This is a genomic window from Gardnerella sp. DNF01141 (assembly GCF_049244255.1).
GTDB classification, from domain to species: Bacteria; Actinomycetota; Actinomycetes; order Actinomycetales; family Bifidobacteriaceae; genus Bifidobacterium; species Bifidobacterium vaginale_E.
The window spans coordinates 461,372-519,042 of sequence record NZ_CP058391.1; the positions used below are offsets into that span (position 1 = coordinate 461,372).

Annotated in this window: 41 protein-coding genes, 3 tRNA genes, 1 pseudogene and 1 CRISPR repeat array (2 of these 46 running past the window's edge); of the genes and pseudogenes, 7 read left to right on the forward strand and 38 right to left on the reverse strand. The window is 42.3% G+C overall.

The window, feature by feature from the left end:
* The 5 genes from HXT35_RS01720 to HXT35_RS01740 all read right to left on the reverse strand — a co-directional run.
* On the reverse strand, window positions 1-169 hold the 5' portion of the coding sequence (locus HXT35_RS01720; protein ID WP_004126947.1) for a SpaH/EbpB family LPXTG-anchored major pilin. The gene continues 1,598 nt to the left of window position 1, outside the view; 169 of the gene's 1,767 nt are visible here — the first part of the coding sequence; it begins with the start codon at window positions 167-169; its stop codon lies off the left edge, out of view.
* A gap of 277 nt (window positions 170-446) precedes the next feature.
* Window positions 447-2,975, reverse strand: coding sequence for a hypothetical protein (locus HXT35_RS01725; RefSeq protein ID WP_004126940.1), 2,529 nt, complete (start codon window positions 2,973-2,975; stop codon window positions 447-449).
* A 535-nt stretch (window positions 2,976-3,510) separates the two neighbouring features.
* Entirely contained in the window at window positions 3,511-4,410 is a 900-nt protein-coding gene (locus HXT35_RS01730) for a PDDEXK nuclease domain-containing protein (protein WP_004126939.1), read from the reverse strand.
* Between the two features lie 223 nt (window positions 4,411-4,633).
* Window positions 4,634-4,706: transfer RNA gene (locus HXT35_RS01735), tRNA-Arg, on the reverse strand.
* Between the two features lie 178 nt (window positions 4,707-4,884).
* Entirely contained in the window at window positions 4,885-6,078 is a 1,194-nt protein-coding gene (locus HXT35_RS01740) for an SLC13 family permease (protein ID WP_004126938.1), read from the reverse strand.
* 274 nt (window positions 6,079-6,352) lie between these two features.
* Between HXT35_RS01740 and HXT35_RS01745 the strand changes: the two genes are divergently transcribed.
* Entirely contained in the window at window positions 6,353-8,104 is a 1,752-nt protein-coding gene (locus HXT35_RS01745) for an acetolactate synthase large subunit (RefSeq protein WP_004126937.1), read from the forward strand.
* Window positions 8,105-8,162: 58 nt separating this feature from the next.
* On the opposite strand, the gene dnaG is transcribed toward HXT35_RS01745, so the two are convergent.
* From dnaG to HXT35_RS01800, 11 genes and pseudogenes are all read right to left on the reverse strand, one after another.
* On the reverse strand, window positions 8,163-10,238 hold the full coding sequence (gene dnaG / locus HXT35_RS01750) for a DNA primase (RefSeq protein ID WP_032843406.1): 2,076 nt from the start codon (window positions 10,236-10,238) through the stop codon (window positions 8,163-8,165).
* 410 nt (window positions 10,239-10,648) lie between these two features.
* On the reverse strand, window positions 10,649-12,523 hold the full coding sequence (locus tag HXT35_RS01755; protein WP_004126921.1) for a PASTA domain-containing protein: 1,875 nt from the start codon (window positions 12,521-12,523) through the stop codon (window positions 10,649-10,651).
* 137 nt (window positions 12,524-12,660) lie between these two features.
* The gene (locus HXT35_RS01760; RefSeq protein WP_421788252.1) at window positions 12,661-14,466 is read right to left on the reverse strand and encodes a PASTA domain-containing protein; all 1,806 of its coding nucleotides are present in this window, start codon (window positions 14,464-14,466) and stop codon (window positions 12,661-12,663) included.
* Window positions 14,467-14,548: 82 nt separating this feature from the next.
* On the reverse strand, window positions 14,549-15,832 hold the full coding sequence (locus HXT35_RS01765) for a deoxyguanosinetriphosphate triphosphohydrolase (protein WP_004574504.1): 1,284 nt from the start codon (window positions 15,830-15,832) through the stop codon (window positions 14,549-14,551).
* A gap of 67 nt (window positions 15,833-15,899) precedes the next feature.
* Window positions 15,900-17,279, reverse strand: coding sequence for an alanine racemase (gene alr, locus HXT35_RS01770; RefSeq protein WP_004574503.1), 1,380 nt, complete (start codon window positions 17,277-17,279; stop codon window positions 15,900-15,902).
* An 85-nt stretch (window positions 17,280-17,364) separates the two neighbouring features.
* On the reverse strand, window positions 17,365-17,904 hold the full coding sequence (locus tag HXT35_RS01775) for a histone acetyltransferase (RefSeq protein WP_004137551.1): 540 nt from the start codon (window positions 17,902-17,904) through the stop codon (window positions 17,365-17,367).
* A gap of 53 nt (window positions 17,905-17,957) precedes the next feature.
* Complete coding sequence (locus HXT35_RS01780; protein WP_004126783.1) at window positions 17,958-18,452, reverse strand: S-ribosylhomocysteine lyase; 495 nt, start codon at window positions 18,450-18,452, stop codon at window positions 17,958-17,960.
* A gap of 116 nt (window positions 18,453-18,568) precedes the next feature.
* Window positions 18,569-20,263: an ABC transporter ATP-binding protein gene (locus HXT35_RS01785; RefSeq protein WP_004126780.1), complete on the reverse strand. Its 1,695-nt coding sequence runs from the start codon at window positions 20,261-20,263 to the stop codon at window positions 18,569-18,571.
* On the reverse strand, window positions 20,260-21,114 hold the full coding sequence (locus HXT35_RS01790) for an ABC transporter permease (protein WP_032843384.1): 855 nt from the start codon (window positions 21,112-21,114) through the stop codon (window positions 20,260-20,262). Before HXT35_RS01790 ends, HXT35_RS01785 begins: the two co-directional genes overlap by 4 nt.
* A 13-nt stretch (window positions 21,115-21,127) precedes the next feature.
* Window positions 21,128-22,080, reverse strand: a pseudogene (locus HXT35_RS01795) (ABC transporter permease).
* A gap of 63 nt (window positions 22,081-22,143) precedes the next feature.
* Window positions 22,144-23,868: an ABC transporter substrate-binding protein gene (locus tag HXT35_RS01800; RefSeq protein WP_004126777.1), complete on the reverse strand. Its 1,725-nt coding sequence runs from the start codon at window positions 23,866-23,868 to the stop codon at window positions 22,144-22,146.
* Between the two features lie 414 nt (window positions 23,869-24,282).
* Between HXT35_RS01800 and pdxS the strand changes: the two genes are divergently transcribed.
* On the forward strand, window positions 24,283-25,116 hold the full coding sequence (gene pdxS, locus HXT35_RS01805; protein WP_050543253.1) for a pyridoxal 5'-phosphate synthase lyase subunit PdxS: 834 nt from the start codon (window positions 24,283-24,285) through the stop codon (window positions 25,114-25,116).
* 59 nt (window positions 25,117-25,175) lie between these two features.
* Window positions 25,176-25,781: a pyridoxal 5'-phosphate synthase glutaminase subunit PdxT gene (gene pdxT, locus HXT35_RS01810; RefSeq protein WP_004126771.1), complete on the forward strand. Its 606-nt coding sequence runs from the start codon at window positions 25,176-25,178 to the stop codon at window positions 25,779-25,781.
* A 348-nt stretch (window positions 25,782-26,129) separates the two neighbouring features.
* Here the strand turns inward: pdxT and pgi are convergent, their stop codons facing one another.
* Window positions 26,130-27,824 (reverse strand): glucose-6-phosphate isomerase, encoded by a 1,695-nt coding sequence (pgi, locus tag HXT35_RS01815; RefSeq protein WP_421788255.1) that lies wholly within the window; start codon window positions 27,822-27,824, stop codon window positions 26,130-26,132.
* Window positions 27,825-28,132: 308 nt separating this feature from the next.
* On the opposite strand from pgi, the gene HXT35_RS01820 reads away from it, so the two are divergent.
* The 3 genes from HXT35_RS01820 (at window position 28,133) to HXT35_RS01830 (ending at window position 29,222) form a co-directional block, all read left to right on the forward strand.
* Window positions 28,133-28,205 (forward strand) — tRNA-Thr (locus HXT35_RS01820).
* 81 nt (window positions 28,206-28,286) lie between these two features.
* Window positions 28,287-28,367, forward strand: a tRNA-Leu gene (locus HXT35_RS01825).
* Window positions 28,368-28,454: 87 nt separating this feature from the next.
* On the forward strand, window positions 28,455-29,222 hold the full coding sequence (locus HXT35_RS01830; RefSeq protein WP_421788257.1) for a type III pantothenate kinase: 768 nt from the start codon (window positions 28,455-28,457) through the stop codon (window positions 29,220-29,222).
* Window positions 29,223-29,246: 24 nt separating this feature from the next.
* Here HXT35_RS01830 and HXT35_RS01835 read toward each other — a convergent pair whose 3' ends face one another.
* The 18 genes from HXT35_RS01835 to map all read right to left on the reverse strand — a co-directional run bounded on the left by HXT35_RS01835 (window position 29,247) and on the right by map (window position 49,360).
* The gene (locus tag HXT35_RS01835; RefSeq protein WP_421788259.1) at window positions 29,247-30,677 is read right to left on the reverse strand and encodes an extracellular solute-binding protein; all 1,431 of its coding nucleotides are present in this window, start codon (window positions 30,675-30,677) and stop codon (window positions 29,247-29,249) included.
* 36 nt (window positions 30,678-30,713) lie between these two features.
* Window positions 30,714-32,621 (reverse strand): glutamine--fructose-6-phosphate transaminase (isomerizing), encoded by a 1,908-nt coding sequence (gene glmS, locus HXT35_RS01840; RefSeq protein WP_421788261.1) that lies wholly within the window; start codon window positions 32,619-32,621, stop codon window positions 30,714-30,716.
* A 9-nt stretch (window positions 32,622-32,630) separates the two neighbouring features.
* Window positions 32,631-33,527: an amino acid ABC transporter permease gene (locus tag HXT35_RS01845; RefSeq protein ID WP_421788370.1), complete on the reverse strand. Its 897-nt coding sequence runs from the start codon at window positions 33,525-33,527 to the stop codon at window positions 32,631-32,633.
* A gap of 49 nt (window positions 33,528-33,576) precedes the next feature.
* Window positions 33,577-34,554 carry an ABC transporter substrate-binding protein gene (locus tag HXT35_RS01850; protein WP_004129448.1) on the reverse strand — a complete coding sequence of 326 codons (978 nt, stop codon included), beginning with the start codon at window positions 34,552-34,554 and terminating at the stop codon, window positions 33,577-33,579.
* A 171-nt stretch (window positions 34,555-34,725) separates the two neighbouring features.
* Window positions 34,726-35,520 carry an amino acid ABC transporter ATP-binding protein gene (locus HXT35_RS01855; RefSeq protein WP_421788263.1) on the reverse strand — a complete coding sequence of 265 codons (795 nt, stop codon included), beginning with the start codon at window positions 35,518-35,520 and terminating at the stop codon, window positions 34,726-34,728.
* A 78-nt stretch (window positions 35,521-35,598) separates the two neighbouring features.
* Entirely contained in the window at window positions 35,599-36,627 is a 1,029-nt protein-coding gene (locus HXT35_RS01860; protein WP_421788265.1) for an amino acid ABC transporter permease, read from the reverse strand.
* Window positions 36,628-36,764: 137 nt separating this feature from the next.
* Window positions 36,765-37,676: an ABC transporter substrate-binding protein gene (locus HXT35_RS01865; RefSeq protein ID WP_421788267.1), complete on the reverse strand. Its 912-nt coding sequence runs from the start codon at window positions 37,674-37,676 to the stop codon at window positions 36,765-36,767.
* A gap of 340 nt (window positions 37,677-38,016) precedes the next feature.
* The gene (smpB, locus tag HXT35_RS01870) at window positions 38,017-38,508 is read right to left on the reverse strand and encodes an SsrA-binding protein SmpB (protein ID WP_004129482.1); all 492 of its coding nucleotides are present in this window, start codon (window positions 38,506-38,508) and stop codon (window positions 38,017-38,019) included.
* A 128-nt stretch (window positions 38,509-38,636) separates the two neighbouring features.
* Window positions 38,637-40,037 (reverse strand): CHAP domain-containing protein, encoded by a 1,401-nt coding sequence (locus HXT35_RS01875; protein ID WP_421788269.1) that lies wholly within the window; start codon window positions 40,035-40,037, stop codon window positions 38,637-38,639.
* 110 nt (window positions 40,038-40,147) lie between these two features.
* A complete protein-coding gene (gene ftsX, locus HXT35_RS01880; RefSeq protein ID WP_004129488.1) occupies window positions 40,148-41,071 on the reverse strand; it encodes a permease-like cell division protein FtsX in 924 nt (307 codons plus the stop codon).
* The gene (ftsE, locus tag HXT35_RS01885) at window positions 41,071-42,435 is read right to left on the reverse strand and encodes a cell division ATP-binding protein FtsE (protein ID WP_421788271.1); all 1,365 of its coding nucleotides are present in this window, start codon (window positions 42,433-42,435) and stop codon (window positions 41,071-41,073) included. The genes ftsX and ftsE overlap by 1 nt, the downstream gene beginning before the upstream one ends.
* Window positions 42,436-42,504: 69 nt before the next feature.
* Window positions 42,505-43,647: a peptide chain release factor 2 gene (gene prfB, locus HXT35_RS01890; RefSeq protein WP_415700116.1), complete on the reverse strand. Its 1,143-nt coding sequence runs from the start codon at window positions 43,645-43,647 to the stop codon at window positions 42,505-42,507.
* 146 nt (window positions 43,648-43,793) lie between these two features.
* A complete protein-coding gene (locus HXT35_RS01895; protein WP_004129496.1) occupies window positions 43,794-44,951 on the reverse strand; it encodes an ABC transporter permease in 1,158 nt (385 codons plus the stop codon).
* Window positions 44,944-45,714, reverse strand: a complete 771-nt coding sequence (locus HXT35_RS01900; protein WP_421788273.1) for an ABC transporter ATP-binding protein — start codon at window positions 45,712-45,714, stop codon at window positions 44,944-44,946. The genes HXT35_RS01895 and HXT35_RS01900 overlap by 8 nt, the downstream gene beginning before the upstream one ends.
* Window positions 45,711-46,955, reverse strand: a complete 1,245-nt coding sequence (locus tag HXT35_RS01905) for a peptidoglycan-binding domain-containing protein (RefSeq protein ID WP_421788275.1) — start codon at window positions 46,953-46,955, stop codon at window positions 45,711-45,713. Before HXT35_RS01905 ends, HXT35_RS01900 begins: the two co-directional genes overlap by 4 nt.
* 23 nt (window positions 46,956-46,978) lie before the next feature.
* Window positions 46,979-47,794 carry a hypothetical protein gene (locus tag HXT35_RS01910; RefSeq protein WP_004129503.1) on the reverse strand — a complete coding sequence of 272 codons (816 nt, stop codon included), beginning with the start codon at window positions 47,792-47,794 and terminating at the stop codon, window positions 46,979-46,981.
* 187 nt (window positions 47,795-47,981) lie between these two features.
* Window positions 47,982-48,308: a hypothetical protein gene (locus tag HXT35_RS01915; RefSeq protein WP_004129505.1), complete on the reverse strand. Its 327-nt coding sequence runs from the start codon at window positions 48,306-48,308 to the stop codon at window positions 47,982-47,984.
* 278 nt (window positions 48,309-48,586) lie between these two features.
* On the reverse strand, window positions 48,587-49,360 hold the full coding sequence (gene map / locus HXT35_RS01920; RefSeq protein ID WP_004129509.1) for a type I methionyl aminopeptidase: 774 nt from the start codon (window positions 49,358-49,360) through the stop codon (window positions 48,587-48,589).
* A 102-nt stretch (window positions 49,361-49,462) separates the two neighbouring features.
* Here map and HXT35_RS01925 point away from each other — a divergent pair, with 102 nt between their 5' ends.
* Window positions 49,463-51,607 (forward strand): M13 family metallopeptidase, encoded by a 2,145-nt coding sequence (locus HXT35_RS01925; protein ID WP_004129512.1) that lies wholly within the window; start codon window positions 49,463-49,465, stop codon window positions 51,605-51,607.
* Window positions 51,608-52,018: 411 nt separating this feature from the next.
* Window positions 52,019-52,887: direct repeats of the CRISPR family, unit length 36 nt; unit sequence GTTGAAAATTAGCTTCTACCATTCTTGATATAATTG.
* A gap of 50 nt (window positions 52,888-52,937) precedes the next feature.
* Here HXT35_RS01925 and cas2 read toward each other — a convergent pair.
* The 3 genes in view from cas2 to cas9 are tightly spaced (at most 7 nt apart) and all read right to left on the reverse strand, a layout consistent with a single transcriptional unit that may run on beyond the window.
* Window positions 52,938-53,270, reverse strand: a complete 333-nt coding sequence (gene cas2, locus HXT35_RS01930) for a CRISPR-associated endonuclease Cas2 (RefSeq protein WP_004127413.1) — start codon at window positions 53,268-53,270, stop codon at window positions 52,938-52,940.
* Window positions 53,267-54,175 carry a type II CRISPR-associated endonuclease Cas1 gene (gene cas1 / locus HXT35_RS01935; RefSeq protein ID WP_421788279.1) on the reverse strand — a complete coding sequence of 303 codons (909 nt, stop codon included), beginning with the start codon at window positions 54,173-54,175 and terminating at the stop codon, window positions 53,267-53,269. Before cas1 ends, cas2 begins: the two co-directional genes overlap by 4 nt.
* Before the next feature lie 7 nt (window positions 54,176-54,182).
* Window positions 54,183-57,671, reverse strand: partial view of a type II CRISPR RNA-guided endonuclease Cas9 gene (cas9, locus tag HXT35_RS01940; protein ID WP_004127419.1) — the 3' portion only. The gene runs 72 nt beyond the window's last position; the window shows 3,489 of its 3,561 coding nt (coding positions 73-3,561); the start codon falls outside the window, past its right edge — the gene reads right to left on this strand; its stop codon occupies window positions 54,183-54,185.

The window sequence follows — 57,671 nt, forward strand, 5'->3', positions numbered from 1 at the left end:
TAGTATTCTTCTTATCCCACGGAGCATTAGCTGTAACAGAGCCTTGGCGAATTGGAGGCCCACCAGCCCACGCAACGCCGGCCATGGTTACGGCGCCAGCAACGCACAGCGTGCCAGCCATCGCGAGCGACGCAATCGCCGCAACGCACTTTTTGGTTAGTTTATTCATCATTTCTCCTTTAATCGCGCCCCTAAGAGCTGTTTGAAATAAGCTACTTTGTGTTTTGTAGCTTGTGTTTTGTGTGTTTGCGTACCGATTGAGCCTTGTTGGCGTACCCATTCGGCACTTGTTTTTGTTTTTGTTTTTGTTTTTGACTACCTGGAATATTTCTCTGGAATATTTCTCTGCAATATATTGGTTTAGTTAATCTAATTATGTTTTATTTTGACTACGCGCACGTAAATCAATACGCGCGCACAACTTGATTACATAGGCAGCTTTCACATTAGCATCGCCGCCTTTCGTAAAGCAGCTTTCTGCATGCTTCAGTTTGACTTGCCACAAATCCTGCAGCAAGCACGCTCACCATTACGGCGGCTACAGCGCCCAGCTGCAAGTTCCAACTCTGCCCACCCGTGTGCGGCAAAGTAAAATCTTCTGACACGTGAATGTTAATAGCCAACTGCGCATAGTCTTTGTTGGCTGTTAGACCAGCAAAGGCAGTGGATATTTTATTTGGCTTTACGTCGCTTTTAGCTACTTCGGCATTGAATTTATCAAGCGCATCTTGCTTCAGCGCGTACACATAGCACTGGTAATCGCCCGTTTCTGTTGGCTTAAATGTAGCGCTGGCGTTGGCAGTAGCCGCAAACTTAGTGGCAGACCCAACAAGCGAGCAAGACTGCTCACCTTCTTTTGAATTACATGTACTTTGAGCATTACCTTCTGGGAAATTAAAGCCAAGCTGTTCTGGCGATTGCCAGTTACTGTACGCAAGACCATTTTTATCTGTAGCGCCTGCGTTGCTTTCGCTTCCAGTAGTGCCTGCACCGACTGCACTACCTGCGTCAACTACAGAGCTTGCGCCTGCACTACTTCCTTGCGGCTTCTCGCCCTTTGCACACAACATTCTAAGCGTAATTTGTTTTGTTGAATCCGCCTCAGACGTGGCTTCAATAAACGGCTTAAGCTCCATTCCCTTCATAACAGACACAGTGTCGCCATCACCCAACGCAGCAGACGCAGAAGACGCACCGCTAGAAGACCCGCTAGCCCCAGCATCAGCACTCTTAAACGGATACACATTCAGCTTAAGATCGCCATCTTTAACCTCAAGCTTCTTTTTATTCGACTTCACTTCAATCGTAACTGACTTATAAGCCACGTCGATATCTTCACCAACAAAATATTTAACATTCACATAGGTAAATGAAATTAAACTATCTGGATTCTCAAATAAATTCTTTTTTTTATCAGCATAACTTATCTGATCCTTGAAATGGTCTATTGTTTTTGGATGAATTTTAATGTTACCTGTATAACTATATTGAACATCCTTAATAGCAAACACTTTGCACTCAAAAGTTCCAGCCTTTTCTGGCGTCCCACTAATCCAGCTTTGCGAGCGCTCAGTATCGTCATTTTCTTCATATACAGTGTACGGATCTGCATTTTCACTAGGTCGAGTCTGATTTTCCATATGCTTGAACTGAGTCTGCTTATTTGTAGAAGGACTATCCTTTTTATCTTTAAGGCTCAAACCATTAACAGTGTCTACCGTGTAACTGGCATCATCATTACTACCATTTTCATGGCAAATCATATGGTGATAAATAACACCAGGCTTTTTAGTTGACTTAGAACCAATAAAAAGCTTGTTAATAGGATCGTAAGTGTCTTTATTATCAGCACTGCCAGCAGCACTTCCACCAGTAGCTGAAGCATTAGACTTTGGCTTTATAGTAATTTTATTATCAGTTACCGCAGTACCATCCTGAGCATTTTCAAAATCGTATAAGCTCAGTGATAAATCATTGTTTAAATTACTCTTCTGCTCGTCAGATAGATCAACTTTTACACTTATTTTAGCGTGTATTTCTTCTTTTTTATTTTTGTAATATGCAAAAACTTTGAATTCATAACTGCCGTAATCCCATTTACCATTTGGACGCAAAGTTATAGAACCATCATCAAAGCCTGTTTCATTTTCAGTATCCTTAACTTTAATAATTCTACCATTTTCTGTTTTTTCAAAATTCACCCAACTTGGTACAGGATTTCTACCACTCTTTTCTAATTTAAACCACAAGCCACTCGGCATAGTGGCGTCTTTCCTATTAGTACCCTTAAGTTTAATTTTGAATTTTGGATTAATAGTTATAGTGCTACCACGCTTTATTAAAATAGTCTTACCATTATCGACAGTAGCAGCAGTACCAAAATCGTAGCTAATCTCGTAGCATGATTTGAAAGATTTTTTGTTAAGTACTTTGCACTCTGGCGGAAGATCAACTTTGTCAGTGGCAGCGCGATCCAGTTCACGCCTTTTGCGAAGCAATTTATTTGCAGATTCGTCTTTTTTAGCGGATTTTTCAGCGTCTTTAGCAGCATCTTTGTCAGCGGCAGTGTCTTTAAGGCTCTTGTTTGCACCTTCTACAGCATTGTTTTGCTGCTGCTTCGTTGAGTCAACGTTTTGTGCGCTGCCTGCATCCGAGCCGGCTGGTCTTGAAGAAGTTTGCGGATTTCTAGTCTCAGCGACATTAGCTTCTTTAGCACCGTCTTTTACGCCAGCTCCAGTACTTGATGCAGTCTTAGGCTCAGCATTTCCGCTATTAGTTTGCGACTGAGCTTGCACCTGATTAGGCTCGCCTTGCGAACTAGCGCCCATAGAGGCGGATGGCATAATCATAAAAGTGGCAAGAATCGTAGCAGCGGCAACAAAAAACGCCACAATTGCACGGCGAGCACACGCTGTTTTAGCGCCAATCGAACGCAAAAATCGAAGAAAACGGCTACCGCGATGTAAATCACTCATTGGCACATCTCCTTCCCTCCGTATTGAGCCTTAAATACTATACCCCCCCCCCATAGATTTTTCAAGTTACACCAATACTTTTAGCAATTTAAATCAATCAGACAACTAATAAATCGCAGCGCGAAAGCAGATCGTCGCGCGTAGAGCCGCAGGCTGCTGATTCGCCAAGCGAAGAAGAAAAATCGAAAAATCTCTGCGATAAGGCACGGTTATTAACGATTAATACGCAGAGTTTGGGGGATTTCTCTACGAGCACTAAAAGAGGACTGAGAAGCTACATTCTTTAAGAAAGGCGAACACAATAAACTCTTTTAGCAACCAGAGCGCCCGAAGGACGGGACGTGCGAGGAGAGAAATCCCCAAAACTCGCGACACGGTAAAAAAGAATCCGCAAAACTCGTGCTGCGAGATAAGTAATTCCTATCTCACACATCCACACCAGAAACCAAAAACAAAAAAAACAAACAGTTTCAGAATACAAAAAGGCGGTTAGATTTTATTCTAATCACCTTTTACACATTATAATTATTAAATTTTATTCGTTTGTTTCTTCCGTAATATCTATATATTCTTTTAATTTTTGTTGCAACAAATTCTTATCTATCAGTTTTAATGTATACTCCGATACCATCGTAGGTGAAAGACTTCTACTTAATGCAAATTCTACTACCTCATCATCTTTTGAAGCACAAAGAATTACTCCTACGCTTGGATTTTCAGTTTGTTTCTTTACTTCTCTATCCAGTGCTTCTAAATAGAGGTTCATTTTCCCGATATATTCCGGTTTAAACTCTCCAATTTTTAATTCAAATGCAACTAAACAAGATAGTCCCCTATGATAGAACAGCAAATCTATATAGTAATCATGATTGCCAACCTGTACCCTATACTCATTACCTATAAAGGAAAAATCTTTCCCAATCTCTAAAATAAAGTTCTTCAAATTCTCGAGAATTGACTTCTGAAATTCTCTTTCATTCCCAATCTTTGGAGCATCAAGAAATTCTAAAACATAACTGTCCATAAATAAATTATGCGTCTCTTGTTTTACACTTTGTATGGCAGGCAAATTATTACTATTTGAAAGCATATAACGCTCATAATAGCCACTGTCAATCTGCCTTACCAACTCTCGGTGAGTTAGATTCTCATGAATCGCTAAGTTAATGTAGAATTCTCTTTCTTCTTTACTTTTAGATCCGGATATTATTTTCAAATGATTAGACCAGCTCAATTGTGTCAACAACGTTGACACTTTTTCATCATCCTTATATATCTCATAGAATTGCTTCATTCTATAAAGTCCCCTACGGGTAAATCCTTTTAAATCAGGATAATTTTCAGAGAAAAAATCAGCAACATTTTCCACAAAATTTGATCCATAAGCTGCTTCTTTACTTTTCTCGCTTATATACTTTCCCACTTCCTGATACATCAAAATCAATCTAATCTAAAATTTTTTCTAAGACGATTTTCACTTAAACAATATCCACACCAGAAACCAAAAACAAAAACAAACCCAACAAGAACACGCTGCACGCGTCACAAAGACGCGCACAGACCTCGCTTGCGTTGAAAGCACACCGTGCTTTCAACCTTGAGCAAGCTCGGCACTTTTAAAAAGCCCGAAATTCCAATAATTTCGGGCTTGGTAAAAGTGCCCCCGACGCGACTCGAACGCGCAACCAACGGATTAGAAGGCCGTTGCTCTATCCTTTGAGCTACAGAGGCAAACAAATGGCTATTATACCAAAACGGCACTATCAACGCGCCTTAAAAACAGAAAATAACAGAAATAGCCTATAAAAGTCACCTAAAAAGTCGCCTATAAAAGTCACATATAAAAGTCACATATGAAACTTGCAAAAATCCTATTTACAAAACGTCACTGCTAAAACTTACAAAAACACTACTCAATAATCCATGCAAGTGACATTAACACAGCAAGGAAGAAAACGTTCACAATCGTGTACGTAAGCAAATAACGTCCCCTATGCTCAGGATACTGATGTGTAATTCCCTTGTAAGAAATAAGCGAAGCCATAGAAGCAATAAGCGTACCCATTCCACCAAGATTCGTACCAATAATCAGCATCTTCCACTGATCACAGAATCCAGAAAGCAAAATCGTCGTCGGAACATTACTAATAAACTGGCTTGAAGCAATAGAAACTTCCATAGGATGCGTACCAACCCACATTTGTGCAAAATCACTAAAGCCCGGAACTCTTCGCATATTGCCAATAAAAATAAAGAACATAATAAAGGTAAGCGGCAAAGCCCAATCAAGAACACGGAACACATGACGGTCGCAAAGAAGGAAAGCCACCACCATAATCACAACCATAATCCAATCCGGAATCCAACCACTAACACCACACAAGCAAACCACAAAAAGCAGGCTGTAAACAATAACGCGCCAACGAGTAAAGCTCATGCCGTAGCCCATAACGCGAATCTCATCCGGCTGCGGACGACCATGCGAAGGAGCAAGTACACTCTGCTCAATATCATCACCGTGCAAGCCAGCAAACTGATCAACCTTACGAGACTTAAAGAACACAAAAGCAAACGCAATCATAAGAACCGCAGCCGTAACCGTATACGGTGACATAATCTTCAAAAAGTCTTTAGTAGACATATGCGTTAACGCTTTTAAGTACAAGTTATGTGCATTGCCAATAGGCGTAAGCATGCTGCCAACATTCGCGCCAATAGTCATAAGCGTGATTACAAGAATCGAACGTTTTTCAGCATTCGCCATAACAAGCACAGAAAGCGCAAAAGGCACAAAAGTTACGAGAGCAACATCGTTCGTAATAAACATTGCAGAGAAAAACGTTAGCGACATGAGCACAATCACAAGCCCACGCTCAGTCCTAACATGCCTTAAAAGACGCGCACCAATCGCACGAAATACACCAATGCGCTGAAATCCGCACACAACCATCATTAGGCAAACAAGCTGAGAAATTGTGTTTACGTGAATATAGCTAAGATACTGCCAATCAGGAGGAACGAAAAAACATGAAATAATTGCCAAAATTGCCGCAACAATAAGAATGGTTTCACACTTGACCAAATTTAACAGCCAGCGCTTCATCATTCCTCCGTAAAGCAATAAACACAATGCTTCCATTGTACTAGAAACCCAATCCCACAAACAGGTTAAACTCCCGACAAAATCGTTGCAATAGCAATAAATTAACAACTATTAATAGCATGATTTAGCCTAAAATAGCTAACACAAAATTCCGCCCTTTTTTGTGACACGCGCATCAGCAAAGAATGTCGCAAAAGACAGGAATACGTATATTATTTAGAAAAGAATTTGTTGGCACTAAACAAATAATTGTTTACTACATAAGAAGCGAAATATGGCAGACATAAAAGAAACCGAAAGTAAGAAGATTGAACAAAAGCTTGCACGCCAAAAACATCTTCGCGAAAACCATCAGCGCAACACTGCAGATTTAATTGTTGAATGCCTAGTAAACGAAGGCGTTGAAGTAGTTTTCGGCATTCCAGGTGAGGAAAATATTCCGCTTCTTGAAGCAATTGAGCGCGACGGTCGCATTCGTTTTGTGCTTACTCGCCACGAGCAGGGCGCTGGTTTTATGGCAGCAACATACGCTCATATTACTGGAAAACCAGGCGTATGCTTGGCAACTTTAGGCCCTGGCGCACTAAATCTTACGCTTCCTGTAGCTCAAGCAAACGCAAGCACTACGCCGCTTGTGGCGATTTGCGCACAAGGTAATGTTTCTAGGCTTTATAAGGAATCTCATCAGATTATTGATTTGGTTGCGCTCTTCCAGCCGATTACGCAATGGTCTTCTATGATGCTTGCTCCAGAGTCTGCGCCGGAAATGGTTCGAAAAGCTTTCTCAATTGCCGGTCGTAACAGGCCTGGAGCAACGTGCCTTGTTATTCCGGAAGATATTAGCGAAATGCCGGCGCCTAACGACGCGAAGCCGCTTCCGCTACCACATCCGCTTCACATTATGCCAGCTCCGGACACTATTGAAGAAGCTGCTCAAATTATTAGTAAAGCAAAACAGCCTATTATTTTAGCCGGAAACGGCGTTGCGCGCTCGCACGCTGAGGAGCAGCTTCTTGCTTTTGCCGAGCAGCTTAATGTGCCGGTTGCAACTACTTTTGAAGGAAAAGGCGTTTTTCCAGATAATCATCCGAATGCGCTTGGAGTCGTTGGATTTATGCATCGCGACTACGAAAACTTTGCTTTTGACACAGCTGATTTGATTATTGCCGTAGGTTTTTCAATTCAACAGTTTGATCCTAAGAAAATCAACCCGAATATTGATAAAACTATTATTCACATCAATACTTTTGTGGAAGATACCGACGCGCACTACCCTACTGCGTTGAATATTATGGCAAATATTGGGCAGACACTTAAAACTCTTACAGAAGTATTAAAAACACGCAACGTAACTTTCGACGTAAGTCACCCTCGTATTAGACAACTACTTACGGAAGAATTACATTCTTGCGAAAACGACGAAAGCATGCCAATGAAACCACAGCGCGTAGTTTACGATATTCGCCGCGCTGTGCCTGAAGGCACGAAGGTGCTTGTAGATACGGGCGCTTTGAAAATGTGGATGGCACGCTTGTACCCAACTATGCACCCTAATACTTGCATAATCGACAACAGTCTTTCAACTATGGCTTGGACGCTTCCAGGCGCTGTTGGAGCCTCGTTTATTCGCGATAATTCCGGCAAAATTAACACGAAACCAGTTTTGGCTGTGATGGGCGACGGAAGCTTTATGATGAACGTGCAAGAAATTGAAACAGCTGTGCGCGTTGGAAGCCGCATGGTTGTTCTTGTTTGGGAAGATAACGCGTACGGCTTAATCAAGTGGAAGATGGAGCTTCACGCAGGCGAGCACGAATACGTTGATTTCCATAATCCGGACGTGCCAAAATTGGCTGAAAGCTTTGGCGCGCGCGGTCACGCTGTTAAAAAGCCGGAAGATTTGTACAATATGCTTCGCGCAGCTTTGGAGCAAGAAAGCGGAGTGGACGTGATTTCCTGCCCAGTTGATTACAGCGAAAATATGAAGCTTATTGAAAAGCTCGGCGATATTGACTTTAGTAACTGACACAGCTCTCCAAACGCGCAAATTGTTTCGCGTTTGGAGAGATTAGCCAAACAAAACACTACACGATTTGCGACTGCAAATTTTTGCGAGCAGCTTCCATTGAAGTAATTTTTCCTAGAAGCTCAAGCTTTTCCTTGCCATCCTTGAGTTTCGCCATACGCGCTCGAGCTGCACCGATTCTACGCATGAAACCAACGTCTAAAAGTCGAATAAGCAGCTCGTTCGCATACTTGCTTTCTGCAACAGTAGCTTTTCGCAAAACATCCGAAGGAGATCCGTTTGAAGATTGCTGATTCTGTTGATTGCCTGCATCTTCCAATGCATCTGCAGTAGAAGGAAGCGGCAATGGCATTACCGAAAGCTCAGTAATAACAGACTCCAGCAAAGGACCAGCTGCTTTAGTCATCATATGCAACCATAATCCTTGCGTAACGTTGCCAGTCGGCAATCCTCCCGCAGCAACAAACGCCTGGAACAGCGTTCGAAATACTGGTGTAATAAAATTATTTAACGTAAGCTGCGCAAATAATTGTTCATTAAACGCAAGCGGAACTTGCAGCAACAAAGCCATAAACTGCTGCTCGCACATGAATACAGCATCATCAACGCGATAATAACGCTGATTTTGCGCAGCATTTCGAACAATCGCCATTCTAGAAGCTTTAGAATCTGCATCACGCTCAGCAACAGCCTGCGGCAATCCAGCAGGAGTAGCGTTATACCTAGATGCGTAAGCGTCGTCGTCGCGAACTTGCAAACGGCGGCGAGAAGCCTCAACTTCACGACGCATAACAGCTAAATCAACACCAATTGCGCGCACAGCTTTGCGAGCATACAAGTCAAGAAGCGAACGGTCGCGAATTTGCGCAATAAGAGGTGCAACGGCTTTCACCGCACCCATTTGACCAGTCGTAAACGAAGTATCAAAACGATTGATAACAGTATTAATAACAAAGTCATAAAGCGGACTTGCGTGCGAAACCAGCGAGCGCACTGCGTCGTCACCGCGCTGAATACGCAAATCGCAAGGATCAAGATTATTGTCTGCTACAGCAACAAAAGTTTGCGTTAAAAATGCAGAGTCTAAGCCAAAAGCGTGAAGCGCAGCCTTCTGACCGGCAGCATCACCGTCAAAAGTAAAAACGATGCGCGAACTTACAGACTGACCATCCACCTTCAAAGGCCCCACAAGCTGAATTGCACCCAAAGAATCATCAGCAATAAGACGACGCACAATCTTCGCATGCTCAACGCCGAAAGCAGTTCCGCAAGTAGCAACAGCAGTATCAACACCAGCTAAATGGCATGCCATAACATCCGTGTAGCCTTCAACAATTACAACTTGACGCTTTTTAACAATATTTGCTTTAGCTAAGTCAATTCCATACAAAACCTGCGTTTTTCGATACAGTGCAGTGTCGGGAGTGTTAATATATTTCGCGCTAATAGAATCGTCGTCGTAAAGCTTTCTTGCACCAAAGCCAAGAGTTCTACCAGTCGAGTCGCGAATAGGCCAAGTTAAGCGACCGCGGAAGTAGTCGTATATTCCTCGCTGACCGAGTCGAGCTAAGCCAGCGTCAAGCAGCTCTTGACGCGTAAAACCTTTATTAGCTAAGTATCTGACTAAATTATCCCAGCCTTTAGGAGCGTAGCCACAAGAAAAACGCGCACTTTGCTGAGGCGTAAAGTTTCGTCCGGCAAGCAATTCGCGCGCGGCAGCAGCTTCCTCAGTATTAAGATTTGAAGCGAAAAACTTTTGAGCTTCTTCATTTGCTTCTAAAAGCCTGGCTCGCTTAGAACCGTGCGATTGAGAGTCGCCTTTTTCTGCCTGCTGGTAGTGCATTTCAATGTGGTAATGATCTGCCAAAAACTCAACAGCTTCGCGAAAATCAATGTTTTCTTTCTGCTCAACATACTTAAAAACGTCGCCGCCTGCACCGCATCCGAAGCAGTGCCACACGCCCAAACTTGGACGCACGCTAAAACTCGGTGTTTTTTCATCGTGGAATGGGCAAAGACCTACAAAAGTGCCAGTTCCCGAAGGCTTAAGCGTAACCGTTGCAGATACAATATCATACAAATCTGCCACAGCGCGCACGCGCTCAATATCTTCTTTTGCGATCATTCCAACCATGGTATCTAGCTTATCGCAAACCGGCGGCGAGTGGTATTGGCGGTATGTGGAAACATTTGCCGTATATTTTCCGGCATTTGTTGTCGCTTCAGTCTCAGCTAACCACATTTGCCGTATTATTTTCCCAGCATTTGTTGTCGCTTCAGTCTCAGCTGACCACATTTGCCGTGTTATCAATGACGCGCGGTTCCATTCGCACCTGCCCCGGACGATTCGCACGCGTACTATCTTGTGGAAGAGCATTTCTACTGGAGTGCAAATCCTAGCGAATCGTTGTAAAGAGCGCTAAAAACGTATCACTTGCGTACAAGTTGCATATGTCACTTGCGTAAATCACTTACGTACAGAACTTACGTGCAACACTTGCGTTAACCAGCAAACTTTATACAGATTCGTTCTTTTACTTGCGCTTACAATTCCCTATCTTTAAAGAACCAAGACCAATCAAACGGCTTCTCAACTAAATAGTAAGCGTTTGAATCGTCTGGAGCCGGAGCAAAAGGTATTGCTTTATGTTTAGAAGTTGGAACAAAAGGATTGTCTCGCATATCACCATCTTTTGAAGCAACTGTTCGCTCTGATTTACTGTAATATTTAGGATCTCTACGCAAAATAAATGGACGATTCATATCAGGTTTCGTGCTACCTGCGCCCTTAAAGAATCCGCTTGCTTCTAGTTCGTCGAGCTTTGCATTAACAGGAACAAGCACAAAATACGCGCGCATCTTATACGTTATACCCTTATTTACTCCCGGCACATCAATAAAGTTATTGCTAGAATAATCTGGATAATTGCTATCTAAATCTTGGTAATCTTGGAATTGTCCGTTAACACACAACCCCGAATGCACATTGTATACCTTATTGCCACAATAAGGATCTCCACCATCGCGAAATATTTCAGTCATGCCAGAATCACCAAAAATCAATGTATTGCGCAAAGGAAGAGAATTCTTATCTTCATCACTATCATCAGTATCAATTGCATCACCCAATAATTGCTGTGTATACTGCCACATTGCGAAACTGTGTGCATAATCTTTATTATTTTCATCATCTACTAAATCATCCATAGCATGGGCGCCACGAAGAAGCACTCTAGTATTCTCGCCTATTTCTGTATCATAATTTGTAGGTTCAAACTCTAAGCAATCTCCAGATTTAGTGCACCATTTTCCAACAAATGGAACTAATGTAGAAACTACAGTTGCTTGATTACTTTCACCATATCCACGCTTGCTAGTAAACATTTTCTTAGTTTCAGAAGCATCAGCGCCATAATAAAGCGTTATGTCGGTATCTCCCCTATGTGATTGCCCTAATCCAAGATTAGACCCAACAATTTTGCCTAAGTGTTTTCGGGATGAATATTTTGGTACAAGTCTAACTTTGAATCCTTCATCAGACATCATTTTGTACGCTTCGTCTTTATCTTTATCGAATAATTCAACAGGAACAGACCTGCCGCTATCAGGATATTTATCTTCTTCTCCAACACCTATGAAGATTTCTTTATTTTCATCTAAAGGCTCGCCTGGCATTGGGTTAGTTGCGGCGATTTTTCCAGGATGAAGTGAGGCTACTTTGTAAACTTTTACTGGAACTCCCATTGATTTTAATAGAGGCGCTGCTTCTTCAACAGTTTTTCCAATCACTCCCTTTTCCGGCATTCCAGGACCTTTGGATTCAACGACCGTTACAACGTGATTTCCGTGAATAACTTGCCCAGGTTTTACGTTTTGATACCGAGCAAAATTACCTGGTTTACTTCCTCCGAAATCTTTTACTAAGTGAGTTTCAACACCTTTTTCTTGCAGTTCGCGTACAACATCTTGCGCAGATTGTGAAGTTTTTGCTTTAGGTACGACTATGCGTTCAGATGGCGCTGCTTTACGAAAATGCGGAGAAGTAAAGAAGAAGACTGCCGCCGCAATAATTGCAACCGCTGCTATAACACATGCGCTGATGATAATTAGTTTGCGATTTTTGAGAAAATTGGTTTTGCTTGGGCTTGTTGCTTTTGCGGGATTTGGTTGAAAGTATTGCGAATTATATTGCGACTGCTGCTGGTATTGCGTCTGCGGATTATATTGCGGCTGATATTGGGTTTGCTGTTGATTATAGTACGGTTGTTGCGGCTGCTGCTGGTATTGCGAATCATATTGCGGCTGCTGCGGCTGAGACTGCTGGTAGTCCGACTGAGCTTCATTTTCAACAACAGCTCCGCAAAAACCGCAAAACTTGGTACTTTCGTCAATCTTATTTCCGCAATTTATGCAAAACATCGCAACCTTCTCTCATACGCGCAGCAATCTCATCTACAGAGAAATTTGCTTTCTATACTACAGCTACTTGCGCAATTTTTTAATGCGATAACAAACGCCGTGAATATTCACGGCAAATGTGGTCAAACGCGGCCAAATCACAGTGATTCGCCAGGAATTGCACTCCAGTCGAAAGGTTCTTCCACAAGATAGTACGCGTTTGAATCGTCCGGGGCAGGCGCGAACGGAACTGCGCGACTACGCTCCGTAGGTACAAAAGGATCAATCCAATTGACTTCTCCAGGGGCCAAATTCTTGCGCGTTTCTTTGTATAGCTTAGGATTCCTGCGCAAAATAAATGGTCGTGTCAAATCAGGCTTATTTTCAACTTTTCCAGCGAAATATCCGCTATTTACAAGCTTATCGAACTTCGCACCAACAGGCACAACCACCATAAAATCTTGCATTACGTAATAAAGACCTACGTTTATACCTGGATCTTCCAAGGCTGCTTCGCGATCAATTTTGTTATCTGCCATGTCAGCAGCACCAAGATATTTACCGTTTACACACAGAGAAGGATCACCAAAATTATAAATAGCGTGTCCGTCGCAACGAAGCGATTCTCGGCCAGCATATAATTCAACAGTTCCTGTATCGCCGGAAATAAGATGATTACGCATGATTGAAGTATTTGGAAGATTCTTATCGAATACTGCGTAATCTGATGGGTCTGGACCCCATGAACTCAAGTATAGAGCATTTATATTGTATAAAGTATTGGGAGGAGTATTTTTGGCAACTTCGGATGTCATTACTCCGCCGATTCTATTGCTCTCTCCGAGAATATCTTCAGGGACAAGTTTTATGCACTTGTTGTCTTTTGTGCACCATTTTCCTACGAAAGAACCAGCTCTGTCCACTACGTAGGCTGTTTTGCCGTTGTAATCCATTGGCTCTGTTACTACATCTTTTGTTTTGGATGCGTCAACGCCATAGTAAAGCGTTACGGCTTTAGGACTGCCTTTAGTGCCCAAAGCTGGGTAGGCGCCAACGATTTTGCCGAAATACTTTGCAGACGAGAACTTCGGGCGAAGATCCACGCTGAAAGGCTTAGAAGATAGCATGTCCTTGGCTTTGTCTTTATCTAAGCCAAACACGTCAACCGGCACGCCATCGCACTTTTCGCCAACAGCAATATTTATTACACCGTCTTTGCCAACAGCGTTTCCAGGCATTGGGCTGGAAGCAACAATCTTACCGTCTGCAGCATCGGTAGAAGGAACGTGATGCAGTTTTACTGGAACGCCCATCGACTTCACAATTTTCTTGGCATTGTCTAAACTTGCGCCAACAACGCCTTTCGCAGGAACACCCGGGCCTTTAGATCTTAGAATTTTCACAACTATTTTAGTTGACACTTTCGAACCCGACTTAACGTTTTCGTATCGAAGGAAGTTGCCCTTCTTTTCGCCGCCAAACTCGTCGATAACTTTCGTGCGGAAACCATTATTTTTCAATGATTTTACAACTTCATCCGCATTGTCTCCAGCCTTTGCTTTAGGAATTACTTCCGATTTTGAGTTAAAGACTGTAAAAGCTGCAGGAGTATTTCTTGTGAAATACCAAACTGTTCCAGTAATCGCAAGCGCTATGGTTAGCACGATGCTAGTAATCATAATTGCAAGACGTTTGCGATTGTTAAGAAGATTCGCTTTATTTTGGTTTAGTTCTTTTGGCTGATTCGTCTGATTTGGCTGATTCGTCGGTTGCTGTGACTGCTGTGGTTGCTGTTGTTGCTGGTTTGTTTGTGGTTGCTGGTTTACTTGCGGTTGCTGGTTATATTGGAGTTGCTGGTTTGCTTGAGGTTGCTGCTCCTGCTCTACATTTTCAACAAGCGCTCCACAAAAAGCACAAAACTTGTCACTTTCGTCAATCTTATTTCCGCAATTTATACAAAACATAGCAACCTTCTTCGCACAATTTAGTCTTTACAACAAATCTACACTCACAGCTCCCCCTGCACAAAGCACTTAGCAAAAGCACCTAACACAAAGCCGCGTGAAGAGTTGCGGCGGAACCGTCTGTTAAGCTTGCAACCTGGTCGATTGCCACACGAAGACGCTCATCATCATTAGTGCACTCGTTCCAATCCCCTACGAACACTTCTTCCATAGCATCATGTGAACGCGGCGACTTGCTCATAAAGACTTCCACTAAATCCGTCAAAATCTTCTGTTCGCGCTTATAAACTTCACGCTCGCGAGGAGCGATTATAAAGTGCACTGCCAAACTTTTAAGTATTACAATCTCGTAGGAAGTATCTTCCGGAATTACAAGGTTTGCTCGGTAACGAACAAGCGGACCGTTGCCATAACGCTCACGCGTAGCGTGCTCAACAGAACTTGCGAAACGTCCAATAAGAGCGCTAGTAATATTTTTCAACTGCGCTAACGCTCGGCGTGAACCGTCGAAAGAATCAGGGAACATTGCGCGCTTCCTTAAACGCTGCAAAGCCGCCAAAAGTTTATCTACATCCCAACGATCTCCATACCATGCATGAGTTTCTTCAACAACTTTATCTACGACTTTTGAATCCGCAACTAAAGCAGGATTAAAAGCGCCGGTTACAATCGCATCTTCAATATCGTGCACACTGTAAGCAATATCGTCCGAAAGATCCATAATCTGGCATTCCATTGGACGCGAGTTTTTAGGAGCGCCAATTTTCAGCCATTCAAACACATCACGATCATCCGGATACACGCAGAATTTAAGATCGCGCTCACCTTTGTCGTGCGCCTTAGCTTCTTCTAATCCCCACGGATACTTCACTGCAGCATCTAATGCTGCGCGCGTAAGATTTACTCCTGCACTCCTGCCGTTTTGCCGCAAAACTTTCGGTTCTAAGCGTGTAAGTAAGCGAAGAGTTTGCGCGTTTCCTTCAAAACCACCAATATTTTTCGCCAACTCTGCGAGCGCACGCTCACCGTTGTGGCCAAAAGGCGGGTGACCCAAGTCGTGAGACAAGCAAGCGCAATCAACAACATCCGGATCACAGCCGAGCATTGCTGCAATCTGTCTACCAATTTGTGCAACTTCTAGAGTATGCGTTAAGCGAGTTCGAGCAAAATCATCCGAGCCTGCAACTAAAACCTGGCTTTTCGCACCCAATCTACGAAGCGCAGACGAGTGTATGATTCGCGCGCGATCCCTTTCAAAAGGCGTTCTAGCACGAGTGTGATGAGGCTCACTCGCCCAGCGCTCAGTGTCGTGCAAATCGTATTCGCCAACGACTTCGTTATCTGATGCAATTACTTCGTTGCACATCTAGCACCTCTTTTATTTGCAATTAAGACTATTTTTTATTAACTGTCTTAAAACAAACAGTAACAAGTTATATAAGACTTTTTGCGTCCAGTTTTGAAATATCGCTAGAAGATAGCACTTCGTAAGCATTGCGGTAGAGACGAGGCACGCGAGCGCCAATTCCAGTCATAATTTCGTAGCTGATTGTTCCTGCAGCTTTTGCCCAATCGTCTGCAGTAGGCTCAGCAAATTCCAAGCCTCTTCCAGGTCCAAAAAGCGTTACAGTATCGCCTTCTCGAACACCTAACTCTGCAGCATTGCCTTTTAAATCAACTATGAACTGATCCATGCAAACTCGCCCAGAAACGTTCACAATTCGAGCACCATTATTTGTTTCTACTCTAACCGGACCACCTGGCTTATTAACATGACGCGCACCTTGCATATCGAATCCAGAAGCAGAACGCAAAATTCCGTCAGCGTAGCCAAGCGGCACAATAGCAGTACTCGTATTATTTGGAGTTAAATACGTGCGTCCGTATGAAATTCCATGTCCTTCTTCTACAGTTTTTACAGTGCCAAGCTGGGCTTGAAGAGTCATAGCAGGCTGCAATCCGTAAGTTTGAGAAGTTCCCATTGCAGGATCCGGCTCGTAGCCGTACAAACCGATTCCTGGGCGAACAAGCTCAAAACGAATTTCTGGACGATTAAGTGTTGCAGCAGTATTTGCTAAATGACGGATTTTAGGCGCTAAACCAGCTTCTTTCATGCGTTTTGTAAACTCGTGGAATTGTTGGATTTGTCGGTCTGTTGCGTCTACAAATTCTGGAACGTCTGGAGAATCTGCCACAGCTAAATGACTCCATTGGCCAATAACCTCGATCACACCTTCGCTAGAGTATTGACGCAATTTTTCTAAAGCGGCACTAAAACCTTCTGGAGTAAAACCGTTTCGCCCAAAACCTGTATCGACTTTTACGTGTACGCGCGCAGGCTTTCCTAAAGCACGTGCAGAGCGAGCCACAGCGTCGAGAGAGTCAATAGATCCAACAGAAATATCAATATTTTCTGAAATTAAATCCGCAAATCTGGTAGTTGGAGCGCTTGTAAGCCAAGTGAGAATATGGCAGCGGTTTGAATCAATACCAGCTGCACGCAAACGTAACGCTTCGTATGGTTGAGCTGTGCCAAGCCAAGTAGCACCTCCAGCTAAAGCTGCGAGCGCACTAGGAATAAGCCCGTGACCGTATCCGTCTGCTTTTACTACCCCCATAACTTCCGGCGCATTTTTGCCAGGCTGCAAATCTTGACTAACGCGCGCAACCAAAGTGCGCATATTATCTCGGAGCGCCTTCAAATCAACGATTACCTGACCTGGGTATGTACTTAAAGCGCCAGCATAGTTTGCTTCTAACATTGCCGCATTACGTGCACTATTACTTGCCGCATGACTTAAATCTGTACTCATAACTCACCTAACTGATTTAGTATGCTTTTAATGCTACATGCTCTTTTGTATACTCTCCATAAGCTTTTAAGAACACACGCGCATTTCATATGACATGATTAAGTGTTTGCATCCATTGATATGCAATACGTACTGCACTGTGTACACGATCTGGAATAACGACCAATCCACAACGACTAAACCCTGCACGCGTAATTACTTTTTGCATAATTACGTTATCTGGATGTGTGTCAATGCGTACATTATTATAGTTTTGCTGCACCCAATGCAAGCACGCTGTTGCCATTTTTGGTTTTATTCCCGAAGATGCTAAGCGGTGAATTGTTACATAGGGGGAAATATCATCAAGCCACGCACCGTCAATACTGGCATACACTTCATCAACACCTTCGCATAATGCGAATTGCGCTAGAATACGCTCGTTACATGATTCTGGGTCCTCGTCAACAATCAAATAGAAACGTTTTAAACGAATATCCTCAATAACACTTGAAACAAGTGGAAAACTATTCCCCCACTGATGAGGATTGCCTGTAACACGCATAAATTTGCGAGCATTTTCATAAATATGCTCAATATTTCGCAAGTCACCAAGAGTTGCTTTTCTCAATGTTACATCTTCCATGTCAACCTCTAAAAGAAAGCAAATAAAACTACGCAAAATTAGCTAATTATTACTTACACAAGTTTGCGCTCAAAAGGATCCGAACTAATTCCCTTCGCTAGAATATCTTTACACCATTGACTAGCACCAAATAAACTGTGGTCTCTATAGTTACCGCAATATTCAATAGTTGTTGCAGGAACATCATCCCAAGTCGCCTTAAACGCAATAAACTCAAGAGATTCCTTTAAAGCGCGCGCCACATCTTCTGTGCTGTGTTCGCCCCAAGTTAGCAGATGAAAACCAGTTCTGCAACCAAAAGGCGAGCAATCAATATAGCCATCAATACGCTCGCGAAGTAACACTGCAATCATATGCTCAATTGTGTGCAAAGCTGCAGTAGGAATTGCTTCCTCATTAGGCTGCGTTAAACGAATATCATAGTTGGAAATAACATCCCCATTAGGACCTTTTTGCGTATTGATATAGCGCACATAAGGTGCTTTTACTTTAGTATGATCTAGTTCAAAACTTTCTGGTCTAGGTCTAGACGCATCCTGCTTATTCATAAGTATTCCTTTCGCTTAACTACACAATAAACAACGTACTCTTTACGCACTAAGTACTTCTATAGTAGACGGTAGTTGCCTAATTAGTTGAAAGATTTATTAGTTGAAAGATTTATTTACATGATTGCCGCGTTTACGAGAGCACGAGTGTAGTCATTTTGCGGACTATTTAGAACATCGATTACTCTTCCAGATTCCACAATTTTTCCATCGTTAAGAACAATTACGCGTGTTGCTAAATTCTGAATCATACCTAAATCGTGGCTTACGAAAACACACGACATTGTTGGGCGCTCTTTTCGAATTGCCGCAAAAGCTTCAAGAATACGAGTTCTTTCAGCAACGTCAATTGCACTCATTGGCTCGTCTGCAACCAAAATTCGAGGATTATTAATCAGTGCGCGCGCAATAGCAACACACTGAGCCTGACCTCCAGAAAGCTCATGAGGATAACGTGCCAAAAAATCTTTAGGATTTAATCCTACTATTTGCAACATTTCTTCAACTCTGTTGCAAATAGTTGCATCGTCTAATCGAAGAGATTTTCGCCAAATATTAAGCGGTTCGGCAACACTTTTTAGAACAGTCCAGCGCGGATCTAAAGCCGCAAATGGATGCTGAAAAACAAGAGAAGTTTCTTTACGAAGCGCACTATAATAGGAAATTTTTTTGTGATTTGCAGAAGAATTCACTATTTGTGAATCATAAGTAACAATTCCATCTGAAATTTTTTGAAGACCTAACATTGCGCGAATAAGAGTTGTTTTACCAGAGCCAGAACCGCCAATAATAGCAAGCGATTCTCCTTTGAAAAGCTCTAGATTAACACCCTTCAAAACTTCTGCGCGAGCTGAGGCACGACCCAAAGTAACGTGAATGTTTTTTGCAGTTAAAAGCGCAGAATTTTCGCGACTTACACTTTCCAGACTTACACTTTCCAGACTTACACTTTCCAGACTTACACTTTCCAGACTTACACTTTCCAGACTTACACTTTCCAGACTTACACTTTCGCGACTTACATTTTGAGAATCTATTTTTTGCGCTCTTAAAGTCAACTTTTTAGCAGCATCAACCAATTGCTTAGTTGAAGTAACGCGCGGATTTTCAAGCAAATCTTGGACTTCTGCACTGTCAACCAATCGCCCAGAATCAAGAACATAACAACGTTTAGCAGCTTTTGAAAGCACAGAAAAATCGTGAGTTACAAAAAGCATAGAAGCGCCCATGTTGTCAACAAGCGAAGTCAACATGTTAACAACTTCTTTTTGAGTTACACTATCGAGAGCAGTAGTAGGTTCGTCAGCCAAAATAAGCCGCGGAGAAGTAATTAAAGCTGTTGCAATACCAACTCGCTGCAGCTGTCCGCCAGAAAGTTCAAAAGTGCGTTTAGAAATAATATTCTGCGGCAAACCAACCTTTTCAAGCATTACGCAAACTCTATTATGAACGTCATCTGCATCAAGTTGGTAGTGAATGCGCAAAGGAAGCGAAATCTGTTCCTCAACACTTAGCATTGGATTAAGCGCGCGATTAGCCTGCTGAAATACCACGCCCACGTATTTTCCTCGAAGGCGAGCAAGATTCTCATCACTAGCGCCAACAGTTTGAACTCCCCCAAGCATGCAAGATCCAGAAATTTTAGTTTCAGACGGAAGCAAGCCGGTTGCAGCGCGAAGAAGCATAGATTTTCCAGAGCCAGAAGCCCCAACTAAGCCAACACGCTCACCATCTTCAACATGCAGCGAAACGTTGTTAAGAATAGTTTTTTTACCAAGATTTAACGTAAGATTTTGAATATTTAAGCTCATTTTGCGCCTACTTTATTCATACTTTTTGCGCAAGGATCCAATACTTTGCGCAACACGTCACCTAGCAGATTAAGAGCAACAACAACTATTGTTACGATTAATCCCGGCCATAGAACAGCCAAAGGATTGACGTGAATAAGCGTTACGGAAGTTGCCAAAACACGCCCCCAGCTAGGAACTCCCGACGGCACACCTACACCCAAGTAAGTTAATCCACTTTCTGCCAAAATCACCGTACCTGCAGAAAGAGAAAGCTGCACAAGCGCTACAGGCGTAATATTAGGGAGCACATGACGAAGTAGCACATATCTTCTTGAAGCGCCTTGAGAAATAGCTGAATTTACGTAATCTGATTGCAAAACAAGCTTTGCGCTTGGACGCACAATACGAGCCAGATTAAAACCGTATCCAAATCCACAAGCAATCACAATCACCAAAACGTTTGCGCCAAACGGAACCGCAAGCATAAGAGCAATCAGAACAGTTGGAACAGAAATAAGAGCATCAACAGCCATAACGCTTGTTGCACGAATAATTTTATACTGCGAAATCATAATGCTAAGCAAAACCGTGCCAATTAAAGCAGAAATCATAACTGTGCAAACAACTATAACAAGCTCCACTCGAGAACCTGCCATAAGCCAGCTAAGCATGTCGGCGCCAGTTCCATCAGTACCAAGTAAGTGTGCCAAAGACGGCTTCTGCCACACTTCGTAGCCGTTTGTTTTTAGAAGAGAATAAGGAGTCCAAAACAGTGAGATTGCAGCAATAGCAAGCCAAAGAAAAAGCGTTACGCATACGAATTTACCAAAAGAAGCACGCCATATACGTTTTAGAATAGTAAATTGCATCTTTTTCACAAAATCACCTTGACAACCTAGGGTCTAGCAGCCTGTGAGCAATATCAACTGCAAAACCAATTAGCAGAAAAAGAGCCGCAAGCATAAAAAGTTCACCCTGCACGGCAATTAAATCGCGCAAACCAACATCTCGAACCAAACCCATACCCATTCCAGGTAAAGAAAACAGGTTTTCAATAACCATCACACCCATAACCATGTGAGCGAAAGTCAAGCCAATAACAGAAACTAACTGAGCAAGAGCCAGACGCAAACCAACTCGCCAAACAACCTGCTTACGAGTCATTCCGCAAGCCATTGCTTCAGCAGCAATTTCACTATTAGCAATATTTTCAAGAATTGCTGCAGTGTAGCGCATAAAACTAGAGCCAACAATAATTCCAACCGTAATCGCCGGCAAAAGCAGAGACAAAAACGCTTCGGAAAAATCACTCCAGCCGTCAGTTGGAAAACCCTGAGTAGGAAGAAGACCCACTACGCCAACACCTTTGCCAAATAGCAAAATAAGAATCATTCCACCCCAAAGAGCTGGCACAGATCCTGCAGAAATAGCAGTAAATCGAGAAACCACTTGAGATAGCTTCCCTTCATGAGTTACCTTAAAACAGCCAAGTGGAATACCAATTGCGAGCGCAATAGCAAGTCCCAAAAAATCAGCGGAAACGTTATAGTAGCACGGCCTAAAATCATTGAAACCACGGGCCTGCCCGTTAGAACAGAAACGCCGAAATCTCCACGCATAACACCCAGAAGCCAATCGGCATATTGAGTAAAAAGTGGCTTATTTAAGCCGAGTTCGGCGCGTAGCTGCTCCACCTTTCCATGAGGGGAGTTAAGACCTGCCATAACTTGCGCAACGTCTCCCGGAAGAACACGAAGCGCAAGAAAAACAGCCGCAGAAATGCAAAACAAAGCCACAATAAAAAGCAGCAAACGTTGGCATATCATGCGAAACATTAATAACTCCCCTTTTTGCATCAATTTTTAATTACTTGTTTAACTTTTGCTTCAGCCTTTTAATTATTTAACTAAACGAAGGTTGTAAAGCGGCAAAATCTCCTGATTCATGTCAAAAGGCATTCCTTCAAGATTCTTTACTTTTGCAGTTACAACGCGATAGTTAAACAGCCAATCTGCAGGCGCATCCTTGCTAATAATTCGTGCAGCTTTCTTAAGCAGCTCGTACGACTCATTCTCATTCGCGCAAAGCATTGCCTTCGCATACAAGTCCTGAACCTGCTTATTATCGTAACCGTAGTAGTAAGTAGGATCCGCCCACTGGCCAAAATCGTGGCTTTCGTTGTGGTCAACCATCGACAAATCGTACTGCTTATTCTTGTACACGTCCTGAAGCCAAGTTGTAAACTCAACAACATTCACGCGCAAATCAACACCAACAGCTTCAAGCTGCGAGCGCAATTGGTCACCAAGTTGAGTGCCGTAAATATTCGGGTAAGTAAGCGAAAGTTTCAGAGGATGCGACTTATCGAAGCCTGCATCTTTCATAAGAGACTTCGCGCGATCAATATTATGAGGGTAAAGCTTAGTTAGATCCTCATAACCTGGGTCAAGAGATGGGATTGGGCCACCAAGCGCCAAATCTGTGCCGCCTCGAGACGCAATAATCTGCTTATGATCAATCGCGTAACGAATAGCTTTTCGCACACGAGCATCCTTCGTATGCTCGCCATTCATGTTCATAGCAAGCACGAACTTGTCTGTGCCGTTTCCAGCTCGAACAACATAACGCTTAGAATCATCCTTAAACGGCTTAGCAAGCTGACCGGAAATAGGAGCAAGAGCTTTAACGGCTCCAGAAGAAAGCGCGTCTACAGCAGCGTTGTCATCCACAAAGTAGCGAACAACAACTTTTTCGGTTTTAGCAGGATGAATACCCTTATAGCGCGGATTTGCCTTTAACACAACGCGATCTGAAGGCACGAACTTTTCAATTAAGTAAGGTCCTGAGCCAACCGCCTGCGTTTTAGCGTCGTATTTAGCTGTTTTATCAAACACTAAGCCTGCTCGAGAGCACAAAGCCCACAAAAGCTTCGCATTTGGCTCTTTAAGCGTAATTTCAAATGTGTAATCGTCCTTCGCTTTTGCAGACTCAACTTTTCCAACCATATTCGAGCCGCGATACTGCTTAGAAACAAGCTCATTAAATGACCACGCAGCATCCTTTGCAGTAAGCTTGTGACCGTTAGAAAACACAGAATCCTTACGCAAATAGAAAGTGTAGCGTAAGCCGTCTTTGCTTACTTCCCATCTTTTTGCCAAAGAAGGCGAAACTTGGTTCTTTTCATTTCTCGCAACCAAACCCTCGTAAACGTTACCAATAAGAAGCTGATCTAGCGAAGAACCGGACTGGTTTCTAATATCTAGGTTCGTAGGAGAAAGTTTGAGTCCGATTGTGACGGTTTTGTGTGACATTGTAGACACAGCGTTTTGCGACTTGAACAAGCTTGGGTCAGTTACCGTTGCAAAAATAGCGCTTATTACAACAATCGCAACAATTACTATTGTAAATAGCCAAGGCTTGCTTAGCTTGCGATTTTTTGATGAAGTGTTTGATTTTGCAGCTGCATTAAGCGAGTCGTCTGTACTTGATTTAGACGCATTATCTGCAGACGCGCTACCTGCAGACGCATTGTCGTAAGAATTAGTTGCGTAAAATTCACCAGAGAATTTTTCAGTCGCGCCGTTTTCTTCGTGCACGCCTTCCTCGGGTTTTGCGTTACCCATACCATAAACCTTTCTAAATGGTACTAAGTTATTTAGTTGTTATTTATTATTAATTGTTTTATGCTCGACGCTTGATTGAAAATTAAATAAAATCAACCCTAAGTCGCCGGCAGTATTAATCGTAGCGCAAGCTAAAAGCAGGCTCACCGTGCAATCATCCAAAAAACTAATGAAAAATTTGTATAAATACGATTTTAAGAACGCACAAGGTTGTACTATTTATTAGGCATATATCCTACGAATGTGATTAAATTCCAACAGAACATAAACTTGCAAACGTGCGCAAACACATTTAATACAAAGCGAGGAATGATGACTGAGAACTTGAATACTACAGTAACTGTAAACGAATCCTCGGATCCGCAAAACCAAAGCGGCGAAGACCGTACAGCATTGAACCGCCAGCTGGCTCAAATGCTTAAAGGCGGCGTAATTATGGACGTCACCACCCCAGAGCAGGCACGAATTGCGCAAGATTCTGGCGCTTGCGCAGTTATGGCCTTGGAGCGTATTCCTGCTGATATTCGCGCAGCCGGCGGCGTTTCTCGAATGAGCGATCCAGCAATGATTCACGGCATTCAAGAGGCTGTGTCTATTCCTGTTATGGCAAAATGCCGTATTGGTCACTTTGTTGAAGCGCAGGTACTTGAAGCTATTGAGATTGACTACATTGACGAAAGCGAAGTACTTTCCCCAGCTGACGACGTGTACCACATTAATAAGCGCGATTTTGCTGTTCCTTTTGTTTGCGGAGCTAAAGATTTAGGCGAAGCTTTGCGCCGAATCAACGAAGGTGCTTCCATGATTCGCACTAAGGGTGAGCCTGGAACTGGAGACGTGATTCAAGCTGTGCGTCACATGCGCATGATGAATTCCGCTATTCGTAAACTAACCAGCATGCGCGAGGACGAGCTTTTTGAGGAAGCTAAGAATTTGCGCGTACCATTTGAACTCGTAAAATATGTTGCACAAAACGGAAAGCTTCCTGTAGTAAACTTCGCTGCAGGTGGCGTTGCAACCCCAGCCGACGCTGCTTTGATGATGCAGCTCGGCGCTGAAGGCGTGTTCGTTGGCTCCGGCATCTTTAAGTCGGGCGACCCAGCAAAGCGCGCTGCTGCAATCGTAAAGGCTGTGACTAATTACAAAGACGCTAAGATGATTGCTAAGCTCTCCGAAAACTTGGGCGAAGCTATGGTTGGCATTAACGAGCAGGAAATCAAGCTCTTGATGGCCGAACGCGGCGAGTGATAGTCAAGCGACTAAGCTAAGTGACTAAATCAAGTAATTAAGTCAAGTAATTGAGGCGAATGATTTTGGCAAACTCCCCTACTATAACTTCAAACGCAACCACTCCTAAGACTGTAGCTGTTTTAGCAGTTCAGGGAGCTTTTCTTGAGCATCGCTTAATGCTTGAAAAATTAGGCGCGCGCGTTATTGAGCTTCGTCAAGCGCGCGATTTGGAGCAATCTTTTGACCGCTTAGTACTTCCAGGCGGCGAAAGCACCGTGCAAGCTAAGCTTCTTCGAGAGCAGAATATGCTCGAACCTTTGCGTGAACGCATTGCAGGTGGAATGCCTGTTCTTGGCACTTGCGCAGGCTTGATTTTGCTGGCGAAAAACGTAGAAGGAAATGAAGTCAACGGATTCGGCACATTGGACGTGACTGTTAAGCGCAACGCTTACGGCCGCCAGCTGGGAAGCTTCCACTGCGATGCTAATTTTGGCGATCTTGGTGCAGTCCCAATGACGTTTATTCGCGCGCCTTATATTGCAGAAGTCGGCTCTAATGCTGAAGTTCTTGCAACTGTTGACGGTCACGTGGTGGCAGCGCGCCAAGGAAATCAAATCGGCACGTCCTTCCATCCGGAACTTGACGACGATACGCGAATCCACCAGCTTTTCTTGAATCTGTAGTTGAATCTGCGCGCATAGGCGACTAAAACTACTCACGCGCGCGCGCTGTTTTGGTCGGAATCTGCCGCAAAAACGACCTAAACTACTCACCCGCGCGCTGTTTTAGTCGAAATCCGGCTAAAAAGCGACCTAAACTACTCACGCGTGCGCCGTTTTGGTCGGAATCCGGCTAAAAACCGACATAAACTACTCACCCACGCAAAGAGCCATTAATCTACGTCTAGATATGACGAAATTTCTTTATCTAAACAAAAACCTCTTGATGAATGACTAACACTCACCAAGAGGTTTTAAAATTCTAGGCAAATAGATAAACCTTGTTCGATCTACTTGCTATTTGCTTGCGATCTACTTGCGATGCGCGCGGTAGAAGCGAATCAAGCTCTGCGTAGAAGCATCCTGAGCTGCCAAAGCGCTATCGTCCTTAGAGATTGCAGGAGTAATCTGCTTTGCAAGCTGCTTGCCAAGCTCCACACCCCACTGGTCGTAAGAATCCAAGCCCCACACAGTGCCTTCAACGAAGGTGATGTGCTCGTAGAGAGCAATAAGCTCACCCAAGCTAAATGGGGTCAAAGAATCGCCAAAGATGGAAGTGGTTGGACGGTTGCCGCTAAATACGCGAGCTGGAACAATCTCCTCTGGAGTACCTTCAGCGCGAACTTCGTCTGCAGTCTTTCCGAAAGCAAGAGCCTTAGTCTGTGCAAGATAGTTGCCCAAGAAGAGCTCGTGCACATCCTGATCGCCATCCTTAGTAGGATTTGGCGTGTTTACAAAAGCAATGAAGTCAGCTGGAATAAGCTGAGTGCCCTGGTGAATCAACTGGTAGAAAGCATGCTGGCCGTTAGTGCCTGGCTCACCCCAGAAGATTTCGCCGGTTTCGCTTGTTACAGGAGTGCCGTCCCAACGAACCGACTTACCGTTGGATTCCATGGTGAGCTGCTGCAAATAAGCTGGGAAGCGGTGCAAGTACTGATCGTATGGAAGTACAGCGTGGGAAGCAACCTTGTAGAAGTTGCGGTACCAAACGTTGAGCATACCAAGAAGAACCACAACATTCTTCTCGAATGGGGTTTCAGCAAAGTAAGTATCGATTGCATGGAAGCCCTTCAAGAACTCTTCGAAGCGCTCTGGGCCAAGAACAACAGCCAAGGAAGTGCCAACAGCGGAATCCACAGAGTAGCGGCCGCCAACCCAGTTCCAGAAGCCAAAGGCGTTGGTTGGGTTGATGCCGAACTCTTCAACCTTTTCGAGGTTTGTGGAAACAGCAACGAAGTGCTTAGCAACAGCTTCAGCCTTCTTTGCGTCGCTTCCGTCAATAGCGCCGCACTCCTGAAGCTTATTAAGCAACCAGGTACGAGCGGTACGAGCGTTGGTCAAAGTTTCCAAAGTGGTGAAAGTCTTGGAAACGATGATGAAAAGCGTGGTTTCTGGATCCAAATCCTTGGTCTTTTCGGCCATGTCGTTTGGATCAATGTTAGAAACGTAGCGAGCGCTAATACCAGCGTCGGCATATGGCTTCAAAGCTTCGTAAACCATGACCGGACCCAAATCAGAACCGCCGATACCAATGTTCACAACGGTCTTGATGTTCTTGCCGGTAACGCCCTTCCAAGCGCCGGAGCGAACTTCGTTAGCGAAATCGTAGATGCGACCCAAAACTTCACGAACATCTGCAACGGTATCCTGGCCGTCAACAATGAACTTGCCAGCATCCTCTGCAGGACGACGCAAAGCAGTGTGCAAAACTGCACGATCTTCAGTATTGTTAATGTGCACGCCGGTGTACATTGCCTTAGTGCGCTCGTCAAGCTTTACAGCCTTCGCAAGGTCGGCAAAAAGCTTAAGAGTTTCAGGCTTGATTAAATTCTTAGAAAGATCGAAGTGGAGATCTCCAGCTTCGAAGCTCAACTTATCCACACGATTTGCATCCTCTGCAAACCACTTCTTCAGGCAGACGCCTTCTGACTGCAACTCGTCGTAATGCTTCTGCAATGCAGCCCACTCTGGGGTCTTTACGGCGTCAACTGGCGGATTGATGGCCATTTCTAGGTCCTTTCATTTCTTCAACTGACGTGACAACAATCGTCACTATAGTCCACTTCACAAGATACTCACAAAAGCAGACAGAAACACGCGAAGCTTAACACAAAAATGAACACAATAACACTGATAATCCGCGCGAGCATTTCCCACATTTGGAGGTCTACGGCGCGTTAAACCCTCCAACATGAGACAAACACCCCACATTTGGAGGGTTATCTGTTGCACGGCGCGCCAAATTAGACAAATCTAAAAAAATACGATAAAATACTTTTCTTGTGCGCGAGTCGCGAATGCGTCTCGGGCAACATGCCGCTTTAGCTCAGTCGGTAGAGCGTCTCCCTCGTAATGAGAAGGTCGACAGTTCGATTCTGTCAAGCGGCTCTCGACTCATTCGAGCGTGTTAATACTTACGATTCGTGTTACGACTTGTGTTTTCCACGCTCGATTATTTGTATGAGTTATGCGCGAGTGGCGGAATGGTAGACGCGCAGGATTTAGGTTCCTGTGTCTTACGACGTGTGGGTTCAAGTCCCATCTCGCGCACGTTAAATCTTAAATCTACAATTCGTAAACTTGCATTATCAACGAGTAATACCAACCATAAATATCAACATCAGGAAGCGCGTATAAATGTTAGTAGCAGTAGACATTGGCAACACAAACATAGTGCTTGGATTTTTAAAAAATAACAAAATCGTCGACACGTATCGCATGACTACAAAATCCAACCGTACTTGTGACGAATACGGCATTATACTTATGCAATTCCTGCATTTAAGTGGCTTCAAAGCAAGCGATGTTGACGATGTAATAATTGCTTCTGTTGTTCCAAAAGTTATGCACTCATTTCGTTCTAGCATAATAAAATTCTTTAATATTGACCCAATGATTGTTGGCCCTGGTGTTAAAACTGGCATGAATATTCGCATTGACGAGCCTAAATCGCTTGGTGCAGATTGCTTGGCTGATTGCGTTGGTGCGTTCAACGAGTACGGTGGACCCGTTCTTGTTATTGACTTCGGAACTGCTACAACATACAACTATGTTGATAAAAGTGGCGCTATTACGTGCGGTCTTATTTGTACTGGTATTAGAACTGCAGCCACAGCTTTGTGGGATAATACAGCTCAGCTTCCAGAAGTTGAGATTTCTAGACCAAAGTCCATTCTTGCAAAATCGACTCTTACTGCCATGCAAGCCGGCTTATACTACAGTTTCTTAGGTGGTATTGAGCGCACTATTGAACAGTTTAAGAGCGAAATAGATGAGCCATTTAAGGTGATTGCCACAGGCGGATTGGGTAGTTTGTTTGATAAGGATGTTAAATCAATCGACTATTACGATCCTAATTTGATTTTCAAAGGCATGGCAGAAATTTATAGAAGAAACTTACGCTAGTTTTAAAACTTGCGCTAGTTTTAACTATCTAACAACAAAACCTTGATTATACCCGTATTCTTTTAAGTCTTTTTGCCACAAATCTAAACCATCTTTTATAGAAATACGAGGACCTGGATCGTCTGGAAGCCACAGCTGACTGCCATCATCTTGAGTAATTCCAGCGTCAATCATAGACTGCACATTCAAACGAGCACGCGACTTTCTACTCCAGTCATAAGCCTGCCCAACAGTTGTACGAAAATCATTTCTGGAATACACTTCAAACGGCAAATACTGGTATCTGGTATCGACTTGATTTGCAGCATCAGCAAATACTCGGTTAAATTTCTGACCACCAAAATAAGGTATGTCAATTCCGCGAGAATCACGTATTGTTGTTCGATTTAGAAAATTCGGGTCAGCAAGAGTTACAACATCCGCAGGAAACGCTCCACCGTTAACGCGCATTCTAATACCTTGCGTTTCGTGACAAACAAAATTCACAAAACGCATAGCAGCTTCCGGCTTTCTACTTAATTTCAGCACAGATAGCGCAGATCCGCCCATTTCTGCATTGCGTTTTTCGCCGTGAAGCGTTGGCACATGCGCAACCTTCCACAATCCCGCTGTACCTGGCACATTCTCCAGAAGCATAGAAGGCATCCAAGCTCCGGCAAAAACAGAAGCAATTTTGCCGGCTCCAATACCATTTTTCCAGCGTTGCGTCCAGGTTGTAGTTCGTGTGTCAATTAAGCCTTCGTCAATCATAGACTGCCAAAACTTAGTAAACTTTTGCGTGCCATTGTCGTAGCCCAGACGCACAGTAACTGTTTTTCCATCGTGCGAAGTAATAAAAGGACGTCCACCTGCAAGCCAAATCATAGCGTTATAAAAGCTGGCATCTCCCGAATCTGCAGCAATATAAACGCCAATATCCTTCAGTTTTCTAGCAGCGTGACGGTAATCTTCCCAAGTGCGTATTTTAGTTGCGTCAACACCAGCTTGCTTAAATACGTCATCGTTATAAAACCAAGCCATAGGGCCTGAATCCATTGGAAGGCCATAGATTCGCCCACCTAGTTGCACAGAAGACCAAGTACCTGGAGTGTAGAAAGTTCTAGTCCCCTGCACTCGATCAGTAATATCCAGCAGCTGCTCGCTTACAGCGTATTGTGGTAGTGCGAAATATTCCAGCTGAGCAACGTCCGGTATTCCGTAACCGTCTTGAATAGCGCTGTTTAGATTGCTGTAGCCGCTAGTGTCTTTTACAACAACACGAAGATCCGGATTAAGACGCTCAAACTCTTTTGCAATACGCTTCATGCTTGGTTCCCACGACCACACAGTGATTCGTGTTCTAGCATCCGCATTTCCGCATCCGGAAGATAGCAATAAAGACAAAACACACAATATTGAAAGCACTAATTGCTTCAAACTATTGCGCGATTGCAATATTTTTGCGAATGTAAGCATGAGTTGCCGCCTACTACTATTTTGTTACCATAAGTTTTATTCTACAGTTACGGATTTGGCAAGATTTCTAGGCTTATCAACATCGTAACCCTTTAATTTTGCCATATCCATTGCGAATAACTGCAACGCAACAACGTCAACAAGCGGGCTTAAAAGAGTCGGGCATTCAGGACGCCAGAAAACAATATCCGCGTATCTTGCAGCATCCGGATCGCCTTCTTCAGCAACCGCAATAGTAAATGCTCCGCGCGCTTTAACTTCCTCAATTCCAGAAATTACTTTTGAGTGCAAAATGTCGCGTCCGCGAGAAGAAGGCACAATTACTACAACAGGCTCGCCCTCGTCAACAAGCGCGATTGGACCGTGTTTAAGCTCACCGGCTGCAAAACCTTCTGTGAAAGTATATGCGATTTCCTTAAGCTTAAGCGCTCCTTCTAGCGCAACAGGGTATCCTACATGACGACCTAAGAATAGGAAAGATTTAGCTTCAAGCGTATGCTCAGCCGCTTTCATAATCGCTTTAGATTGAGTATCGAGAACATTCTGAATTTTACTTGGCATAGCTTTTAATTGCGCCACAATTTGCTGAATTTCGTCGCGATACATTGTGCCTTTTACTTGTGCCAAATAAAGGCCGAGCATGTATGCTGCCACGATTTGTGCAACAAAAGCTTTAGTAGAAGCAACAGCGATTTCTGGACCTGCGTGAGTGTAGAGCACTGCGTCAGATTCGCGCGGAATGCTAGAGCCTTGCGTATTGCATATTGCAAGCACACGACTTCCCTGCTCACGCGCGTGACGCAAAGCCATAAGAGTGTCCATTGTTTCGCCAGACTGCGATATTGCAACCACCAATGTTCGATGCGTCAAAATAGGGTCTCTGTAGCGAAACTCGTGAGCAAGCTCCACCTCAACCGGCACACGCACCCAGTGCTCAATCGCATATTTTGCAACCAAACCTGCGTAACTTGCCGTTCCGCAAGCAACAACAATAATTTTGTCAATCGATCGCAAAACATCTTGACTAATATGCACTTCATCAAGAACAATATTTCCCTGAGCGTCAAAACGCCCACGCAAAGTGTCTGCAACAGCATGCGGATCCTCATGAATTTCCTTATCCATAAAGGAATCCCAGCCGCCTTTTTCTACAGCAGACGCATCCCAGTCAACTGTAAAACACGTAGGATTTTGAACAACTTTGCCGTCAAAATCAGTAAGAAGCAAACCAGCTTTACCGCTTTGATCCATATTTCCAATGCAAACAGCTTGATCTTGGCCAACTTCTAAAACGCGATCCGTATAAGCCACAAAAGCCGCAACATCAGAACCTAAGAAATATTCTCCGTCACCAAGACCCACAACAAGCGGAGAATCGTGGCGAACGGCTGCAACAATACCAGGCTGACGAACGTCCACTGCTAGAAGAGTAAAAGCACCCTTAAGCATTTTTGCAGTGCGGCGAAGAGCTGTAAATAAGTCTGCTTTACCGGTTTCTTCTACAATTTCGTTCGCGATTTTACCAAGCAGTTTTGCCGCAACTTCCGTGTCTGTTTGGGAAGAAAATTCGTAGCCTTCTTCGTGAAGTTGTTCTTTTAGAACAACAGCGTTTTCAATAATTCCGTTATGAATAAGGGCGATTTTTCCATCAACACTTGTGTGAGGATGCGCGTTTGCATCGCAAGGAGCACCGTTCGTGGCCCAGCGAGTATGACCTATTGCAGCGCTTGCTTCCGGCATAGGATCCGCACTAATATCATCTCGCAACACAGCTAGGCGTCCTGCTTTTTTGCGCACGGCAACCTTGCTCATTCCTGGTGCCACCAGCGCCACGCCTGAAGAGTCATATCCGCGATACTCTAAACGCTCTAATCCACCTAAACAAACTTCCAAAGGTTTTGCGCAAACCTTGCCAAAACCCGCATATCCCACAATTCCACACATAATCTTCTATTATACGTCAACCTCAAGGCTTGTGCAGTACTTTCCTCGCGTCAAATCTCGGGCTTCGAAGCCTTTACCGAAATGCTTTTCTAACATAGACTGCAACACCATCAACACAGAAGTAATAACCAAATACCAAATACTAGCAACAAGAAGAAGCGGAATCGGCTTATAAATACGATTCGCAATAGCATTCGTAGCAAACTGAAGCTCAAGAGTAAAAGGCACAGCCAAAACCAAAGAAGTAGTCTTAAGCATACCAATAGTCTCATTACCCAAAGGCGGAACAATAATACGCATAGCCTGAGGAAGAATCACACGACGCATCATCAAAGAACGAGACATACCCAAAGCCTTAGAAGCCTCAACCTGACCAGCATCAACAGCCTCCAAACCAGCACGAACAATCTCAGACAAATACGCAGCCTCATTCAAAGACAAACCAACAACCGCAGCCGTAAGAGAAGTCATAACAACATTAGAATCAATAGAGAAAAACTCCACAGAAGTAAACGGAATACCCAAACTCAACTTAGGTACAAGAACCGCAAACATACCCCAAAAAACAAGCTGCGTATAAACAGGCGTACCACGGAAAAACCAAATAAAGAACCAACTACACCCGCGCAAAACCGGGTTAACACTCTTACGCATCATAGCCAAACCAACAGCCAACACAATCGCAATAACCATAGCAAGCAAAGTCAGCCACAAAGTCCAACCAATACCAGTAAGAACATTTTCGTCAATAATATATTTCGCTACTATATTCCACTCAAATCGACGATTAGTCGCTATAGAATACAGTAAAGAGCAGGCCACTAGAGCAACAATTACGCCAGCAATAATAGGACCCGATTTTTTAACTGGAAGAATACGCTCGTCGTTGTTCTTTTTAGAAAACATATTCACAATACTACTCTAAACTCAATCAAAATCAGAAGATACCAGAAAATCACACATTAGGATTTAATTCAGGATGCTTAACCATAATATCTTCCACACCCCAAGACTTCATGATTTTTTCATAATCTCCAGTTTGTATAAGTTTTTCAATACCAGCTTTAACAGCCTGAGCAAGCTGCTTATCCCCTTTTTGCATAATAATGCCCATAAGCGCCTTGTCTTTGCTTGTTCCCAAAGCCTCAAGCTGATTATCTGTTTGCTCAATAGCAAAACTAGAAACAGGAGTGTCTGCGTACATAATATCCGCTCTACCCGCCACAACAGCAGTCGTGGCATCTGTTTGCTCTTTAAAAGCAAGAACATCTAAAGGACTATTTTTACTCGCTTTACAAAAGTCTCTAGCGCTATACATTTGCGATTCGCTGGTAGTGCCTACTTGTACAGAAACTTTTCTGCCGCACAAATTATTAAGACTTACCTTTGTTGGGTTTCCTTTACGAACAACAAACAGCAATCCAGCATTTGCGTACGTTACAAAATCGACGGCTTTTTCTCTTTCCTTACTTACTGTAAAACCAGAAACACCTATATCGAATTTGCTGCCAACAGAAGGCAAGATAGCATCAAAAGGAGCATTCACAATAGTAAGTTTTAAGCCCATTAATTTTGCTAAAGCTTTATTAAGATCAATTTCGTAACCGATTACAGTTCGGCCATCTCTGGCATAAAATCCTGCAGGAGCATAACCAATGTTTGTTCCCATAACAAGCTCGCCTTTTTCCAACAGTTTTTTAGGAAGAAGAGAGGCGATTTTTTCATCTTTTTTAATGCTATTAATGTTGTAACAGCGGTCAAGAAGAGGGTCACGGCCAACAGCATCGGTTGTTCCACAAGCTCCAGAAAATCCTATTAAAGTCGCAGAAACAAAAGCCGCAATAGAGCGCATCCACCTAGAAGATCCTAAGAATGTCCACTTATTCTTACGATGCACATCAAGTTTTTTAACATCGCAATTCGCTTGAATCATAGAATCCCTTAACAACTATATCTACTTGAACATGCACAACTGTACCACTAATCATAAAGCAATACGGTGCTATTCTTTTGAATTTTATAAAAGATTTACTGCGGCTTTACTGCAACTTTACTGCAACTTTACTGCGGCTTTTAGAAGCTTCGTAAAAGCTTCGTAAAAGTTTTAAAGCACGTGATGCAAGAAATCTTTGAAACGATTAGTTTGCGGATTGTCAATAATATCAGCAGTTCCGCACTCTACAACCATTCCATCATCCATAAATACTACTTGATCTGCAACTTCACGCGCAAAACCAATTTCGTGCGTTACAACAATCATTGTCATACCATCTTTTGCAAGATTTCGCATAACATTCAAAACTTCACCAACAAGCTCAGGGTCAAGAGCAGAAGTCGGCTCATCAAATAACATAATTTCCGGCTTCATAGCAAGAGCGCGCGCAATAGCCACACGCTGCTGCTGGCCGCCAGAAAGCTCAGCAGGATAATGATTCATTCGCTCAGCCATGCCGACTCGTTTAAGCTCTTCAATTGCTAAATCGTGAGCTTCCTGCTTACTCATTCCCAACACGTGAACAGGAGCCTCCATAACATTTTCCAATGCCGTCATATGAGGGAATAAGTTAAAACGCTGGAAAACCATTCCAAGCTTCGAACGCTGCTTAGAAATCTCTTTATCGCTAAGAGCTTGAAGACATTCCTCGCCTTTATGCGTTACCTTTTTTACACCAATGCGCTCGCCATAAATGCTAATACTTCCAGCACTAAGAGTTTCAAGCTGATTGATTAAGCGCAATAAGGTTGATTTACCAGATCCGGAAGGTCCTAAAATAACAGTTACCGTGCCAGGATTAACGGTTATATTAATATTTTTTAATACACTAAGGCTACCGAATGATTTCTGTACGTTGCTTAATATTACTGCGGGAAGATTGTTTTCGTTATTTTTAATAGTCATATTCGCTCCCTCATTGTAATTTTCTAAAGTATTACTCATGTTATTCACCAAAATTTCGTATATGAAGCAATGCTACCACTAGGCATTAAAGCCCAACATAGCCGCGTCGTTACGCCCTTTAACATTTTTCTGCTTAGCGTGCAAAGATTTGTCGCCGCGCTGATCCGCATCTGTGTCTAATTGCGCATGTTTTACAATATCTCGCGCTTCGAAGCCTTTACCGAAATGCTTTTCTAACATAGACTGCAACACCATCAACACAGAAGTAATAACCAAATACCAAATACTAGCAACAAGAAGAAGCGGAATCGGCTTATAAATACGATTCGCAATAGCATTCGTAGCAAACTGAAGCTCAAGCGTAAAAGGAACAGCCAAAACCAAAGAAGTAGTCTTAAGCATACCAATAGTCTCATTACCCAAAGGCGGAACAATAATACGCATAGCCTGAGGAAGAATCACACGACGCATCATCAAAGAACGAGACATACCCAAAGCCTTAGAAGCCTCAACCTGACCAGCATCAACAGCCTCCAAACCAGCACGAACAATCTCAGACAAATACGCAGCCTCATTAAGAGACAAACCAACAACCGCAGACGTAAGAGAAGTCATAACAACATTAGAATCAATAGAGAAAAACTCCACAGAAGTAAACGGAATACCCAAACTCAACTTAGGAACAAGAACCGCAAACATGCCCCAAAAAACAAGCTGCGTATAAACAGGCGCACCACGGAAAAACCAAATAAAGAACCAACTACACCCGCGCAAAACCGGATTAACACTCTTACGCATCATAGCCAAACCAACGGCCAACACAATCGCAATAACCATAGCAAGCAAAGTCAAAAGAAGAGTCCAACCAATGCCATAAAAAACGTTATTGCTAATCAAATATATGCCTACAACATCCCACTCGAAGCGAGGATTTGTAACAATTCCGTATAGTAGCGAGCATGCAATTACTGCTACGATTATGCCGGCAATAATATGCCCAGGCTTTTTAACAGGCAAAATACGTTCAGCTTGAACTGTGCTAGAGCTTGAGTCAGAAAAATTAGCGTCAGAAGAGTTCGCGGTTAAAGAGTTCAACATATTCTCCATAGTTTTCGTTTATATGAATATTTATAAATTATATAAAGTAATGCAAATTTACCATTTAATGTTATAAACGGTAAATTTGCATAGAAATAAGTGAGATTAAGATGCTACTAAAGCTTATTAAAGCTTATCAAAGCTTATTAAAGCTTAGGATTAACTACAGCTTCCTTAATAGCAACGTTTTCAACGCCCCACTTCTTCAAAATATCCTTGTAAATTCCAGACTTCATAAGCTTATCAATGCCAGCTTTAACAGCCTTAAGCATTGCAGCATCGCCCTTCTTAACAGCAGCACCCATTGGCTCTGCATCCTTGCTGTTTTCAAGAATTTCAAGCTTTCCAGCGTTCTTAATAGCAGCGTAACCAGCTACTGGAGTATCTGCATACATAACGTCTGCACGACCAGAAAGAAGAGCGGTAGTTGCGTCAGTCTGCTCTTTGAAGCTCATGATTTCAAGAGGCTTATCTCCCTTAGCAGCGCACTGTTTCTTTGCTTCTTCCATAATAGGCTCGCCAACTGTGCCTGTTTCCAAAGTTACTTTTTTGCCGCAAAGATTCTTTGTGTCAACCTTAGTAGGATTTCCCTTACGCACTTCGAAAGACAAGCCAGCGTTTGCGTAAGTAACAAAGTCAACGGACTTCATACGTTCAGCATTAACAGTGAAACCGGAAATACCAACGTTATACTTGCTGCCAATTGCAGGAATAATGGAGTCGAATTGCGCGTGCATAATCTTGGCTTTTAAGCCCATAACCTTTGCCAAAGCCTTAGAAAAATCAATTTCGTAACCGACTGGTGTTTTGCCGTCAGCAGCGAAGAATTCGGCAGGAGCATAGCTAACGTTTACGCCAACAGTTAGTTCACCAGTTTTTGCAACGCTTTCTGGAACCAACTTTGCAATCTCATCGTCTTTTTGAACATTGCTTACGTCGTAACTTCTGGCAACATCTGGATCTGCACTCTGCTTGGAATCAGCAGGACCGCAGGCAGCAATAGTGCCAATCAAAACTAAAGAAGCAACAGCAGCAATAGGCTTAATTGATTTGAACATTTTTCTTCTCCGTAAATCTAATAATTTTCAGTGATGCGTATAACTATACACGATAACCCTACTATCTTCACAACTATTTATGCAAAATAGTGTATATACGAAAATAAACATACTGCTTATTGGCGAAATAGTTGACTTTCTATAAAGATATGACGCATATTATTCGCAATAATGTATAATATGTGGCGTGTCGCGTTGAGATAATCATTGAGCGAGCAAATTACTTGCGACCAAAACTACTCACCCTTGAGCTGTTTAGGCCGGAATTCCGCGCGTAAACAACATAAACTACTCACCGCTGCGCTGTTTAGGCCGGAATCTGCCGTAAAAACGACATAAACTACTCACGAGCGCGCAAATTACGGTAACGCATAGCACGCAAAGCCTCGCGCTTATCTTGCTCCTCGCGCAAAGCCTGGCGCTTATCAAATTCCTTCTTACCGCGCGCCAAAGCAATCTCAACTTTCACATAGCTTCCCTTAAAATACAGACGCAACGGAACTACAGTATATCCTTTTGCTTCACTCTGCCTAGAAAGTTTAGCTATTTGAGCCGCATGAAGAAGCAGCTTGCGTTTACGCTTTGGCGCATGATTATTCCAAGTACCGTTCAAATACTCAGGAATATTAGCCCCCTCAAGCCACATTTCACCGCGACGATCAATATTTACAAAAGATTCCGCTAAAGAAGCTCGACCTTCGCGCAAGGACTTAACTTCCGTTCCGGTAAGAGCAAGACCAGCTTCGTAGCAATCTTCAATAGCGTAGTCATGATGAGCCTTACGATTTTGAGCTACAGTAACCGTACCATCTTGAGCAGGTTTATTTGCCATAACTCCCCTCCAATACTAAGACCACAAACAAAACTTGCCATAAGACTTCTATCTTATGGCAAGCGCACTTGAGTCTTCAAGCTTATTTTTAAGACACGCACAAACTACTTGTACGCGTTTTATGAACTTTAATAATGCACATACTCGTAGTCGCCTGGATTATAAATAGTTTCGTACGCTGGGAATGTTGAGAAGCCAGTGCCGCCTTCAGAAATAAGCACTGAACCATCCGCATTAACACGCTCAACAACAGCAACATGACCATACTGCCAGTCTGCAGTCCAGTTACCAACGCGCTGGCCGCGAGCAAACACCATAACAGCACCAACGTGTGGCGTACGATTAACTAAATACCCTAATCGACGACCAGTATTCGCCCACTCGGCACCATTACCCATATACGATCCAACTGGCAAACCAAGCTGAGACCTACGCAAATAAGCCCACAATGTGCACTGACGAGCAGGATAAGCAGAACCGCCAACAGAATTGCCAGTATTATGACCGTAGCAGAACTTAGCTCCTTCAGGGCAGTTGCCAGGAACAGTGTAATTCATGCCGTTAGCAGCACCATTGGAAAGCTGCATTGGAGGCAAAGAAGCATTAGTTCCAGCTCCCCTAACCTGCTGACGATTTCCAGCATTAGGATCAGCTCGAGCAAATGACTTGTTTGCAAGAGCGCGAGCCTGAGCGTCAATAGCAGACTTCATTGCCACAATTTCTGCAGCTTCACGAGCAGACTGAGTAGTTAAACTACTTTTTTGACTTTCAAGCTGCTTACGAATATTTTCACCCTGATCTCGCAAATCTTGCAACGACTTCCTGCGATCATTAGCAGCTTTAGCAGCAATCTGCGCGCTTTGAGCCTGAGTATCGGCCTGCTGCTTAAGTTTTGCGATTTCCGTTTCAATAGCAGCCAAACGCTGACGACGATTCATAGAAGTATTTAATTTAACTGCAGCATCGTTTGCAGCATTTGCCTCGCTACGAGCAACTGCAGCTTCAGACTGAAGTTTGCCAACAAACTGCTCAGTAGTTGTTGACTTCGTAACGATATTCATAACATCAGAGGCTTGAGAACCGTGGAAACTCTTACGAGCAAGCTGAGCTACAGCAGCTTTTGCATCGTCAAAATCCACGCCAGTTTTCTTAATTTTTTCTTCCAAATCGCGCTTATCTTTTTGAGCAGACTCTAATCTTTGCTGAGTAGATTCTGCAAGACTACGCGCTTGAGCAGCCTGATCTTCAGCCTGCTGAGCCGCACGAACCTGTCCTGGAATTTGACGCTCATTCAAATCATTAAGCTCAAGAATCTTCTTTGCCAGCTGATTATTAACACCAGCAAGCTGACGCTTTAGATTCTCGTTCCTCTGCACTTTACGCCTGTAATCGTTCATATTGACAGCGCTAGCAGTATCAGCAGTTAATAACGAACCAACAATGCCACTAAGCAGCATAGCAACGGAAACAACCAAGCTAACTATTATACGATTGTGCCTATTGTACACGCTACGTCGAGTTACGCTCATATTACTTCCCTTTCCACGTTACTAATGCGAATTATAGCGTTAAGTAAGGAATCACGCGAGTTTTTCTAAATTTTTTAGTTTTTTTGAATTTTTTACGCAAATAATTTAACTTACGCCTTTAAGTATCGTCTTAAAGCAATAGCAGAAGCTACTACAGAAAGCACAACAGCTCCAGCAACAAGCATTGGAACACACAACCACACAGTAGACTGCGTTATAAACGGCATCCAACGAACATTTTGCGCAAGCCAATCAGTCACAAACACTTTTACAACCAAGCTTAATGCCGCGCCCGCAAGCAAAGATCCAGCGAAGGAAGCGAAAGCACCTTCAAGAATAAACGGCATGCGAATAGTCCAGTTAGAAGCACCAACTAAACGCATAATCTCAGTTTCTTGACGGCGGCTCGCTGCAGACATACGAATTGTAGTGCCTGTAAGCATAATGGCCACAACAACCATAACTGCAGCAAGAACAATCGTAACTACTGTAGCTCTATTAAGAACACTGAAAACAGGGTCGAAAATTTGTCGCTGATCAACAACCTCTTCCACACCATCTCGCCCAGAAAGAACTTCCGAAACAACCTGGTATTTCATAGGATTAGTAAGTTTTAAGCGAAGCGAATCCTGCATATCTGCGGCGGTAAGAGTTCTACCCTGATACATTCCGTTAGGATACTGCTTTAGGAAGGTATTTTTATAAAATTCATTACGACTTACGTAAGTAATATTTGAAACGTCGTCGCCTAATTCTTGGTGAATAACATGCTCAAGTTTTACTATTTCAGCGTTTGTTGGAGCTTTTCCAGAAGCACAGGATGGAGATTGGCTAGTTCCATCTGGGCAAAGCCATGCAACAACCTCAACCTTGTCATACCAGTCGCCCTTAGCTTTAGTGATTTGAGCCTGCATTAACACAGAAGCACCAATAAAAAGGAAGGAAATAAAAGTTACGAGCATAACGGAAAGAATCATTGAAACGTTACGGCGTAAACTAATGCATGTTTCGGAAAAAATGAATCTTAAACGCATTACTCTGCTCCTTCAGTTTTATTAGTGTCATTATTGCTATCGTCAACACTAATGTTCTCATTATTAGTATTTGCAGCCGCAACAGATGGCTTAGGTGGAGCTGGAGGCATAGGAGGGAGCTGAGACTTACTCTCAGATTCAGAATCAGATTGTGAATGATTTTCTGCTACAGATTGCGACTCCTCGCTAGTTTCAGATTGCGATTTTTCACTCACTTCAGAATTTTCAGTAGATTCATGAGTTTCATGAGATTCAGTGGATTCAACAGTTTCTGCAGATTCAGCGGATTCTTTATTATCTTCCGAAATCTCAACTTCTGAAACATCCTCTCCAACGTCTTTATCGTTTGTAGAAACCAACCCGCGTCCCCAAGTCATTGTTGTTTCCAAAGACTGGAACACTTCACCGTAACGGCCAGTCCTTCCAGAATGAACAGACTGAGCAAGGCGTGCAATACCATCATTTTCTGCCGTGTCACTTTGAAGAGATTGCGTAACAATATCAACAGTTTCACGAGCCTGCTCCGCACGTTGAGCTTTTTTAGAAAGTCGCTTATGACGTTCCGTATTTTCAGGCTGATTGCTTGAAGCTGAAATTTCAGCCTCTTCACTATTTTTTTCAACAGACTGCTGAGCTTTAGACTTTTGTTCAACATCTGAATCCGGGAAGTAAAGAGCAGAATCGTAAGAGCCTTCGCGCTCATCTCGAACAATCTTACCCTCGTGAAGCTCAACAACGCGCTTACGCATTGAGTTCACAATCTCCTCATTATGCGTAGCCATAACAATTGTTGTGCCAGTTCGGTTAATAGCATCCAAAACTTCCATAATTCCAAGAGAAGTAGTTGGATCCAAATTACCAGTAGGCTCATCTGCAAGAATAATTTGAGGATGATTTACATACGCGCGCGCAATAGCCACACGCTGAGCCTCACCACCAGAAAGCTCATGCGGATAGTTATTTTCCTTACCGGTTAAGCCAACAGTTTCTAGCACGCGAGGCACAAGCGAGCGAATAGTCGCTCTACTAGTGCCGATTACTTCCAAAGCAAAAGCAACATTTTGATAAACCGTTTTATTATTAAGCAGCTTATAATCTTGGAAAATAAAGCCAAGAGATCTGCGATACTGCGGAACCTGACGGTTAGAAAGTCTGCGCAAATCGTTACCAGCAACGTGAATTTCCCCACCATTTGCTTCTTCTTCGCGAAGAAGCAAACTAAGCAATGTGGTTTTGCCAGAGCCTGAAGCGCCAACAAGAAACACAAAATCTCCGCGATCCACATGCAAAGACACATCGTCTAGTGCAGGGCGCGTACCTCTCGGATATATTTTTGACACATGATCTAATGAAATCAGCGACATTGTTTCAATCCTTCCGAAGATTATGTGTAATTATTGGTTTTTAGTTCTAGATTTAGCTTTAGTTTAAGATTATTTTTCTGCTTCTTTTTCAGCTTCTTTTTGAGCCGCAACTCGCTGCTCGTGACGCCAACGAATGCCAGCTTCAATAAAACCGTCAATATCACCGTCAAAAACAGCTTGAGTTTGTGAAGTTTCGTAGCCAGTGCGCAAATCCTTCACCATTTGGTACGGGTGAAGAACGTAGGAGCGCATCTGGTCTCCCCAGCTTGCCTTAATATCTCCAGCAAGCTCCTTCTTTTTAGCAGCTTCCTCCGCGTGCTTAAGCACAAGCAAACGCGACTGCAAAACAGCCATTGCAGCTGCGCGGTTTTGAATCTGGCTGCGCTCATCTTGCATAGAGACAACCAAGCCTGTTGGCAAATGCGTAATACGAACAGCAGAATACGTAGTATTAACACCTTGACCACCCGGGCCTGAAGCTTGGAAAGTATCCACACGAATGTCGGAATCTGGAATATCAATATGATCCGTAGCTTCAACCAAAGGGATCACTTCCACTGCGCTAAAGCCGGTTTGACGGCGGCCTTGATTGTCGAATGGCGAAATACGAACCATTCTGTGAGTGCCGCCCTCTACAGAAAGGCGACCATACGCGTACGGTGCATCCACTTGGAAAGTAGCAGATTTAATACCAGCTTCTTCCGCATAAGACGTGTCCATCATCTTAGTTTTATAGCCGTTTCGCTCAGCCCAACGCAAGTACATACGAAGAAGCATTTGAGCAAAATCAGCAGCATCCACGCCGCCCGCACCAGAGCGAATCGTAACAACTGCAGAACGAGCGTCGTACTCGCCGTCAAGAAGAGTCTGAACTTCCATATCGTCCAACTCGTGAGCAATAGAGCCAAGCTCATCTTGAGCCTCGCTCATAGAATCAGCATCGCCTTCTTCTTGGCCAAGCTCAATTAAAGTCTTAGTATCCTCAATGCGCTGATCTACAGCTTGCAAACGCTTCAACTGAGATTGAGCCGCGGAAAGCTTACTCGTAACCTGCTGAGCATGCTCAGAATCATCCCAAAGCCCAGGCTCTGCAGCCTGCTTTTCTAAATCAGCAATCGTAGCCTTCAACGAATCGACGTCTAAAGCCTTCTCAATCGAAGCATACTTTGATTCAACATCGCGTAGCGCCTGTGCAAAATCAAATTCCGCCATGAGATATACATCTCCTAATCACTTACATATTTATCGAGTTGCCCTACGTACAATACGCTCTTCATGACGTTAGAAGGTTACAACACACTTTTCATACTGTATCTAGTGTATCCATCAGCACGGATGAAGAAATGGGACACATACAATTACAGCGTACGCAAAAGTTGCGCAGGATCAATGCGAGAAGCTCTAAATGCAGGAAGTATTCCTGCAAAAGCACCAATAAACAGTCCGAATGGTACTATCAATAGCACGTAATATGGTAATAAGTAAGGCCATGAGAAGAATGTAGCAACACAGATAACCACAATTGCACCCAAAAGAAAACCCATTGTAGAACCAACTCCACCCAGTAATGTTGCTTCAACAAGGAATTGAGTAATAATCTGTTTTGGAGTAAATCCTAATGCCATACTAATACCAATTTGTCTATGTCTTTCAGAAACAGCCAATTGCATGGTATTGAGAATACTAATAATACTTACTGTAACCATCACACCACTTACAATCAGTGCCAAATTCTGAGCATCGCCAACAAGGCTTTGACGTAATTTGGCTGGATCTGCTGGCGTTTTTACACTTACAGCTTTCAAATCATACGGCCAGACTAGACTTGCAACTACTTCTGCAATACTTTTCACAGCTCTTTCATCAGTTAGTATTAGCAATGTGCGATGATTTCCTATCCATCTCATTCGAAATGCTGTCTGAGGAGTTACAATGATTGATGTTGCTAAATCTAATTTTTCTGGTGCATCAGAGACGATACCAGCAAATACCATTGTGTGTTTGCCAACTTGCAGTGTTTGTCCAATATGATTACACGACAAACCCAAATCTTTTGCTATACGATTCCCCAACATCACTTGTAGAGGATCAATATCTGTTCTAGATGGAATCGAACCTGCTACAATTCGCCCACCGCGAGCTAGCAATCCTTCATAAGACATTATTGCAACATTGGCTTCTATTGATGTACTCCAACGAGGTACATGTACTTTTAAGGCTACACCAGTTGCTTCAGAAGATACAAATGTGCCAGCATGATACACTGAAGGATCACTCAATAGCATTTTTGTTAGAGATTTTTCTGATTCCCGCCAAGCCTCATAAGGTAAATGAACACTAATAGCAGGCTCTTGTAAACGTTCAAAACGTATAGCAGTTTGCGCAGCAGAAGATGAAGAAATACCAACAACAATTATTACTGTAGCAGCAGCTAGCATAATAGCAATTAAAGTTGGAAAAGTACTAGCTGGGCGACGAATAATTGCAAGAATAGCCCTTTTGAAAGTGTTACGCATTATGACCTTCACCTGTTGTAAGCAATTGTGCTGCTAATCGTGTATGCTCGCTATTTTTTACCATTACTGCTTGCGTAATATCATTACCAACAATGCACCCATCACGAAGCACAATATGCTGATCACATGCTTTCGCTATTCCTGAATCATGCGTAACAATAATCACTAACGAATCAGATGTTACACTACTAAGCAATAACTGCAATATATGTTCACTGTTGCACGTATCAAGATTACCAGTAGGCTCATCACACAATAGTACTCTTGGTTTACAAGCTAATGCTCTCGCAATAGCAACACGTTGACGCTCGCCACCAGAAAGATCTGAAGTTTTAACCATAGTTCTATGCAACAAACCAACACGTTCTAATTGAGTATCAACAAGATTATTTTTTTCTTGCATAGTAAGAGTGCTGTTATCAAGAGGAAACATCACATTTTCACGCACAGTAAGATAATCAATCAGATTGAATGATTGAAAAATAAATCCTAACGATTTCCTTCTTAATAGAGCTCGCTTTGTTGACGAAAATCTTGCTACATCTTCTCCATCAAATAAATAAGTTCCTTCTGTCGGCTGATCAAGCAATCCCAAAATACCTAAGAGAGTAGATTTTCCTGAACCAGATTGACCTGTAATAGCTACACTATGACCGGCATATAGCGACAAAGTAACGTCTTGTAATGCGTGGGTTGATGGCGGATAACTTCTGCAAATATGCTCTAAACGAATCACCTCAGAATCTGTCTGCTTGCTACTCACGATTCATCACCTTTAGCGATTACTACATCCATTCCTGGGTTGATTTCCCTGCCTGTTATTGCACAACGCCCTTGGAAACATATACCCACAGTAACCTCAATCTTTTTCCCAGCAGAAGTTTCAAGATATGAGCGGTTATTTTTTGAACGTATAGCGGAAGAAGCAACAGATAATGAATCTTTATCAGATTGAGCCACAACCACAGTAACTGGAATACTATCCAAACTATCGGTAACTTGTTTCGATGATTTTACATGATAATAGACATAATCAACACTACCTACTTGTTCACTATTTGAAGGCGTTAAATCCGGTGTTTTGTTAGCTTTTTCTGAATCATTATTCATCATATTGTTTTCCACAGAATCAACTGGCTTTTGTATACTATTCATAGCATCAGTTTGTATAGATGGATTACTCTTATGTTTAATACGATGAATCGTGAACGTTGTTTGTTCAACAGGTATTCCTTGCAACGTTTTTCCAACAAGTGATTCAGGATTTGTAAATTGCTGGATAGCACTCAATTTTACCTCTAGCACATAATCATGCTTAGTGCTAACTAAGTCACATTGCACTGATTGTACTGATTGCCCTGATTTACCACAGTCTCCCTGTACACGAACCGGCATATCAGGAACAAACGTTACTGCATGTTGAGCAAGACCAACATCATCAATTTGGTCAACACTCAAGCGCATACCTTCTTTGTTGAAATATCCGAATTTTTGCGCCGCATACCAGTCTCTCAACGCGCGAATAGTACTAGTACCGAAGATGCCCGCTTTATCGTAAGCAGGATACCCAGCGCTGGACAGGCACTGCTGAATTTGCATGACATCAACTCCAGTGTCTCCCTCACCGAGTGCACGATACATTGGTATATTGCCTTTGCATACCATTAACGGCATTTCATCAACTACAGTTATCAATTGTGCATTGCGTAATTCGATACCATGAAGCGCACCATCACGCGTCACCACACCTTGCGCCGGCAATTTCAGCGATGTTGTATTAAGTGGTATATCTTTTATTATTCCATCCACTTTTTGTTCTACTGATTGTGCTTGTACTTGGGTGAGGATTGGCGCTGATTTAATAACCTTCGCTTGCTCAATACCATTCATTACACCTATAGTTACGGATACAGTACCTACGATAAGGCACGCAACAAGCAATACGCATAACAGAACAATAGGCCAACGTTTTCCAGATAGTGACGCAACAGTGTTTGAAGTCATGACCGTTTCCCCTTGATGCATACCTATCGCTTATTCAATTTCAAAATTTCTGGATAATCCTTTGCATATTGCTCATACGTCAACGTACCATCAATGATTTGCTTGGCTTTTTGACGTGCGGCACTGAGAGCGTCATGCCGAGCAAGCAATTCAGACTCGTTCTCAACCATCCATTTTGCAGCTATACGCGAAAACACTTTTTTAATAACTGAGCGAAGATTTACTGATTCTTGACAATCAAAATCAGCACTCACCAACGCACGTTCCTTTGCATTTGGCTGGTCTCCTAGCTTGCGATAAACTCCAAAACGTTTTTTCGCAAATTTTCCAGCGTGCAATCCTTTGACGGAATAACCAGAACGACTCATGCATGAAGAATATTCATTAATTGCAGAACGCACTTCTTCATCATCTAAAGCACTTCCAGATCCACTTTTATAAAAATCTTGCACTGTGTCAGCAATAGCACCATAACTTTTATGAGATCCATACACAATTCTAATAGCTAATGGGTCACACGCTAAATCACGATCTTTATCGTCATCCATCAACTTATCATTACCATTATAATCGAGTTCAAATTTTTTATGAGCAACACCTTTCAATGTGTTACCATACATATCTATAACGTTGTAACCTTTACTATAATCAACTGTCGAATAATAACCTCCTGCAACGGCTTCTTCTTTCGAAGAAAATACGCCGCCAATTTCCCCGTATACATTATTTGCAGGATTTACAACATAAGAACTTTCTTGTTCAATATCGTACCCTCTTGCACGCATACACTGTGCTGCAACTAAATCAACTGCACGTGAAATACCAGAATCATCGCCCATCAAATCAATCGTAGACGTCACTATAGCAGGCTTTGCAGTAACCTCGCCACTACATCCAGAAACAAGTACAAAGCAACATAATATCAAAAAACAATCAATAACATACCGTCGTATTTTCATAATCATTATACTCACATACATAATGTGGCAGGATAGTATCCTTCCACAGTTTTACTCTCTATATTTACTAATCTCCGCCAAAGCAACTTGCGTGATCAGCAGCATTAATAACATTAAATGATTTAACTGAACGATTTTTCAATATCTTTGCTATACGACGATCACCAAACAACTGACTATCCCAGATACTCACCCATCTAACAAGATTTTGCTTTCCAGAATCGTAAACATTATCTTGAAAATCTACATCACAATTTGAGAACGCTGCATAATTACCTTCAAAATACTCATGTTCCCATAGTTTCAGCTCACCTGCAGAAGCGGTTTGCGCACAACTAAATACACATAATCCTGAAAGAACAAAAGCTAAAGTTTTTGAATAATATTTTTTCATTATTCTTATCTCCCTCTTAATAAATAACTATAACAACAGTGTTATAAGCTAGCCATTCTAGCTATTAAAGATGAATGTATCATAAAAAAATAAATGGAGCAATACAAAATATAATAAATAAATGGTGCATATTAATAACATATGCACCATTTATTTTATTAGTAAAAACTGAGTTTATAACATAAAATTACACATGCTTATACCGTTATAAAAATCATTAAAACTAATATAAACCCGATGAAACATTTAGTTGAATTCTATACAAGATACTAATGCCACTATCTTACGGTCAAAATTTCAGGACCATTCTCCGTAATGGCAATCGTATGCTCGCTGTGAGCTCCGCGAGAACCATCAGCAGAACGAAGAGTCCAACCATCCTTAGGATCCTGATAAATCTCATCAGTAGTCTTTAAGAACCATGGCTCAATTGCAATAACAAGACCTGGGCGAAGCTTGTATCCATGGTGAGCAGTGCCATCGTTAGGAACGTGCGGATCGCCATGCATAATATGGCCGACTCCATGGCCGCCAAACTCAAGGTTTACGCTGTAACCATACTCGTGAGCAACACAACCAACAGCTGCAGAAATATCACCAAGACGGTTTCCAGGCTGAGCCATGTTAATGCCAGCCTCCAAAGCTTCCTCAGTGCACTTAATCAAGCGCAAATCCTCAGGATCCGCATGCTTTCCAACCACGAAACTAATAGCAGAATCTCCAACCCAGCCGTCGACGTTAATCGCCAAGTCAAGAGTTAGCAAATCTCCGTCTTTAATGTTGTAATCGTAAGGAACTCCATGAAGAACAGCATCGTTTACAGAAGTGCAAATATAGTGCGCAAAAGGACCAGTTCCAAAATCAGGAGCGTAATCAACATAGCAAGAAGACGCACCTTTACGGCTCATAATGCGTTGGCGAACAAAGTCATCAATTTCAAGAAGATTTGTGCCAACTTTGGTCATTGCTTTTAAGTCTTTAAGAATACTACCGACGAAGCGACCTGCAGGTTTCATCGCTTCAATTTCAGATGGAGTTTTCAGTTCAATCATGCTTCAAGACTAACGCGCAGGCACGAAAATAGCGCAAAATATGGCGAAAATAAGTCACAAATAATAACTAATAGTGTCGCTTAATACTTGTAAGCTAAACTCATGCTTAATAACAATGAAAACAATACTAATAACAGCAATAAAGAACCACAGAAGGAACTTTCGGCTGTAGATTTTGATCCAGCCTCCTTCTCGTCAGTTATTCGCCCACAAGACGACTTGTTCCGTTACGTAAACGGTCCGTGGATTGACACTTACACTCTTCCAGAAGACAAGCCAATGTACGGCGCTTTCTACAAGCTTGCAGAAGATGCAGAGACGCAAATTCGAGATATTTTAGAAAGCGAAGATTGCACAGCTACAAAGTCACAAACCTTATACCGTAAATATTTGGATACTGCAGCTATTGAAAAAGCTGGAATTACGCCAATTAAGAGCGATTTAGACGCTGTTGATGCGGCAACCAGCAAGGAAGATTTGGTTCGCACACTCGGCGCACTTAACCCGTACGGCGGACCAGGCGCAATGTTTTATTTTGGCGTTTACGGAGACCCTAAAGATCCTAAGACGAATATTATGCATATTGAGCAGTCTGGATTGGGTTTGCCAGACGAAGCGTACTATCGCGAAGATAACTACGCTCCAATTCGCACTGAATACGTAAAAATGGTAGCTTCATTGCTTCGCTTGGCCGGATACGGAGACGCAACTACTACACAAGCGCAAGCCGATAGTTTCTTGAATGTTGAGACTAAAATCGCAAGCAAGCACTGGGATAATGTTGCAACTCGCGATTCTCAAAAAACTTATAATCCTTGCGATTATGCAGATTTGGCAAAAAAGCTTGAAGCGCTTAATCTCAACGCTTTCTTAGATGCTGCACAAAAAGCGTACGATAACTCAGAAGAAGCAAAGAATCAGCCAATCAACCTTCGTGAAGCTTTTAGCAAAGTAGTAGTTCACGAGCCAAGCTTTATAGAAGGATTGAATAAGATTTGGCAGGAAGCCGATTTAGAAGATTTGAAGCTTTGGGCGCGCGTGCACGTGATTTTGTGCTGGGCAAGCATGTTGAGCGAGGACTTTGCACAAGCACGATTCGACTTCTACGGCAAAGTGCTTTCTGGCGCCACAAAGCCACGCGACCGCTGGAAGCGAGCAATCGCAGTTGTTGACGATTCTTGCGGCGAAGAAGTTGGACGCGAATACGTGCGATTGCACTTCCCTGAGTCTTCTAAAAAGTATATGCAAGGCTTAGTTGACAATCTTATTAATGCTTACCGCGAGTCGATTTCGCACAGCAGCTGGCTTGGCGAGGAAACTAAGGCGAAGGCTTTGGAAAAGCTTAGCAAGTTTGAGCCAAATATTGGTTACACGAATCATTGGGTTGACTATGCTGCGTTAAATATTAAGGAAGATGCTAGCTTAGTTGAGAATATGCGCGAAGTTTCTCGATTTGGCTTCGGCAGGAATATTGCAAAAGCTGGAAATCCTGTGGATCGCGAAGAATGGCAGATGACTCCGCAAACCGTTAACGCTTACTACGATCCGTTGCTTAACGTAATCGTGTTCCCAGCTGCTATTTTGCAACCGCCATTCTTTAACCCAAGTGCTCCAGACGCAGCAAATTACGGCGCTATTGGTGCAGTAATCGGCCACGAAATCGGCCACGGTTTTGACGATCAGGGTTGCGAATACGACGGCGACGGCGTTCTTAACAATTGGTGGACTGAAGAAGACAAAACCAACTTTGCTGAGCGCACTAAAAAGCTTATTGAACAATACAACGCTTTTACACCAACCCAGCTTATCGTTAAGTACTCTCACTTGAAGAGCAAAGAAGAGCGCAATGCAATGCCTCACGTAAATGGCGCTTTAACAATCGGCGAGAATATTGGCGATTTAAGCGGCGTAACTATTGCGCTTAAAGCCTACGCTTTTGCTTTGCAAAAGAGCAAGGGGCAAGAAATCGAAGGAAGTGACGACGCAATTCGAGAGACCTTGCTTAACGCTCCTAAGGTAGATGGTTTTACTGCTTTGCAACGATTCTTCTTAAGCTACGCGCTTGTATGGCGTTCCAAGGCTCGTAACGAGATTGCGGAACAATACCTTCAAATCGACCCACACTCCCCTGCAGAATGCCGTACTAACGGCATTGCTCGAAACGTTGACTTGTTCTACGATGCTTTCGATGTTAAAGAAGGCGACGAAATGTGGCTCGACCCTGCTGAGCGCGTGCACATTTGGTAAGTTGCAATAACGAGAATGACTGCAATTCGCAGATAACGCGTAAATAATTTTCTTAATATAAAGAAACATAATGGGAACGCCACCTTAGTAACGTTCCCATTATGAATATATGAATATTGTTTATACGAAGACTACATACATACATTTACAGAAGATGCTTTTTAGAAAACGCACATATGCGTAAAGTAAAAATATTTTCAACTACACTATCTATTAATTATATCAATATGTTACTTTTCAAATCTTTTAACAAAAATTAAAAAATTCACTTGTTTTCTATTTCTTAAAAATGATACACTAAGAATGCTAATTTTCAATAAGACTGGACTTGTTATCCAGTTTGATTGCTCAGCAGTTTTGATGACTATAACTGCAGGGGAAGCTTTCCAGCTTCCCCGTTTTTGTTTATTTGTTGAAAATTAGCTTCTACCATTCTTGATATAATTGATGTGCGTCTGCGAGATCTTGTAAGAGTGTTGAAAATTAGCTTCTATCCTTCTTGATATAATTGCTTTCAACCCATGTTTCTGTTTACAAGCGTTGAAAATTAGCTTCTACCATTCTTGATATAATTGGCCAAGTCTGTCTCGGTTTGCTTGTTAGGTTGAAAATTAGCTTCTACCATTCTTGATATAATTGTGTCAATGCCTAGCATTGTATAAATACAGTTGAAAATTAGCTTCTACCATTCTTGATATAATTGCTTTCTGACTGATGTTTACTGCCATTATTGTTGAAAATTAGCTTCTACCATTCTTGATATAATTGAATTGGTAATTGGTATGCGTAACATATTGTTGAAAATTAGCTTCTACCATTCTTGATATAATTGAGAAAACATGGCGGGTCTTAACAATTTTGTTGAAAATTAGCTTCTACCATTCTTGATATAATTGTTCGTCAACTGCAAACTTATAATGCATAGTTGAAAATTAGCTTCTACCATTCTTGATATAATTGATGAAACGCGCACGGAAAGCGAGTATGCGTTGAAAATTAGCTTCTACCATTCTTGATATAATTGCATAGCTCTAGTTCATTTACAAACATTAGTTGAAAATTAGCTTCTACCATTCTTGATATAATTGTTTGGATTATTGATATCTTTGTATCAGCGTTGAAAATTAGCTTCTACCATTCTTGATATAATTGTTTCCGTGTCTCGAATGTTTGCTAGCCAGTTGAAAATTAGCTTCTACCATTCTTGATATAATTGCCACACGCAAACACCATCACGAATAAGTGTTGAAAATTAGCTTCTACCATTCTTGATATAATTGGTATATCGTCAAGAATGGTAGAATTTCAACTATTATAAAGCTTTTTACGATTAAAAAAGCATAGCGACATCTGGGGTTTCTTCTTTCTTTTCTTGCCTGGCATTGTAATAACGTTGCGCAGATGACCATTGATGATCACTGACATGTAAAATGCGTATAGATCCACGCGGCGGAAGATTATCCTTAATTATTTTTACTGAAGTTCTATTTCCTGTTTGAGTGGGACTATAACGAACATATACAGAAAATTGCACCATTGCATATCCCATATCAAGCAGCATATTGCGAAATACAGTTGCAGCATGACGCTCCACTTTTGTTTTCACTGGTAAATCAAACATTACTAAACACCACATGCCACCACTGTCCTCATCGACTTTCATAATCCACTCCTTACGAATTGTGGTACTTGAAATTCTTCCACGTCTTTTTCCACATAAATGCCATATGATTGAGCTAAATCAGATAAGGCACTAGGAATCGTATGTCCAGAACCATTAAACTGTTGATTAACACTGTCGATCAAATACTTCTTAACTGCCTTATCATTCGTAGTATCTGAGAATGATAATTTTGAAACAGCGTAATCAACAGCTGGTCTAAATGGTTCAATTATGTCATCTGCTAAGCAGAAATAATTAGTGCCATTATGATGATTCATGCCCATTGTTGGATTAAGACCAGCAGATAAAACTGCACGAATGGAAAAACCACGTAACACCATATAAGCGTAATCAAGTAAAGCATTCCTCTCTTGACCAGACCCAGGTTTACGATGAAAATCTTCTTCTTCAGGAAAAATACGTTTCCAATATTCACGAGCAGCTTGGCCTTCCCTATTCGTTACATCTCCAGAACGAACAGTATTAGATAGTCCTCGTAATAATCCACCTCCCTCTTTATTTAATAAATCAAGGCAAGCCGCTTGTCCACGTATTTTCGCGCGAACAATCTGAGCCCACGCTGCTTTTCTTCGAGGCGCACTCATTGTTGCCTGCGACAATTGACGGACGGTAATTCTCGTAGGAACATTGGCCCACGAATGCATAGCACTGACAGGAACGCATCGCCAATCACAGGTCATTACACAAGTACCATATTCAGCACACTGATGAAGAAGACCTGCAGAACAATTACAATGCAAACCAATAAGCAATATTGCAGTTTCTGCTAGAGGAATTTCAACTTTCTGCTCTAATGCGTGATCACACACTAAAATCCTACCGCGAATATACCGTAATTCACCTTGTAAATTAGTGCAATCAATCACACGCCAAGCGTTCTGCATAATTCCTCTATTCTCTATTTTCTCCAGTATTCCAACTCCAAGAAATAGGTAAATGAGAACGCGATGTCCAACGCACTTCACCTAACGCATTACGTCGAATAGTTTCTGCGTTATACTTGGCCAATACATTAACCGAAACACGCCAACCTTTACCAACTAGAATCTCATTAATAGATTTTTCATAAGAAGAATAATCGAAGTTATTGCGCTTGCAATTCGAATACAACTTGTCAATTCCTTCAGAAGAAATCATCGATGGTTTAAGTATCAGAACTTTTTCAGTGTCTGTACCCACAACCACCCAATGGTTATATGCTGCACAATTTGCACCTATTTTGTTTAGGAATTCTACAAATGTACCTATATTTCCTGATAATTTAACATGACTAAAATCAACGATAATCTCATCGCCAGGCACAAGATATCCGAGATAATTAGAATTACCTGTTTGCACAGCATGAGCGACTTCCGTATCAGCATATCTCATTGAGATAGACTGCTCAGGCAAATCACACGAGAATAAATCTTCATGAATATGTCTATGCAAATCATTTTGAAATACACGAATCATTCCATAAGATTTTTTAATTTTTCCACTTTTCAACTTTTTAAAGTATTCATAAATACGTAGATGGTGGGTAGAACTACCAATCTCTGCAGAACCTTCTCGTACGAAAAGCTGCACTGCTTGTGCTTTGAAAAAAGTAATCGAATCATCAGCATTTAACTTCTTATCATGCAACAGGATAGCTCTATTTGGATTTTCAGGAAGACCATTGTTTACATCATAATCAGGATTCCTTGTCAAAGCACAATAAAGTGCAGGAGTAGAAGAACGTCGGATTGTTCCACTGTCGATTTCATCACCGACATGCAACTTCAATAATGCATTTACCTTATATTGGTGAACAGAAGAATTATTGTATCTCAAACGAATAGAATTAACCACAGCAATACGATCAGCTCTCATTTCTTCATTAAGAAGTTTCAATAACGCATTCATACGAACAGACCAATTAGCATATTGCTGATATCCTTGATCATTCGCCGTTGGATATTCTTTCCAATCAATACCACCGGGAACCACTTTATTACCTTGCAATAACTGTGTTTCACGCAGATTGCATTTAATTGCAAGTATTTGAGCTATTCCTGGAGTCATCATTGCAATTACTGATGCATCAACTGCATGATGTCGTCTATCAAAACGAGTTTTTCTTCTACCATCAAAGAACTCTAGTTTTCCGTCAATTCCAGACATTCTTCTTGCTATAGCAGTAAGCGATCCAGCATAAACTCCAACATTCGTTTGAGCTTTATTAGTTATATCGGAAATACCATTGTTTGTTTGATAATTCTGCGAATTATAATACCAATCAATTCTACGATGCAATTCGTTTGCCATCCATGCAACCGATTCAATAGAACGATTATCGAACGCTTCATCACCAACCTTTTGTTTCAAGCGAGCTATAACTTCTTTTTTGAATTGGTTAGCACCGCGTTTGTCGTATGAGTTAGGAGGGAAAATAAAAGCACGAACCCGATTAATAGCGGAATCTACACTAATATCATGATTCTTGCAATATGTAGACTGCTCGCACCAAGTTGAAAAAGGAGTATTACACTTTTGCGCGTTACACAATGAGCAAGTAGCAACTAAATTCTCACGAGTATTCGTAGAACCTGGTCCCTTACGCGGAACAATATGGTCTAGCTCACAAGTATGATAAGTAATCTCAGATCCGCAATACAAACATTGCCCATTCTGACGTTGAACCGCCTCATAACGGCGTATATCTGCATCTGAAATAGAATCACTCATGCCTAAATGCAAAGAGTTTCGCATCATTGCTTTAAGATTTTCTTTACCTTTGGTTCGTTTATCTAATAATTCCTTATATGAATTCGCCATTTTTTTAGATTTGAATCCAGAACGAACATGTTCAATATTAATACGTTCAGGATTGCCCCAACGATTTTTAGCACTTATAAGGAATCGATGCACAATTTTTAATACTCGATCAACTGAAGGATTACCTGTAGGCTCTGCAATAGGAGCTTCAGATGGACGCCAATTATTTGGTAAATTAAATAACTTTTTACGCGCTTCAAATAAATCATCATCAGTTTCAAGCATTTGTTTATTGAGTTTATCTAATGTTTCCAAACTATAAGCAGCACGACCATCAGGTAATGAAATATTTTCCAATGCCGCAATTTCTGTTTCATCCATTGAATCAATAAACGCTATTGCTGAACCGTACTTATCTTGATATTCAGGATTATCATGAATTGCTTCTATGTCTACAGTGTTGCTCAATATCTCAATAAGAGCTTCTTTATCTTCTTGCGTACGATTAGCATCTAACCACCAAGTCAGCAACGATTTCCCTAAAGATTTATTATTTGCATAAATAATAGCTAACTCACTATTCAACATTGGCGGACGATTACCAACAGATTCTCCATCTCCTATTTGTGATCCTACTCCACGTAACTTATAGCGTTCAATTCCGAGGCAATCAGCTACATCAATCCAAGTATATAATGGCGCTTCAGCGCTTTTCTCTTTTGAAGACTCATCAGTCGAAGTTGTTAATAATTTATAAACACTTTGCTTTTCTTCTATTGTTAAACAACGTTCTTTTGAATTTTCTCTTATGCGAAGATTAGAAATAGTAGATATGATTCGATATTTCTGAAACGCTAACGATGCCTTTAGTGCACGCTTACCTTTTCCTGTTATAGCATCCTTGCCAACACGATTTTCTGCAGAGCCACGCGGAGATTTAGCATAAAAAACAGCATTAATAATCTGCTCTCTAACATACTTGTCATCAATATGTTGCACATTGAAAATATTGAGAATCTCAAGCATGTTATCACTTTGCATTAGCTTACGTGGTAAAATAGGATTTAATGAGTTGGGATGATTTTTCCTTTTCTCGTCTGTAGTTATACGTAAACGACGCGAGGCTTTACCTTGTTGCAATAAAAGATAATCACGCACTAATTGCGCAGGCGTAGAACCTTCACAACCTACTCCTGGCGCAAATTTTTCAATATTTTTTAACAACTCATTGTAAAATTCAGAATACTCAGTCTCTTGCGTCATTGATTTTATTGACTGATAAGGATTGCGCCAACCACGATGTCGAGCAATGTGACGAATTGCAACGCTTAACATTTGTTTACGTTGTTTTTCATCCGCAATATATTCATCAGCAAGTTTTGCACGAAAAATCCATGGAATAAACGAATCAGAAAAATCTAAATCCTTGTTTTCAACAACAGGAAAACCCAATGAATGCAGTAGAAAATCAAGTTTCTGCAAACGACGTCTGCGCTGACGATACAACCTGCGCACACGCCGCGCGACACCAGAAATTGCTTTACGCGTATCAGATTCTTTTGCCCCATTTGGATCAATACCAGCATCATGAATAACACTCATTGCTTTAAGTATTCTTATAGGTTCACCATTATTATCCAA

Coding starts and splice junctions, on each gene's coding strand:
- HXT35_RS01855 (WP_421788263.1), bottom strand. CDS start 35,520: ATGACTATTAAAAATAACGAAAACAATCTTCCCGCAGTAATATTAAGC.
- HXT35_RS01875 (WP_421788269.1), bottom strand. CDS start 40,037: ATGAGCGTAACTCGACGTAGCGTGTACAATAGGCACAATCGTATAATA.
- HXT35_RS01895 (WP_004129496.1), bottom strand. CDS start 44,951: ATGCGTAACACTTTCAAAAGGGCTATTCTTGCAATTATTCGTCGCCCA.
- HXT35_RS01850 (WP_004129448.1), bottom strand. CDS start 34,554: ATGATTCAAGCGAATTGCGATGTTAAAAAACTTGATGTGCATCGTAAG.
- HXT35_RS01925 (WP_004129512.1), top strand. CDS start 49,463: ATGCTTAATAACAATGAAAACAATACTAATAACAGCAATAAAGAACCA.
- alr (WP_004574503.1), bottom strand. CDS start 17,279: ATGAGTACAGATTTAAGTCATGCGGCAAGTAATAGTGCACGTAATGCG.
- HXT35_RS01775 (WP_004137551.1), bottom strand. CDS start 17,904: ATGGAAGATGTAACATTGAGAAAAGCAACTCTTGGTGACTTGCGAAAT.
- ftsX (WP_004129488.1), bottom strand. CDS start 41,071: ATGCGTTTAAGATTCATTTTTTCCGAAACATGCATTAGTTTACGCCGT.
- map (WP_004129509.1), bottom strand. CDS start 49,360: ATGATTGAACTGAAAACTCCATCTGAAATTGAAGCGATGAAACCTGCA.
- HXT35_RS01915 (WP_004129505.1), bottom strand. CDS start 48,308: ATGAAAAAATATTATTCAAAAACTTTAGCTTTTGTTCTTTCAGGATTA.
- HXT35_RS01780 (WP_004126783.1), bottom strand. CDS start 18,452: ATGAATAAGCAGGATGCGTCTAGACCTAGACCAGAAAGTTTTGAACTA.
- HXT35_RS01910 (WP_004129503.1), bottom strand. CDS start 47,794: ATGGGCGATGATTCTGGTATTTCACGTGCAGTTGATTTAGTTGCAGCA.
- smpB (WP_004129482.1), bottom strand. CDS start 38,508: ATGGCAAATAAACCTGCTCAAGATGGTACGGTTACTGTAGCTCAAAAT.
- HXT35_RS01845 (WP_421788370.1), bottom strand. CDS start 33,527: ATGTTTTCTAAAAAGAACAACGACGAGCGTATTCTTCCAGTTAAAAAA.
- HXT35_RS01790 (WP_032843384.1), bottom strand. CDS start 21,114: ATGCAATTTACTATTCTAAAACGTATATGGCGTGCTTCTTTTGGTAAA.
- HXT35_RS01725 (WP_004126940.1), bottom strand. CDS start 2,975: ATGAGTGATTTACATCGCGGTAGCCGTTTTCTTCGATTTTTGCGTTCG.
- HXT35_RS01745 (WP_004126937.1), top strand. CDS start 6,353: ATGGCAGACATAAAAGAAACCGAAAGTAAGAAGATTGAACAAAAGCTT.
- HXT35_RS01755 (WP_004126921.1), bottom strand. CDS start 12,523: ATGTTTTGCATAAATTGCGGAAATAAGATTGACGAAAGTACCAAGTTT.
- ftsE (WP_421788271.1), bottom strand. CDS start 42,435: ATGTCGCTGATTTCATTAGATCATGTGTCAAAAATATATCCGAGAGGT.
- glmS (WP_421788261.1), bottom strand. CDS start 32,621: ATGTGTGGAATTGTGGGATATGCGGGTTTTGGCAAGGTTTGCGCAAAA.
- HXT35_RS01905 (WP_421788275.1), bottom strand. CDS start 46,955: ATGACTTCAAACACTGTTGCGTCACTATCTGGAAAACGTTGGCCTATT.
- prfB (WP_415700116.1), bottom strand. CDS start 43,647: ATGGCGGAATTTGATTTTGCACAGGCGCTACGCGATGTTGAATCAAAG.
- HXT35_RS01760 (WP_421788252.1), bottom strand. CDS start 14,466: ATGTTTTGTATAAATTGCGGAAATAAGATTGACGAAAGTGACAAGTTT.
- dnaG (WP_032843406.1), bottom strand. CDS start 10,238: ATGGTTGGAATGATCGCAAAAGAAGATATTGAGCGCGTGCGCGCTGTG.
- HXT35_RS01785 (WP_004126780.1), bottom strand. CDS start 20,263: ATGAGCTTAAATATTCAAAATCTTACGTTAAATCTTGGTAAAAAAACT.
- HXT35_RS01730 (WP_004126939.1), bottom strand. CDS start 4,410: ATGTATCAGGAAGTGGGAAAGTATATAAGCGAGAAAAGTAAAGAAGCA.
- cas1 (WP_421788279.1), bottom strand. CDS start 54,175: ATGCAGAACGCTTGGCGTGTGATTGATTGCACTAATTTACAAGGTGAA.
- HXT35_RS01800 (WP_004126777.1), bottom strand. CDS start 23,868: ATGGGTAACGCAAAACCCGAGGAAGGCGTGCACGAAGAAAACGGCGCG.
- HXT35_RS01865 (WP_421788267.1), bottom strand. CDS start 37,676: ATGTTCAAATCAATTAAGCCTATTGCTGCTGTTGCTTCTTTAGTTTTG.
- pgi (WP_421788255.1), bottom strand. CDS start 27,824: ATGGCCATCAATCCGCCAGTTGACGCCGTAAAGACCCCAGAGTGGGCT.
- cas2 (WP_004127413.1), bottom strand. CDS start 53,270: ATGAAAGTCGATGAGGACAGTGGTGGCATGTGGTGTTTAGTAATGTTT.
- pdxS (WP_050543253.1), top strand. CDS start 24,283: ATGCTTAAAGGCGGCGTAATTATGGACGTCACCACCCCAGAGCAGGCA.
- HXT35_RS01860 (WP_421788265.1), bottom strand. CDS start 36,627: ATGGAGAATATGTTGAACTCTTTAACCGCGAACTCTTCTGACGCTAAT.
- HXT35_RS01740 (WP_004126938.1), bottom strand. CDS start 6,078: ATGAAGCGCTGGCTGTTAAATTTGGTCAAGTGTGAAACCATTCTTATT.
- HXT35_RS01835 (WP_421788259.1), bottom strand. CDS start 30,677: ATGCTTACATTCGCAAAAATATTGCAATCGCGCAATAGTTTGAAGCAA.
- HXT35_RS01830 (WP_421788257.1), top strand. CDS start 28,455: ATGTTAGTAGCAGTAGACATTGGCAACACAAACATAGTGCTTGGATTT.
- HXT35_RS01765 (WP_004574504.1), bottom strand. CDS start 15,832: ATGTGCAACGAAGTAATTGCATCAGATAACGAAGTCGTTGGCGAATAC.
- pdxT (WP_004126771.1), top strand. CDS start 25,176: ATGATTTTGGCAAACTCCCCTACTATAACTTCAAACGCAACCACTCCT.